The organism is Microbacterium pullorum (assembly GCF_014836535.1).
Taxonomy (GTDB): Bacteria; Actinomycetota; Actinomycetes; order Actinomycetales; family Microbacteriaceae; genus Microbacterium; species Microbacterium pullorum.
Genome location: NZ_JACSQP010000001.1, coordinates 224971 through 282641 on the forward strand (window position 1 = coordinate 224971; position 57671 = coordinate 282641).

At 70.8% G+C, this 57671-nt stretch carries 51 protein-coding genes, 1 tRNA gene and 1 other RNA gene (2 of these 53 only partly in view); 23 read left to right on the plus strand and 30 right to left on the minus strand.

What is annotated here, in order from left to right:
* From H9651_RS01135 to H9651_RS01145, 3 genes are all read right to left on the minus strand, one after another.
* On the minus strand, positions 1–659 hold the 5' portion of the coding sequence (locus H9651_RS01135) for a sensor histidine kinase (RefSeq protein WP_191717265.1). The gene continues 352 nt to the left of window position 1, outside the view; only the first 659 of its 1011 coding nucleotides appear in the window; the start codon lies at positions 657–659; its stop codon lies beyond the left edge, outside the window.
* On the minus strand, positions 656–1351 hold the full coding sequence (locus tag H9651_RS01140) for a response regulator transcription factor (RefSeq protein WP_191717266.1): 696 nt from the start codon (positions 1349–1351) through the stop codon (positions 656–658). Before H9651_RS01140 ends, H9651_RS01135 begins: the two co-directional genes overlap by 4 nt.
* 257 nt (positions 1352–1608) lie before the next feature.
* Positions 1609–1941: a hypothetical protein gene (locus tag H9651_RS01145; RefSeq protein WP_191717267.1), complete on the minus strand. Its 333-nt coding sequence runs from the start codon at positions 1939–1941 to the stop codon at positions 1609–1611.
* Between the two features lie 43 nt (positions 1942–1984).
* Between H9651_RS01145 and H9651_RS01150 the strand changes: the two genes are divergently transcribed.
* Entirely contained in the window at positions 1985–2185 is a 201-nt protein-coding gene (locus H9651_RS01150) for a hypothetical protein (RefSeq protein ID WP_191717268.1), read from the plus strand.
* Positions 2186–2215: 30 nt separating this feature from the next.
* Here H9651_RS01150 and H9651_RS01155 read toward each other — a convergent pair whose 3' ends face one another.
* A complete protein-coding gene (locus H9651_RS01155; protein WP_191717269.1) occupies positions 2216–3298 on the minus strand; it encodes a type I restriction endonuclease in 1083 nt (360 codons plus the stop codon).
* Between the two features lie 153 nt (positions 3299–3451).
* On the minus strand, positions 3452–3994 hold the full coding sequence (gene msrA / locus H9651_RS01160) for a peptide-methionine (S)-S-oxide reductase MsrA (protein WP_225216209.1): 543 nt from the start codon (positions 3992–3994) through the stop codon (positions 3452–3454).
* Between the two features lie 315 nt (positions 3995–4309).
* On the opposite strand from msrA, the gene H9651_RS01165 reads away from it, so the two are divergent.
* Together H9651_RS01165 and H9651_RS01170 are read left to right on the plus strand one after the other, a co-directional pair.
* Entirely contained in the window at positions 4310–4696 is a 387-nt protein-coding gene (locus H9651_RS01165; protein ID WP_191717270.1) for a PPOX class F420-dependent oxidoreductase, read from the plus strand.
* 78 nt (positions 4697–4774) lie between these two features.
* Entirely contained in the window at positions 4775–6061 is a 1287-nt protein-coding gene (locus tag H9651_RS01170) for a M18 family aminopeptidase (protein ID WP_191717271.1), read from the plus strand.
* Positions 6062–6086: 25 nt separating this feature from the next.
* Here H9651_RS01170 and H9651_RS01175 read toward each other — a convergent pair whose 3' ends face one another.
* The 3 genes from H9651_RS01175 to H9651_RS01185 form a co-directional block, all read right to left on the minus strand.
* A complete protein-coding gene (locus H9651_RS01175) occupies positions 6087–6581 on the minus strand; it encodes a tetratricopeptide repeat protein (RefSeq protein ID WP_191717272.1) in 495 nt (164 codons plus the stop codon).
* 28 nt (positions 6582–6609) lie between these two features.
* Positions 6610–7218 carry a putative glycolipid-binding domain-containing protein gene (locus H9651_RS01180; RefSeq protein ID WP_191717273.1) on the minus strand — a complete coding sequence of 203 codons (609 nt, stop codon included), beginning with the start codon at positions 7216–7218 and terminating at the stop codon, positions 6610–6612.
* Between the two features lie 262 nt (positions 7219–7480).
* Positions 7481–7846 (minus strand): DUF2834 domain-containing protein, encoded by a 366-nt coding sequence (locus H9651_RS01185; protein ID WP_225216210.1) that lies wholly within the window; start codon positions 7844–7846, stop codon positions 7481–7483.
* Positions 7847–7964: 118 nt separating this feature from the next.
* Between H9651_RS01185 and H9651_RS01190 the strand changes: the two genes are divergently transcribed.
* Together H9651_RS01190 and H9651_RS01195 are read left to right on the plus strand one after the other, a co-directional pair.
* Complete coding sequence (locus tag H9651_RS01190; RefSeq protein WP_191717274.1) at positions 7965–8582, plus strand: PadR family transcriptional regulator; 618 nt, start codon at positions 7965–7967, stop codon at positions 8580–8582.
* 5 nt (positions 8583–8587) lie between these two features.
* The gene (locus H9651_RS01195; RefSeq protein WP_191717275.1) at positions 8588–10327 is read left to right on the plus strand and encodes an ABC1 kinase family protein; all 1740 of its coding nucleotides are present in this window, start codon (positions 8588–8590) and stop codon (positions 10325–10327) included.
* 24 nt (positions 10328–10351) lie between these two features.
* Here the strand turns inward: H9651_RS01195 and H9651_RS01200 are convergent, their stop codons facing one another.
* The 8 genes from H9651_RS01200 to H9651_RS01235 form a co-directional block, all read right to left on the minus strand.
* The gene (locus tag H9651_RS01200; protein ID WP_191717276.1) at positions 10352–10711 is read right to left on the minus strand and encodes a nuclear transport factor 2 family protein; all 360 of its coding nucleotides are present in this window, start codon (positions 10709–10711) and stop codon (positions 10352–10354) included.
* A gap of 123 nt (positions 10712–10834) precedes the next feature.
* The gene (locus tag H9651_RS01205) at positions 10835–12169 is read right to left on the minus strand and encodes an HNH endonuclease signature motif containing protein (RefSeq protein ID WP_191717277.1); all 1335 of its coding nucleotides are present in this window, start codon (positions 12167–12169) and stop codon (positions 10835–10837) included.
* Positions 12170–12263: 94 nt separating this feature from the next.
* Positions 12264–13319, minus strand: a complete 1056-nt coding sequence (locus H9651_RS01210) for a nuclease-related domain-containing protein (protein WP_191717278.1) — start codon at positions 13317–13319, stop codon at positions 12264–12266.
* Between the two features lie 164 nt (positions 13320–13483).
* Positions 13484–14428, minus strand: coding sequence for a hypothetical protein (locus H9651_RS01215; RefSeq protein WP_191717279.1), 945 nt, complete (start codon positions 14426–14428; stop codon positions 13484–13486).
* 99 nt (positions 14429–14527) lie between these two features.
* Complete coding sequence (locus H9651_RS01220) at positions 14528–15514, minus strand: aggregation-promoting factor C-terminal-like domain-containing protein (RefSeq protein WP_191717280.1); 987 nt, start codon at positions 15512–15514, stop codon at positions 14528–14530.
* Positions 15515–15736: 222 nt separating this feature from the next.
* Positions 15737–16774 carry a lactonase family protein gene (locus tag H9651_RS01225; protein WP_191717281.1) on the minus strand — a complete coding sequence of 346 codons (1038 nt, stop codon included), beginning with the start codon at positions 16772–16774 and terminating at the stop codon, positions 15737–15739.
* A gap of 81 nt (positions 16775–16855) precedes the next feature.
* Positions 16856–17728: a MurR/RpiR family transcriptional regulator gene (locus tag H9651_RS01230; protein WP_191717282.1), complete on the minus strand. Its 873-nt coding sequence runs from the start codon at positions 17726–17728 to the stop codon at positions 16856–16858.
* Complete coding sequence (locus H9651_RS01235; RefSeq protein ID WP_191717283.1) at positions 17728–18783, minus strand: serine hydrolase domain-containing protein; 1056 nt, start codon at positions 18781–18783, stop codon at positions 17728–17730. Before H9651_RS01235 ends, H9651_RS01230 begins: the two co-directional genes overlap by 1 nt.
* Before the next feature lie 102 nt (positions 18784–18885).
* Here H9651_RS01235 and H9651_RS01240 point away from each other — a divergent pair, with 102 nt between their 5' ends.
* The 6 genes from H9651_RS01240 (at position 18886) to H9651_RS01265 (ending at position 24766) form a co-directional block, all read left to right on the plus strand.
* The gene (locus tag H9651_RS01240) at positions 18886–19830 is read left to right on the plus strand and encodes an N-acetylmuramic acid 6-phosphate etherase (protein ID WP_191717284.1); all 945 of its coding nucleotides are present in this window, start codon (positions 18886–18888) and stop codon (positions 19828–19830) included.
* A gap of 10 nt (positions 19831–19840) precedes the next feature.
* Complete coding sequence (locus tag H9651_RS01245; protein ID WP_191717285.1) at positions 19841–21130, plus strand: ABC transporter substrate-binding protein; 1290 nt, start codon at positions 19841–19843, stop codon at positions 21128–21130.
* 45 nt (positions 21131–21175) lie between these two features.
* Positions 21176–22129: a carbohydrate ABC transporter permease gene (locus H9651_RS01250; RefSeq protein ID WP_191717286.1), complete on the plus strand. Its 954-nt coding sequence runs from the start codon at positions 21176–21178 to the stop codon at positions 22127–22129.
* The gene (locus H9651_RS01255; protein ID WP_191717287.1) at positions 22129–23028 is read left to right on the plus strand and encodes a carbohydrate ABC transporter permease; all 900 of its coding nucleotides are present in this window, start codon (positions 22129–22131) and stop codon (positions 23026–23028) included. The genes H9651_RS01250 and H9651_RS01255 overlap by 1 nt, the downstream gene beginning before the upstream one ends.
* On the plus strand, positions 23025–23984 hold the full coding sequence (locus tag H9651_RS01260) for a BadF/BadG/BcrA/BcrD ATPase family protein (RefSeq protein WP_318244709.1): 960 nt from the start codon (positions 23025–23027) through the stop codon (positions 23982–23984). The genes H9651_RS01255 and H9651_RS01260 overlap by 4 nt, the downstream gene beginning before the upstream one ends.
* 62 nt (positions 23985–24046) lie before the next feature.
* Positions 24047–24766 (plus strand): NUDIX hydrolase, encoded by a 720-nt coding sequence (locus H9651_RS01265; protein ID WP_191717288.1) that lies wholly within the window; start codon positions 24047–24049, stop codon positions 24764–24766.
* A gap of 3 nt (positions 24767–24769) precedes the next feature.
* Here the strand turns inward: H9651_RS01265 and H9651_RS01270 are convergent, their stop codons facing one another.
* Positions 24770–25393 carry an LON peptidase substrate-binding domain-containing protein gene (locus tag H9651_RS01270; RefSeq protein WP_191717289.1) on the minus strand — a complete coding sequence of 208 codons (624 nt, stop codon included), beginning with the start codon at positions 25391–25393 and terminating at the stop codon, positions 24770–24772.
* Between the two features lie 73 nt (positions 25394–25466).
* On the opposite strand from H9651_RS01270, the gene H9651_RS01275 reads away from it, so the two are divergent.
* Positions 25467–25964 (plus strand): DUF427 domain-containing protein, encoded by a 498-nt coding sequence (locus tag H9651_RS01275; RefSeq protein ID WP_191717290.1) that lies wholly within the window; start codon positions 25467–25469, stop codon positions 25962–25964.
* Between the two features lie 39 nt (positions 25965–26003).
* On the opposite strand, the gene H9651_RS01280 is transcribed toward H9651_RS01275, so the two are convergent.
* The 5 genes from H9651_RS01280 to H9651_RS01300 form a co-directional block, all read right to left on the minus strand.
* Complete coding sequence (locus H9651_RS01280; RefSeq protein WP_191717291.1) at positions 26004–29024, minus strand: alpha-mannosidase; 3021 nt, start codon at positions 29022–29024, stop codon at positions 26004–26006.
* A gap of 28 nt (positions 29025–29052) precedes the next feature.
* Positions 29053–29898 carry a carbohydrate ABC transporter permease gene (locus H9651_RS01285; RefSeq protein WP_191717292.1) on the minus strand — a complete coding sequence of 282 codons (846 nt, stop codon included), beginning with the start codon at positions 29896–29898 and terminating at the stop codon, positions 29053–29055.
* The gene (locus H9651_RS01290; protein WP_191717293.1) at positions 29895–30827 is read right to left on the minus strand and encodes a carbohydrate ABC transporter permease; all 933 of its coding nucleotides are present in this window, start codon (positions 30825–30827) and stop codon (positions 29895–29897) included. Before H9651_RS01290 ends, H9651_RS01285 begins: the two co-directional genes overlap by 4 nt.
* Positions 30828–30830: 3 nt before the next feature.
* Complete coding sequence (locus H9651_RS01295; protein ID WP_191717294.1) at positions 30831–32192, minus strand: extracellular solute-binding protein; 1362 nt, start codon at positions 32190–32192, stop codon at positions 30831–30833.
* Between the two features lie 141 nt (positions 32193–32333).
* Complete coding sequence (locus H9651_RS01300; protein ID WP_191717295.1) at positions 32334–33566, minus strand: ROK family transcriptional regulator; 1233 nt, start codon at positions 33564–33566, stop codon at positions 32334–32336.
* A gap of 486 nt (positions 33567–34052) precedes the next feature.
* On the opposite strand from H9651_RS01300, the gene H9651_RS01305 reads away from it, so the two are divergent.
* On the plus strand, positions 34053–35135 hold the full coding sequence (locus tag H9651_RS01305) for a DNA glycosylase AlkZ-like family protein (protein WP_191717296.1): 1083 nt from the start codon (positions 34053–34055) through the stop codon (positions 35133–35135).
* A 250-nt stretch (positions 35136–35385) separates the two neighbouring features.
* Entirely contained in the window at positions 35386–35880 is a 495-nt protein-coding gene (locus H9651_RS01310; RefSeq protein WP_191717297.1) for a bifunctional nuclease family protein, read from the plus strand.
* Positions 35881–35911: 31 nt separating this feature from the next.
* Here H9651_RS01310 and H9651_RS01315 read toward each other — a convergent pair whose 3' ends face one another.
* Positions 35912–37267 carry a M20/M25/M40 family metallo-hydrolase gene (locus H9651_RS01315; RefSeq protein ID WP_191717298.1) on the minus strand — a complete coding sequence of 452 codons (1356 nt, stop codon included), beginning with the start codon at positions 37265–37267 and terminating at the stop codon, positions 35912–35914.
* 44 nt (positions 37268–37311) lie between these two features.
* Complete coding sequence (locus H9651_RS01320; RefSeq protein WP_191717299.1) at positions 37312–38793, minus strand: anaerobic C4-dicarboxylate transporter family protein; 1482 nt, start codon at positions 38791–38793, stop codon at positions 37312–37314.
* Between the two features lie 144 nt (positions 38794–38937).
* Here H9651_RS01320 and H9651_RS01325 point away from each other — a divergent pair, with 144 nt between their 5' ends.
* Entirely contained in the window at positions 38938–39243 is a 306-nt protein-coding gene (locus H9651_RS01325) for a putative quinol monooxygenase (RefSeq protein ID WP_191717300.1), read from the plus strand.
* Between the two features lie 117 nt (positions 39244–39360).
* On the opposite strand, the gene H9651_RS01330 is transcribed toward H9651_RS01325, so the two are convergent.
* The 4 genes from H9651_RS01330 to H9651_RS01345 form a co-directional block, all read right to left on the minus strand.
* Positions 39361–39448 (minus strand) — tRNA-Ser (locus tag H9651_RS01330).
* Positions 39449–39536: 88 nt separating this feature from the next.
* A complete protein-coding gene (locus H9651_RS01335) occupies positions 39537–41951 on the minus strand; it encodes a transglutaminase family protein (RefSeq protein WP_318244710.1) in 2415 nt (804 codons plus the stop codon).
* Positions 41938–43281: a DUF58 domain-containing protein gene (locus H9651_RS01340; protein WP_318244711.1), complete on the minus strand. Its 1344-nt coding sequence runs from the start codon at positions 43279–43281 to the stop codon at positions 41938–41940. The genes H9651_RS01335 and H9651_RS01340 overlap by 14 nt, the downstream gene beginning before the upstream one ends.
* A gap of 1 nt (position 43282) precedes the next feature.
* Positions 43283–44275 carry an AAA family ATPase gene (locus H9651_RS01345; protein WP_191717301.1) on the minus strand — a complete coding sequence of 331 codons (993 nt, stop codon included), beginning with the start codon at positions 44273–44275 and terminating at the stop codon, positions 43283–43285.
* 100 nt (positions 44276–44375) lie between these two features.
* Between H9651_RS01345 and ffs the strand changes: the two genes are divergently transcribed.
* From ffs to H9651_RS01370, 5 genes are all read left to right on the plus strand, one after another.
* Positions 44376–44472, plus strand: an RNA gene (ffs, locus tag H9651_RS01350) — signal recognition particle sRNA small type.
* 136 nt (positions 44473–44608) lie between these two features.
* Entirely contained in the window at positions 44609–46741 is a 2133-nt protein-coding gene (gene pta, locus H9651_RS01355; RefSeq protein WP_191717302.1) for a phosphate acetyltransferase, read from the plus strand.
* Positions 46738–47967 carry an acetate/propionate family kinase gene (locus H9651_RS01360; RefSeq protein WP_191717303.1) on the plus strand — a complete coding sequence of 410 codons (1230 nt, stop codon included), beginning with the start codon at positions 46738–46740 and terminating at the stop codon, positions 47965–47967. Before pta ends, H9651_RS01360 begins: the two co-directional genes overlap by 4 nt.
* Positions 47968–48047: 80 nt before the next feature.
* A complete protein-coding gene (locus H9651_RS01365) occupies positions 48048–48779 on the plus strand; it encodes an HAD family hydrolase (RefSeq protein WP_318244712.1) in 732 nt (243 codons plus the stop codon).
* Between the two features lie 42 nt (positions 48780–48821).
* Positions 48822–51371: a glycoside hydrolase family 65 protein gene (locus H9651_RS01370; protein WP_191717305.1), complete on the plus strand. Its 2550-nt coding sequence runs from the start codon at positions 48822–48824 to the stop codon at positions 51369–51371.
* 3 nt (positions 51372–51374) lie between these two features.
* On the opposite strand, the gene H9651_RS01375 is transcribed toward H9651_RS01370, so the two are convergent.
* A complete protein-coding gene (locus H9651_RS01375) occupies positions 51375–52094 on the minus strand; it encodes a hypothetical protein (RefSeq protein ID WP_191717306.1) in 720 nt (239 codons plus the stop codon).
* 114 nt (positions 52095–52208) lie between these two features.
* On the opposite strand from H9651_RS01375, the gene H9651_RS01380 reads away from it, so the two are divergent.
* Both H9651_RS01380 and recR read left to right on the plus strand, forming a co-directional pair.
* On the plus strand, positions 52209–54422 hold the full coding sequence (locus H9651_RS01380; protein WP_191717307.1) for a DNA polymerase III subunit gamma and tau: 2214 nt from the start codon (positions 52209–52211) through the stop codon (positions 54420–54422).
* 3 nt (positions 54423–54425) lie between these two features.
* Positions 54426–55019: a recombination mediator RecR gene (gene recR / locus H9651_RS01385; RefSeq protein ID WP_191717308.1), complete on the plus strand. Its 594-nt coding sequence runs from the start codon at positions 54426–54428 to the stop codon at positions 55017–55019.
* Between the two features lie 37 nt (positions 55020–55056).
* On the opposite strand, the gene H9651_RS01390 is transcribed toward recR, so the two are convergent.
* Positions 55057–56451, minus strand: a complete 1395-nt coding sequence (locus tag H9651_RS01390) for a threonine/serine exporter family protein (RefSeq protein WP_191717309.1) — start codon at positions 56449–56451, stop codon at positions 55057–55059.
* A 154-nt stretch (positions 56452–56605) separates the two neighbouring features.
* Between H9651_RS01390 and H9651_RS01395 the strand changes: the two genes are divergently transcribed.
* Positions 56606–57671, plus strand: partial view of an aspartate kinase gene (locus H9651_RS01395; RefSeq protein WP_191717310.1) — the 5' portion only. Its footprint extends 221 nt past the window's final position; only the first 1066 of its 1287 coding nucleotides appear in the window; the start codon lies at positions 56606–56608; its stop codon lies beyond the right edge, outside the window.

The following is a 57671-nucleotide window of genomic DNA, read 5'->3' on the forward strand; positions in this document are numbered from 1 at the left end:
CGCGTCGCCGCCGCGGCCGCATCGGGCGGCACCTCGACGATCAGGCGGATGCCGCGTTCGGCGGCCCGCGGTTCGGTCACCGCCACGGCGTCGGCCGCCGCGTCGGCGACCGACGTCACAGCGGTGCGGTCGCTGCGCCCTCCTGCGGCGGTCTCGGCGGCGACGAGCAGGTCGGTCAGCGCGGCATCCATCGCGTCGGCGTCGCGTCGGAGGCCGGCCAGGGCCTCGACGACGTCGCCGCCGTGGGTGGCGCGGTGCTGGGCCAGCTGGATGCGGCTGCTCAGGGTCGTCAGTGGGGTGCGCAGTTCGTGCCCGGCATCGGCGACGAAGGCACGCTGCACCCGCAGCGCGTCGGCGAGGGGCGCGGCCGCGCGGCGGGCGGCGTACCAGGCGAGCACGGCGAGGGCGACCGCACCCAGCAGACCCAGTGCGACCGTCAGCGGTACGACCAGGTCGAGGTCGATCACCCGCGACCGCCGCCCGCCGTGCGGGCCGCCGCGGTCGGGCCGCGAGGCGCCGATCATCACCGCCACGGTGGCGGTGGTCACGCCGGCCACGAGCGCCGCGGCGGCCATGCCCACCCACAGCCCCGCCCGCAGTGCGGCGCGGTTCACGCGCCGCCGGTCGGCGGCGACGGCGGTGTCGGCGCGGCCGGTCATCGCGGCATCCCCGCCCGGTACCCGCGCGCGCGGACGGTCTCGATGATCTCCGGAGTGGACTTGCGCCGAACGTAGTGCACGTACGAGTCGACGGTCGCAGCGGACCCTCCCGGGAACACGGCGGCGACGATCTCGTCGCGCGAGAAGACATGCTCGGGGCTCGAGGTGAGCAGCTCGAGCAGGTCGGTCTCCGCCGCCGTCAGCGCGATGCGCTCGTCGCGCGGCGAGTAGAGCGCTTGGGACGCGGGAGTGAAGACCCAGTCGCCCAGCTCTCGCCGGTCTCCGGCCCCCCGCCCGCGCCGCAGGGCGCGCAGCCGCGCACTCAGCTCGGCGAAATCGAAGGGCTTGACGAGGTAGTCATCGGCGCCGGCATCCAACCCGCTGACGCGGTCGCTCACGGTGCCGAGCGCCGTGAGCAGCAGCACGGGGGTCGCGATGCGCGCGGTGCGCACGGCCTCGAGCAGCTCGACCCCCGACAGCCCGGGCAGACGCCGGTCGATCACCATGACGTCGTAGCGGTTGCGCAGGGCCAGGGCGAGGCCGTCTTCTCCGGTGGCGGCATGGTCGATGTCGTACTCGTCGGAGAGCACCTCGACGACCATCGCCGCCGTCTCGCTCTCGTCCTCGACGTACAGCAGCCGCGGGTGCGGGCCGCGGGCTCCAGGGCTCGCGTGGGCGGTACGGTCCGGCATGCGGCCAGGCTAGGAGACCACGCCGGAGGTGGAAAGCCCCGAATGCTCGAGCGGGGAGCGCGGGGTTCGGGCCCCGTTACGCGCCCCGAACCGGGTGGATGCGGGGTTCGGGCCCCGTTACGCGCCCCGAACCGGGGCACCGCGGGGTTCGGGCCCCGTTACGCGCCCCGAACCGGGGCACCGCGGGGTTCGGGCCCCGTTACGCGCCCCGAACCGGGGCACCGCGGGGTTCGGGCCCCGTTACGCGCCCCGAACCGTCAGCGCTCGCCATCGCGGGCCGACCGCACCATCCACCCGACGCGGGTGAGCGCGGCGGCGAGTCGGTCGGCGTGCTCTTGGGCGTGCTCCGCGGAGACGTCCGAGCACACGTCTATTGCCAGCGGCGGCGGATCGGCGAACTTCGGGATCTGCACCTCGGCCCACGCGCCCGGAGCCAGCGGCACGCGGGGGTCCGCGGTGCCGGCGTACTCTATCTCGGCGTCGGCGACGTAGGCGATCACATCCAGCGCGTCGAGTTTCGTCACCGGCATGTTCACCACGAGGGTGGCGGCGAACGGACCGCCGGCGGTGTCGCGGGGCGGGATGGTCACCGTTACATCCTCCTCAGCCGCCGCCGGATGCGCCAGAGCCCTGATGGCTTGCCGGCCGCTCACTCTGGCTGTCAATGCCGCCTGGAGCGCCGGCAACCTCTTCGCCGGTCGCCTGCTGCTGGAGCGCACCGAGGGCACCGCGGGGGAGCGCGTCGTGTCTGCGCTCGCCGCTAGCGCCATGGCGCTGCTGCTCGCGACCCACTTCGGCAACGTCCGCGGCGGCCGCCGCCGCGTGCGCCGATAGTCGGCGCGCGGCGACTGGCTCCTCGGGGCGTCAGCGGTACCTGACTACCGCTTCGCGGATCGCTTCTGCGTGCTGGTAGATCTCGTCGAGCGATGCGAGCGGGTAACGGGTCTCCGTCTTATTCTCATCGAGGAGGCCCAAGTACTTCTGCCGCGAGTTGAAGTGAAGTCGGGCGATGGGCTTCCGGTTGTTGTCGTCCAGAAGGACGGCGAAATAGCTCTTCGCGTCACGCTGGGTTACGCGCTGAGGCTTGATCTCTCCGCAAGCGATCGCCTTGACGATCTGGTAGCCCTCGAGTTCCTCGAGCGTCGTCTCGATCTCCGTGTCCCGGTTGAGGTCGTCTTCTGCAACAGGCTCCGACGTCACGTCTGGTGTCTCCGTCGGCGCCACCGTGACACCCGCCCCGAGTGCGGTCTTCAGTCGGTCGTTGACGCTCTCGGTCAGGAACTGCCGCGAAGCCTTCGTGACGAGCGACGTGAACTGCTCGCGAACGTTCTTCGTGAACGCGCCGTCGTAAACGCGTGTGGTGAAGAACTTGATCCATTCGTCACTCGGCTCTCGGAACTGCCCAGCGATCTCGCGCTTGATCACGCCGACGTACTTGAGCTCCTCAGCGGCGCTGATGATCGAGTCCAGGTCGAAGCTGTCCTTGCTCATCTTCTGGACCTCGGGGATCAAGGTCTCATCGATGTCGAGGAGGTCGAGCACGAGAAACGGCTTCGCATCCATACGGTTAGGTGCATCGAGATCGGTATAGAACTGCCAGATGACGCCGTTAGTCAGTGCCGCAATTCGAGCGTTCGTCGTCGAGAAGTACCGGAAAAGCTGGGATGCGTGCTCGATCTTCGGAACGCCGGTCGACGCTTTGCACTCGATCAGGATCTGTACTTCGCCATCCCGCATGATGGCGTAGTCAACCTTCTCGCCCTTCTTGATCCCGACGTCGGCGGTGAATTCGGGCACGACCTCGAGTGGGTCGAAGACGTCGTAGCCCAGGATCGTCGATATGAACGGCATGATGAAGGCGTTCTTCGTCGCCTCTTCTGTACCGATCGCGGCAGCTTGGTTGCGAACTTTTGTTGCGAGCGCGTTGAGGCGATCCTCAAAATCCATTGTTTCCCCCAGGAAATCAGTTGGCTTTGAAGAAGCCTAGTATCGCGGAGTGTGCCGGCCGCACCGTCCGCCGCGGCCCCCGCGTGCGCCGATAGAAGGCGCCCGCCGCCCGCGCCGATGATCGACGCGGGCGGCGGGCCCAAGGCTTGCAGCTCAGCTCACGGCGTCTTCGCGCTTGGGCAGCACCCAGCCGGGACGCACGAAGTGGCAGGTGTAGCCGTGGGGGATGCGCTGCAGGTAGTCCTGGTGCTCGGGCTCGGCCTCCCAGAAGGGGCCCGCGGGCTCGATGGTCGTGACGACCTTGGCCGGCCAGATGCCCGAGGCATCCACGTCGGCGATGGTGTCGCGCGCGATCTGCTCCTGCTCGGGGCTGAGGGGGAAGATCGCCGAGCGGTAGCTCGTGCCCACATCGTTGCCCTGCCGGTTGAGGGTCGAGGGGTCGTGGATCTGGAAGAAGAACGCCAGGATGTCGCGGTACGTCGTCTGGGTGGGGTCGAAGACGATCTCGACCGCCTCGGCGTGGCCCGGGTGGTGGCGGTAGGTGGCGTGGTCGTTCGTGCCGCCGGTGTAGCCCACGCGCGTGTCCAGCACGCCGGGCTGACGGCGGATCAGGTCTTCGACGCCCCAGAAACAGCCGCCGGCGAGCACGGCGGTCTCGGTGCCGGGGGTGCGGGTGATGGCTCCGGTGTCGGTCATGATGCGTGCTCCTCGTGCTGTGGTCTCAGCGGTCCGGTGGGACCGTTGCAGTATTTCAGCCCTGGCGGCTGCCGGGGCGTTGCCGGTCATAGAGAGCAACGGATGCCGGCGCTGTTTTGGTCCCGCGAACCTGGGAGCGGGCTTCGAGTCTCCATACCCGCCGTTCCGCCACGGGCGATCGCTGGTCGTGATCGACGGCGTGCTCGTCGAAACGGATGCCGCGGCATCCGACTCGCCGCGCGTCCCCACCGGATCGGCCCGCCGACCGTATCCATTCCCGGCCCGACGGGCACCGGGTGCGGGCACAATGGACGGATGCAACCCGCGTTGAGCGACATCGCCGAGTCCGAGTTCGTGCTTCTGACGACCTTCCGCAAGACCGGCATCGCCGTCGGCACCCCGGTGTGGGTGGCGCCCGACGGCGGCGAGTTGCTGGTGACGACCGGCGGCACCTCCGGCAAGGTCAAGCGACTGCGTCACACCGCGCGGGTCACCCTCACCCCGTGCGACGCGCGCGGCAAGGTCGCCGACGGCGCGCCCACCGTCGAGGCGACCGCGGTGGTGCGCGACGACGCCGAGTCGATGGCCCGCCTCGATCGCGCACTCAAGGCCAAGTACGGCATGAAGTACACGCTGCTGCGCGCCGGCCAGAAGCTGCGCCGCGGGGCTGCCACCGGCTCTGTCGCGCTCATCATCGGCTGACCGCCCCGCCGCCCCGCCGCGCCGGACGGGCCGCCGAACTACGATCGAAGAACCGTCCGTCGTTCCGAGGAGTACCCCGTGCCTGCAGCCGCCGATGCGCTCACCCATGCCGAAGACCTCGCCGCGTTCGTCGCCGCGTCCCCCTCGAGCTTTCACGCCGCCGAGCACGTCGCCACACGGCTGACGGATGCCGGTTTCACGCTGCTGCGCGAGGACGAGCCGTGGCCCGCCGCTCCCGGCGGACGTTTCGCGGTGGTGCGCGACGGGGCCGTGATCGCCTGGGTCGTGCCCGAGAGCGCGACCGCGCAGACGCCGGTGCGGGTGTTCGGCGCGCACAGCGACTCGCCCGGCTTCAAGCTCAAGCCGCAGTCCACCACCGGGAGACTCGGTTGGCTGCAGGCCGGCGTGGAGATCTACGGCGGCCCGCTGCTGAACTCGTGGCTCGACCGCGAGCTGCGTCTGGCCGGCCGGCTCGTGCTCGACGACGGCAGCTCGGTGCTCACCGCAACCGGGCCGCTGCTGCGGCTGCCCCAGCTGGCGATCCACCTCGACCGCGAGGCGAACGACCACCTCGCCCTCGACAAGCAGACCCAGACCCAGCCGGTGTGGGGCCTGGGCGAAGCGGACTCCGCCGATCTGCTCGGTGAGCTGGCGCGCGAGGCCGGAGTGGATGCCGCGCGCATCCGCGGCTACGACGTCGTCACCGCCGACGCCGCCCGCGGCTCGGTCTTCGGGCTCGACGACGTGTTCTTCGCTTCCGGGCGCCTCGACGATCTGGCATCCGTGCACGCCGGCGTCGTCGCGCTGGAACGGGCCGCCGACGGGTTCGATGCCGACCACATCGCGATGCTCGCCGTGTTCGACCACGAAGAGGTGGGGTCGGGCACCCGGTCGGGGGCGGCCGGACCGTTCCTCTCGGACGTGCTCGAGCGCGTGTGGCTCGGCCTCGGTGCCGACCGCGCGCAGCAGTTGCGCGCCCTCGCCGCCAGCTGGTGCGTGTCGAGCGACGTGGGCCACGCGGTGCATCCGAACTACCCGCACAAGCACGACCCCGTGGTGCAGCCGAAGCTCGGCAGCGGGCCGATCCTCAAGATCAACGCCAACCAGCGCTATGCGACCGATGCCGTGGGCGCGGCGGCCTGGAACGGCTGGTGCGACGCGGCCGGTGTGGCGTCGCAGGAGTTCGTGTCGAACAACTCGGTGCCCTGCGGGTCGACGATCGGGCCCATCACGGCGACCCGGCTGGGCATGCGCACCGTCGATGTCGGCATTCCGATCCTGTCGATGCATTCGGCCCGCGAGCTCGCCGGCGTCAGCGACCTCTGGGACCTGCAGCGCGTGGCCGAGGTCTTCTTCCGCGGCTGAGGGCCGGGCTCGCGCGCGCCCCGGCTCAGGCCGGAGGCGGTTCGGTGAGAGCGGCCGCGTACGCGCGTACCGACCGGTTGTAGGTCGGGAGGGTGGGCTCGAGCGCCTCGATCGCGACCCGCAGCGCCTCGTCGACGCGTCCCGCACTGTGCAGCGCGAGCGCGAGGAACACCGCCGGTGCGGCGCCGACGGCGGTGTGCGCGGGCGCGGTCTCGAGCAGCGCGATGGCCTCGTCGACGCGGCCGAGGTTGCGCAGCGTCGACGCGTGCTGGATCACCAGCCGAGCAGCACGTGCGGCGTCGATGCCGGCGAGCCCCGCCCCCGTCGCGGCGGCGTAGTGCTCATCCGCCTCGGCTTCGTGCCCCGCAGAATCCATCGTCCCGCCCACCTCGAACGCGGCGAGGGCCGGGTGGGGTGCGGCATCCGCCAACGTACGCATGCGCTCGATGCGTTCGTCGTCGCCCATGTCAGGGTCGCCCCACACGCCCGCAACCTGTCGCTCCCACTCGTCGGCAGTCATCCGGCCAGCGTATTGCGGGGCGGAGGTGTCAAGCGTCGGCGGTCACCCGCCACGCGAGGCCGGGGTAGTCGATCACCATGCCGTAGTGGTCGACCGTGATGTCGGAGGTGAACTCGCGGTCGCCGCTCTCGTACCGCACCAGTCGCTCCCCGCCCGGGCTGTGCGAGCTGTAGATCTGCTCCTGGCGGGTGACCTGCAGCGACGGCACGTCGACCCAGGCGATCGGAAGCTGGGTCTCATCGCGGTCTGCCCGGTGCAGGTTGAGCCGGCGGATCGGCATGAGGTTGGTCACCGGGCACAGGCCGAGGTCGCAGTCGACGGCGCCGGTGAGGTCGACGTCGGCACCGATACCCGGCTTTGCGAGGTCGATGCTGCCGGTCTGCGCGACGGTGGAACGCCAGTCGCCTCCCCTGCCTCGGCGCAGGTCGAGGGAGCGCGACCAGCCCTTGCCGAGCGAGCGAACCCGCAGGTGGTCGGTCAGCCAGCCGTCTCCGACGTCGAGGGTCCATGAGAGGGTGTACCGCCTCGTCACCGAGGAGCCGTGCGCGCGCATGCCGGAGTCGCGGAATCGCACATAGGCGGTGTCGACGCGCGACGGGTCGTTCTCGCCGCGCCACTGATATCGCTCACTGTCCACTTTTCGTGTCTACCTTGCCGCTCACGCCGCGGCAACGGGGTTGCGTGGGATTCCGGCGACGCGCCGATCTCCGGGCCACGCGGCGCTCTGCGCTCTGCGCTCTGCGCGCGCCGCTGCCGTCGACATCCGGGCCGGAGCCGTTCGTTGCCCGATACGCGCCCCGAACCGGGGTGCCCGGCGGTGCGTTGCCCGTTTCGCGCCCCGAACCGGGGTGTGGGGCGGTGTGTTGCCCGATACGCGCCCCGAACCGGGCGGGTGGCGGTCAGAGGGTGCGTGGCGCGGGCGCGGGGGCCGTCGCCTGGAGGCGACGTTCGCGCATCGCGAGGAACAGCGGGAACGTGAACGCGAACGCCGTGACGGCCGACAGCACGATGTACAGCCACGCGTGCCGCATCCCGAGTCGACGCGCCTCGGTGACGATGAGCACGCATCCGGCGACGGCGACGACGAGCAGGTCCACGCCGATCGACCCCACCGCGGGCCCGCCGCCGAAGATGTCGCCGAGGTAGTCGCGGCCGGCGACGACCGACCAGGCGTTCATGATGAAGGTGACCACGAGGCCCACGAGCGCGAGCACGAGGTAGGCGAGGGCGAGGGGTGTCCAGCGTGGCATCCGTGGGGTCGTCATGGCGGCATTGTCCTCCCTGGGAAGCACGTGTGCGAGCCAGCCGGACCCTGTTGTGCAGACCGTGAACGATATATCGTCAAGTATCGGTGAGACTCGCCGACGACGAAGGGGGACCATCATGAGCGGTTCATACGGCACGGGCGGTTTCGGACAGAGCGGACGCGGTGGCTTCGGGGGAGGCCCGGGCGGATTCGGCGGGGGATCCCACGGATTCGGCATCGGCGATCTCGGACAGGGCATGTGGGATGCCGTCGACCAGCTGCGTCGCACGTTCGAGCAGCGCCCCAGTGGCACGAGCCGCATGGGACGCGGCGATGTGCGCATCGCCGTGCTCAGCCTGCTGGCGGAGCGGCCGATGCACGGATACCAGATCATCCAGGAGATCGAGGAGCGCAGCGGCGGCTCGTGGAAGCCCAGCGCCGGCAGTGTCTACCCGACTCTGCAGCTGCTGGCCGACGAAGGCCTCATCACCGCTGAGGAAGCCAACGGTCGCAAGACGTACGCCCTCACCGAAGCAGGACGCGCCGAGGCGGACTCCGTCGCCGGCAAGTCCGCGCCGTGGGAGGGCCAGTCCAAGGAGAACGCGCGCATGACGGCGCTGCCGAAGGCCGGCATGGAGCTGGCTCAGGCCGCAGCGCAGGTGGGCCGGTCGGGCAATCCCGAGCAGGTCGCGGAAGCGGTCGAGGTGCTCAACGAGGCGCGTCGCCGGATGTACGCGCTTCTCGCGCAGAGCTGATCGGCGTGGCGGCGGAGCGTCGGGACGCGCGCACGGACGGTCCCGCTGACGGTGCCATTCGTGCGCGCTACCGGCGCATCCTGAGGTTCGCGGCGCGCGCGCTCGTGCAGTCGTGGTGGTTCGAGCTCTTCCTGCCCCGGTTCGGTCTCGCCCGCTTCGTCGCGCGGGGGCGCGCCGCGCGCATGACCCGCATCGCCCAGCGCTTCCACGTGCTCGCGGTCGATCTCGGCGGGCTCATGATCAAGGTCGGGCAGTTCATGTCGTCGCGCCTGGACGTACTGCCGCCCGAGATCACGAAGGAGCTCGAAGGGCTGCAGGATGAGGTGCCGCCGGTGCCGTTCCCCGCTATCCGTGCGGCGGCCGAAGCCGAACTCGGGATGCCGCTGGACCGTGCATTCGCGGCGTTCGACGAGGTGCCGATCGCTGCGGCATCCCTCGGGCAAGCGCATCGCGCGCGGCTCGCGGCGCTCGACGTTGAACTCACCGGCCTCGAAGACGTCGTGGTGAAGGTGCAGCGTCCCGGCATCCAGCAGATCGTCGACGTCGACCTGCTGGCGCTGCGGCGCGTGGCTCGGTGGCTGAGCCGCGTTCGAATCGTGGCGCGCCGCGTGGACATGCCCGCACTCGTGGAGGAGTTCGCGGTCACGAGCATGGCCGAGATCGACTACCTGCTCGAAGCCGGCAACGCGGAACGATTCGCAGCGAATACCGCGGGCGACCCGCGCATCACCGTTCCTGAAGTGGTGTGGGAGCGCACCACGCGTCGGGTGCTGACCCTTGCCGACGTCACCGCCATCAAGGTCAACGACGTCGACGCGCTGCGCGCCGCCGGCATCGACCCGACCGAGGTGGCGCACACGTTCGCCTCGGCGATGTTCCAGCAACTGTTCGGCGACGGGTTCTTCCACGCCGACCCCCACCCGGGGAACATCTTCATCACCCCACGCGGTGCGGGCGCCTCGGCGGATGCCACGGGGTCGCAACCGTGGCAGTTGACGTTCATCGACTTCGGGATGATGGGCGAGGTGACCCCGACCCTTCGCCGCGGGCTGCGCAAACTCGTGGTCGCCGTGGCGTCGCGCGACGGCAAGGGACTCGTCGACAGCATCCGTGATGTCGGGGCACTGTTGCCGTCGGCGGACACCCGCGAGCTGGAACGGGCGATGACCCAGCTGTTCGGGCGGTTCGGCGGGATGGGCCTGGCGGAACTGCAGCAGGTGGACCCGGCGGAGTTCCGCGACTTCGCGAGAGAGTTCGGTGACGTCGTGCGGGAGATGCCGTTCCAGCTGCCGGAGAACTTCCTGCTGATCATCCGGTCGATGTCGCTGGTGTCGGGGGTGTGCAGCTCGCTGCAGCCCGACTTCAACATGTGGGAGGCGATCGAGCCATACGCCGGGCAGTTGATGCGGGATGAGCGCGGCAATCTGTTGCAGGACGTGGCACGGCAGGCGGTGTGGACCGCGTCGGTCGCGGCTGCGCTGCCGCGGCGGATCGACGAAGTGATAGACCGCATCGACGAGGGGCGCATCGCGGTGGAGACGCCGCGCCTCGATCGACGCCTCGCCCGGCTGGAACGTGCGGCCCGGCGCATCGTGTCGGCCATTCTGTTCGGTGCGCTGCTGGTGGCCGGGGCGATCGTGCGGCCGGCGGACGAAGTGTTCGGCACAGTGCTGATGGTGATGTCGGTCGTGCCGCTCGCGCACGCGCTGTTCGCGGGTGTGGTGGGTTCGCGCGGGCCGTCATAGCCTGATCGGTCCCGTGGCCGACGGTCAGTTCGCGATGGGCTTCTGGCGGGGCATGAACCATTCCACGAACTTCTTCGCCCGGCCGTCGGGGGCGAAGTGCACCTCCCACAGGTTCACATAGGAGGTGTCGCCCGGGTAGTCGACCGACCCGCTGATGATGCCGAGCTGGTCGTTCTCGATCAGCACCGAGAGGTTGTGGCGCGGATCCGCGCCCTCGGATTCGGGCCAGACATCGAGGATCGCATCGATGCCGCGTGCCGGTTCCGCGTCGTCGGGGCGGAACCAGTACTCGGCATCCTCGGTGAAGAGGGCGCGGACGTCGTCGGGGTGTTCGGACTTCCAGGCTGCGGTGTACCCGTCGAGCCAGGTGCGTGTTCTGCTCATGCGTCCGGTTTACCCGGGGCATGGACACCGGGCAATAGCATCCGGTGTCGCCCGGCGACGCGTCGGTCCCGTCGTGTCCGAGACGGCCACGGGGCGACCCCGCGCGGGTCGCTCGGCGGTGGATCAGAAGGGTGCGGCGTCGAGCTCGGGTTCGGTCGCGAAGGCGACTTCGGTGACGGGGCGGTCGATGTATTTGCGCCCGGTGGGCGAGGTCCACTCCAGGATGCCGCCAGGCAGCTGCACCACTCGCCAGGCTGAGTTGTGTTTGCCGGTGTGATGTCGCTCACAGAGGTGGGCGAGATTTCTTCGGTCGGTCGCTCCGCCCTCGGCGTACGCGATGGTGTGGTCGATGTCGCAGAGGCGTGCCGGCACGCGGCAGCCCGGGAACCGGCAGTGCTGATCGCGTGCCCGGAGGTAGCGGCGCATCTCCTCGCTGGGCCGGTAGCGGTCCACTTCGAGGACGCTGCCGGTGATGGGGTGAGTGAGGATGCGGTCCCATCCCGGTGCCTCGGCGGCGAGCATACGGGCGGTGGTGGCGTCGATCGGGCCGTAGCCGGCGAGCATGGCCGCGTCGAACGGGTCGGTCACCGCATCGCTGATGAGGCTGAGCACCGGAACGGTGACCTGGACATTCGCGCGGATGGCCCGCAGGCCACCGTCGGGGACGGAGACCGACGACGGCTCGCCGGTGAGCAGCAGATCGCTGAGCACGTCTGCGCGAAGCTCATCGAGCTTGCGGGTGTCGGGAGCTGCGTCGGTGGCGAACAGCGCGTCGTCGGCGCCCTCATCGCGCGTCGCCTGCACGAGGCGGGCGAACTGCGACATCCGGTCGAACGCGCCGTGCGCGAGCACGGCGGGCAGGATCGCCGCCAGCTCGGCCATGCCGTCATCGAGGTCGTTGACGAACACACGCCGGCCGAGGCGCGCATGCTGATGGCGCTCGTCGAATGTGGTCTCGGCATACCACTCGGCGCGGCGGCGGGCGATGGGCGCCAGGCGTGAGGCGGCCTCGCTCTCGGCGTAGGGGAGTACGGAGTCCTCGTACTCCGTGCGCAATTCGGCGCGGTCGATGAGGGCGCCGTTGGCGACGATGATGCGCGCGTGCGCGATCGAGATGCGCCCGGCTTCGAGGGAGGCGAAGGTGGCGGGGTACTCGTTGACGAGGGTGGCGGCGTCGCCGATCTGCCGCTGCACGGTGCGATCACTCACGCGCCACGCGGCGGCGATCTCAGAGGCGGCGATGCGGTGGGGCATCTCAGCTTCGGAGCGGCGCTGCAGCCCGGCATCTGTCACCCAGTCGTCGATGATCCCGCTCGTCTGCGCGAGCAGCCGCGCCTCGTGCGCCTGGAGTCGCGCCATCTGTTCGCGCACGCCGATGAGGTCGGGAAGCACCTCGCCGAGCCGGCCGACGGCGCGCGCGGCGGCTTCGTCGGCGGGGAGGTATCGGCTGTCGTGCATAGGTCCATTGTCCCGCACCCCTCCGACATTGATTCGATGCTTTGCGCGAACTGTGGATAACTGATGCGAATATTTGCGCTAAGAGCGGCAGGCGTCAGTATCCGAAGGCGCTCAGCAGGAGGGGAAGCAAGGCGGCGATGCCGAACGGAGCCATGGAGATCGCGACAAGCCCGCCCATTGACCACGCGCGCCGCCGCCGACGTGCGCTCATGAATTCCTCGCGGAGCTCGGCGAACGCACCCAGATCCGCGCTCGGAATGGGCGGATGGCCCCAGGTGGCGGGCGTGACGGCCCGGTCGAACAGCTCAGCGACCTGCGCCGGAGCGAGCCCCTGCGGGCGGCCGCGCAGCCACGAAGCGAGGCGCGGCGACAGGAGGACGACGACTCGCTCTGGGCGCTCATGGACGGTGAACTTGCCGACGCCCACCAGCGCGACGATCGGTGTGACATCGACCGGCGTTTCCGCCCCGCGGGACAGTAGCTTCGCGGCGCGGGTCGCCTCGTGCTCGGCGTTGCGCAGATGGTCCGTGCGCCTGCCGTTGACCGTCAGGTTCCGGCTCGCGAGCCAGACCTTTCCACCCTGGTGGTGCTTCGAATTGATCGTGAAGACTCCTGCGGGCCCGATGAGGAGATGGTCTAGATCACTGCCCCGAGTCCCCACGGGGAGGGCATGGATGGCGTGCCATTCCGGGCCGAGCTGGTCGATGATGCGAGCGACCTCGATCTCGCCGAGGGCTCCCGAGAACCATGACCGAGCCTCCGCGCTCAACGGCGAGACGCCGAAGAAGCGTTGAATGGCAGAACGCTTCGGTGCGGTGGCCTGCATGCTCAAGGTCTGGGCGATGACGGCTGACCCGGGTGCGCGCAGGCGCAGGATGTCTGGATCGCCCGCGGTCTGGGGCGAGGAGGCGAGCAGCTCGGGTTCCGCAGGAAGCTCGACGACAATCGCTGAATCCGTGGGTGCGGCCATCTGCGGATCGAGGGATGCCGGTGTACCCGCGGGCACGCACGAGACGCATCGCACGCGGCGGTGCTCGCGGTCGTAGATCGCCTCGCTTCGTGCCGCCAGCGGGGCGGCGCACAGGTGGCACGTGCCGGCGTATCGCAGCCGCATGCGTCGCTCGTCGTCGGCGCTGGGTCGGTCGTCCATGAGTCCCCCGGGTCGTGACGAGCGGCGTCACACGCGGTCGCGATCGGAGGCTCCTCACTCGGCATTCAAGCAGGGATTCCCTCGGGGAGTCGACTTGTGCTCCCGCGTCTCGGTGCGCCGGGGGGCGGCAGAACGGCGCGTCATGCGCCAGCGCCCGCCCCTGCCTACGCCTCCCCGGTCGCCCGCGCGCGCCGGGCGAGCACCGCGCGGACGCCCAGCCCGACGCCGGCGGCGACCACCACGCCGAGGATCGGGCGCAGCGCGAGTTCCGGGATGAACAGCGCGGCGCGGAAGACGCTGCTGCCGTAGTCGAGCATCTCCAGCGGCTGGCCGAGGATCAGGCGGAACCCGAGCGCGTTGGTGAGGCCCGTGATGAGGGCAGGCGCGATCCAGACGATGGCCACGGTGGCCACGGCGGCGATGATGCGGCCCACCGAGCGCAACCCCGCCCACGCGATCGCGACGCCCGCGAGAACGGGCGTGATCCACGGCACGATCCAGAGCAGCAGCGGTTCCCCGGCGACGGGGGAAGCGAACGGGCGGAGGAGAGACGACAGCCAGGGACTCGCTGCGACAGCACCGATCGCCAACCCGGTGAGCGCCCCGCCGCGCGGAGCGCGTGCGATGAGCGCGGCGACCGCGACCCCGATCGCCACGGTCGCGAGCGAGCCGGCGCTGAGGGCGGCGACGTAGAGGTCCGCCTCGATGCGGTCTTGCAAGGTGGCGGCCACGGTGGTCGCGGTCTGCACGACGGCGGCGACCTGCGGCACGACCAGCCCGGCGAGCAGCAGGGGAGTGGCCCGCGGCGTGCGGCCGACCCCGAGAGCGCGACCGGCGATTCCCGCGACGGCCGCACCGACGACGAGCAGCGCGAAGATCCACACCACGTCGTACTGGCTGAACGGCAGCAGCACGATCGGGAGATCGGTCGGCGCGAACGCCGAGAGGTTCTGCACCGGCATCCGCGCGCCGGTGATGAGCCAGGGCAGCAACCCGAACACGGCGGATGCCACGCCCACGCCGAGGTGAACCCAGGGCGATCGTGCGCGGGTCTCCTCGGTGCGACCGACGTGTACGGGTGCGGTGGGAAGGACGGGCTCGGCGTTCATGTTTCCCCCTCTGCCGCGCGCGGCACCGACCGGCGCCGCAAGCCTAGGGGGAAGGGCCCGCCACGCCGCGGATGCGACGCGCCGGACCCGGCGATCGACTCAGTACCAGCCGACGGACTGCGAGTGGCCCCACGCGCTGCACGGCGTGCCGTAGCGGCCGGAGATGTAGCCGAAGCCCCATGCGATCTGAGTGGCGGCGTTGGTCTGCCAGTCGGCGCCGGCCGAGGCCATCTTGCTGCCGGGCAGTGCCTGCGGAATGCCGTAGGCGCCGCTCGAGCTGTTGTACGCCTGGTAGTTCCAGCCGGATTCCTTGTTCCACAGCGACACGAGGCATCCGAACTGGTCGTCGCCCCAGCCATAGCCGGCGAGCATCGAACGTGCGGTCGCCTGCGCATCGGCCGGACTGCTGCCGCCCACGGCTCCGCCGCTGGCGTACACGGGGTTCGAGGGGGCGGCGCTGGACGATCCCGACGTGGCCTGGGCGGCCTCCGCTGCCTCGGCGGCTGCGGCCGCCTCTGCGGCGACGCGGGCCGCTTCGGCGGCGGCAGCCTCGGCGGCGGCCTTGACGGCGACCGCGGCGTCGAGCTTTCCACGCAGGCCCGCGGCCTGCTCGGTGACCGAGGATGCTTCGGTGGTCACCGCGTCGGCGATCTCGGTGACATCGGCGAAGGGGAGTGCCTGCACGCGCTCCAGCTGCTGCACCGACGACTCGAGGTCAGCCGTGTCGACCGTCGTCACGGGCGTGCCGATGTCGAGACCGGACGCCGCGATGTCGGCGGTCACCGCTGCGGCTGCGGCCAGGGCGGCTGCCGCCGCATCGCGCGCTTCGTCGGCGGCCGAGGCGATGCTCCTCGTAGATGCCGTCTCGACCGCACCGGCGTGCAGCGGCGTGGTCGACGAGGCGAGCACGAACGAGGGCGTGGCCCCGGAGGCCTGTGCCGTCGAGGTCGAGGCGCCGGTGATTCCGACGCAGGCCACAAGGCCCACGGTCAGAGTGGCCACGACCAGCATCGGGCGGCGCTTGATGCGGCGTTCGGTGCGGCGGGTGGTGCGACGATCGGGCAGAGACGTGGAGGCAGAAAGCAAAAGAGAACCGGTTCCGTATGTCGATGGCACGCCGGTCAGCGGCGCTGGAATCCGCTTCGGGGCGGACACAAGTGCCCCACTCTGGTTGCTGTTTCTGGACGGTTCCGGTGCGTTACCTGAACGTCACCTGGCAACCGTCGCCGGAAAAAGGCCAGATCGCGGGCTCCCTGCGCCCCTCGAGAAGGGCTCTGCGTCGCCTCGCCGCAACCCGACTCCGCACCTCTAGACGAACCGCACCCAGTTGGCTCCGGCGCCCGTGTCGGCGCGCTGCAGCAGCTCGAGCCGGTCGCCCGACACGGCGTACAGCGACACCGTCGTCGACCGCTCGCCGGCGGCGACAAGGTAGGCGCCGTCAGGGCTCACGGCGAATCCGCGCGGCTGCGGTTCGGTCACCGTGAAGCGCTCCGGTGCCGACACCGACCCGTCTTCGGCGACGGAGACGGCACCCAGCGTGCTCTCGGTGCGCTCCGACGCCCACAGCCGTCGACCGCCGTCGGAGAAGTGCAGGTCCGCACCCCAGATGTAGTGGTGTGCCCGGGGGTCGGCTCCGAATTCGCTGTGACCCAGATTCTTGGTCGTGTCGAAGGCGGTCGTGGTATCCGTCAGCGTGAGCACGCCCGACTCGGTGTCCCGGGTGAAGTGCAGCACCTCGCCTGAGAACTCGGTCAGCACGTACACGGCATCCTGCGCGTCATTGAAGACGAGGTGACGCGGTCCGCTGCCGGCGGGCGCGGCGACGGTCTCGGGGTCGAGCGGCACGAGGGTCAGATCGTCGGCGAGGGAGTACTGCGCCACGAGGTCTGCGCCCAGCGAGACGAAGTACGCGAACCGGCCGTCGTCGCTCGGGAGCACGGAGTGCAGGTTGGGGAAGTCGACGCGCGACACCGGCTCGCCCACGACGCCCTCGACGATCGGCCAGCTCAGGCCGAGCCCACCGCTGTACGAGGCTCCGAGCAGGCCGGTTCCCTCCCGTGCGAGGGCGAGGTAGTTCATGCTGCCCGGCACATCGCGGCGTGACTGCGGCGTGAGCCGGCCGGTCGCGCGGTCGAGCGCGAGGGTGAGGATGCCGGCGGGGTCTGCCTCGCTCTCGCCCTTGACCGCGGCATAGACGAGGTCGCGGGCGGCGTCGACGGCGAACGTCGAGCAGCCCTTCAGCCCATCGGTGACGGCGAGGCGCTCCAGCTCGCCGTCGGCGAGACGGAAGGTGCTGAGGGAGCCGTCACCGGCGTTGGCGACGAGGACGAGGCGCGAGTCGGTCATGCCTCGATCGTACGGGCGGGCCCGCCGCCGATGCCGCCGGTTGACACCGTGCGGGAGGTGCGCACAACCGCCGCTCCGCCGTCACCGGCCGCCGTCGAGGCGATGCCCCTGCACGGCCTCGTAGGTGCGGCGCAGCAGGTCGCCGGCGCGGTCCATCTCGCGTTGCAGCAAGCGCACCACGACGAAGTCGACGATCGCCATCTGCGCGAGGCGGCTCGACATCGCACCGGTGCGGTAGCGCGACTCGCGCGCGCTGGTGACCAGCAGATGGTCGGCGACATCGGCGATGGGTGAGTCGGGGTAGTTCGTGATCGCCACCGTGGTCGCCCCGCGCTCGCGTGCCACCGCGAGCACCTGGTTGGCCTCGAGCGTCTGACCGGTGTGGGTGACGGCGATGGCGACCCCGCCGGGCCCCGTCAGAGCGAAGGACGTCAGGGCGAGGTGGGCATCGGACCAGCAGAAGGTCGGCACCCCGACGCGATGCAGCTTCAGCTGCAGGTCCTGTGCGGTCAGTCCGCTCGATCCGGCGCCGAAGACGTCGAGGCGGGTGGCGCCGCGTATCGCGTCGACCACGGCATCGAGCGCGTCGAGATCGACGCTGCGTGCGGTCTCCTCGATCGCCCGCGCCTCCTGATAGGCCACCTTCGTCACGACATCGAGCGCCGAGTCGCTCGCGTCGATCTCGGCATCGTCCACCCGGAACAGCTCGCGCGCCGCCTGCTCGCGACTGTCGGCCGCGGCGATCGCCATGCGGAAATCCTTGTATCCGTCGAACCCGACCGCGCGGCAGAAGCGTGCCACCGACGAGGGCGACGTGTCGGCGAGGTCGGCCAGGCGCGTGATGGACGATTCCACGACGATCGACGGGCGCTCGAGCACCACCTCCGCGATGCGTCGCTCGGCCTTGGACAGCGACGGCATGCGCTGGCGCAGCGAGACGAAGACGTCGGACATCACTGGTCTCCCCCTGCGGCCGCGGCGTCGGTGACTCGGCGACGCATCGCGGTGATCGCGTCGGGCGGGGTGCGCAGCGGATGCACCCGGTTGGTGAGGAATACTACCGATCGCCGACCACCCGGTTGGGTGGCCACGGCGGTGCCGGTGTAGCCGGTGTGGCTGACGGCGCGGCGTCCAAGCCCCCGCGTCCACGATTCGCCGATGCGCGGCCCGAGCGCCTGGGCGTAGCCGTCGGCCGCGACGGCGACGGGCGACGTCATCGCGCGCACGACGGATGCCGGTAGTGCGCTCAGCTCAGGCGGCACTCGCAGTGCCTCGGCGAGGCGCAGCAGGTCGCGCGCCGTGCCGAACAGTCCCGCGTTGCCCGCGACCCCGCCGAGAGCCCAGGCTGTCTCGTCATGCACCTCGCCGTGCACCATGCCGCGCGGCGGGTCGGTCTGCAACTCGGTCGCCGCGATGCGCGGCCGCAGGCTCCGCGGCGGGGTGAAGTCGGTGTCGGTCATGCCGAGCGGGGTGAGGACATGGCGTCTCGCGAGCACGTCGAGGCTCGCCTCGCCCAGCGCCTCGGCGGCCAGCCCCGCCCAGATGTACCCGACGCACGAGTAGCGGTGCCCGGTGCCCGATGCGTCGACGGGTCGTGCCCCGGCGCGGAAGCGCGCGGCGCAGGGATCGGGGGAGCGGTCGTGCCACTCCGCGGCGAAGCCGGCGGTGTGGCTGAGCAACTGGGCGACGGTGATGCCCTGCAGCGCCGGGATGTCGAATTCGGGCAGGATGCCGACGACCGGCACCGCGGCGTCGGCGCCGCGCTCGTCGAGGAGGGCGAGCAGGGTCGCCGCGGTCACGAGCTTGGTGAGCGAGGCGAGGTCGAAGCGCGTCGTGGTATCGGTCGGCGGCCCCGGCTCAGCGGTCGGAACGCCCGGGGCGTCCCAGGTGCGGGTGGCGCCGACCGCGTGCTCGGCGACGATGTCGCCGTCCACCGCGATGGCCACCACGGCGGCGGGGAAGACGCCCTCGCGCCTCCCGTCTTCGAGCACCCGTTCGACGTCGGTCATGGTTCGCACGTGAAAAAAATAATCGACATCCTTTGAACTCGCGACAGTTTTGACCATACTGGGCTTCGACCCACCCCGATGACGTGAAGGATGCGCCGGCCGATGCCCACGCCACCCCTGGCCCCCACCGAGCTGCGGCTCGCGGCCTCGACCGACCTCGATGCGCTGGCGAGCGTCGACGTGCTACGGCTGCTCAACGAGCAGGACCGCGTGGCGGTGGATGCCGTCGCCGCCATCCTGCCGCAGCTGGCCGAGGTCGTCGACCTCGCCGCCGAGCGCTTCCGCCGCGGCGGCACCGTGCACTACTTCGGCGCCGGGACGTCGGGGCGCCTGGGCGTGCTGGATGCCGCGGAGCTGCTGCCCACCTTCAACCTGGAGCCGGGGCGCGTGATCGGCCACATCGCGGGCGGCCGGGCGGCGCTGGTGAACGCCGTCGAGGATGCCGAGGACTCCGAGGCCGACGGTCGTGCCGAGGCGGCGGGCGTGGGCCCCGATGACCTCGTGATCGGGCTGGCCGCGAGCGGGAACACCCCCTACGTCGGCGGCGCGCTCGCCGCCGCGCGCGAGGCGGGCGCCTACACGGTGCTGGTCTCGAGCAACCCGCACGCGGCGCTCGCACCGCTGGCCGACGCGAACCTCGTCGTCGACACCGGCCCCGAGGTGCTGACCGGCTCCACGCGGTTGAAGGCGGCGACGGCGGAGAAGCTCGTGCTCAACGGCTTCTCCACGGCGCTCATGGTCGCCGTCGGCCGCACCTGGTCGAACCTCATGGTGTCGCTGGTGGCCACCAACGCCAAGCTGCGGCTGCGCACGGTGCGCATCCTCCGCGAGGCCACCGGCCTCGACGACGACGAGGCGCGGGCGCTGCTCGCCGCCAGCGACGGCGAACTCAAGCCCGCGATCGTCGCCTCCCTCGCGGGCGTGGGCCCCGAGCGCGCCCGGGCACTGCTCGACGCCCATGACGGCTCCGTACGCGCGGCGCTCGCCGCGGCATCCACCGACTCCTCCCTCCGCACCCACAACCCCGCGCAGTCCCGCACCCCCTAAGGAGAAACCGATGCGCAGACGCATCCTCACCACCACCGCGCTCGTCGCCGGTTCCGTGCTCGCCCTCAGCGCCTGTGCGCCCAGCGCGTCCAGCGGTGACGCCGAAACCGAGTCGGGCGGAGACGTCGCCCTGACCGTCTGGTCGTGGCGCACCGAAGACGTCGAGGCCTACAACTCCATCTTCGACGTGTTCGAGGAAGAGCACCCGGGCATCACCGTCGAGTTCGAGGCGTTCCAGAACACCGAGTACAACCAGATCCTCACCACCGGCCTCGCCGGCAGCGACGGTCCCGACGTGCCCATGGTGCGCGCCTACGGTCAGCTGCAGCCCAACATCGAGGCCGGGCAGCTCGAGCCGATCGACGGCGAGGTGGACGGGCTCGACGAGATCGCCGAGAGCGTGCTGGCGGGTGCCAAGGGCAAGGCCGACGGTAAGACGTACGCCGTGCCGCTGGCGACCCAGACGCTGCAGATGTTCTACAACAAGGCGATCTTCGAGGAGCAGGGGCTCGAGGTGCCGACCACGTGGGACGAGTTCATCGCGGTGAACGAAGCCCTCGCATCTGCGGGGATCACCCCGATGGCGCTCGGCGCCAAGGACGACTGGATCCTCCCGATCTTCGCCGACATCGTGGGCAGCACCCGCTACGGCGGGGCGGAGTTCGAGCAGAAGGTGCTCGCCGGTGAGACCGACTTCACCGACCCCGACTACGTCGCGTCGCTGGAGATCATCACCGAGCTGCAGCCCTACCTCACTCCCGACGTCGTGGGCGTGGGCTACACCGACAGCCAGATCCAGTTCACCTCGGGTCAGGCCGCGCAGTTCCCCGGCGGCTCGTTCGAGATCGCCACGTTCCGCAACCAGGCTCCCGATCTCGAGTTCGGCTCCTACCAGGTGCCGCTGCCCGAGGGTGCCGTGCTGGATGCCCCCGTGTCGCCGGCCTACGCCGACGGCAACTTCGCCGTCAACGCCAAGTCGGAGAACAAAGAAGCGGCCTTCGAGCTGCTGAACTGGCTCGCGACCCCCGAGTTCGGCCAGCTGGTGGCCGATGAGCTGAACCAGTTCTCGGCGATCCCCGGAGTGACCTACTCCGACGAGGTCATGCAGGAGGCGTGGGACAACTACGAGCAGGGCCAGGCGCCCTACCTGCTGCTGGTGGACTTCCGCTACGGCGAGCCCCTCGGCACCGCCGTGCTCGGCACCGAGATCCAGCGCATGTTCCTCGGTGAGACGGATGCCGCGGGCGCTGCTGCCACGCTGCAGACCGGCATCTCGCAGTGGTTCACGCCCGGCCAGTGACCCGCGTGCTGCAGCTGACCCTCTGAAGAAGGAGCAACGAAGACCATGTCCGTCATCGCCGTGCCGAAGGTGCGCAGCAAACGCGTCACCACCGGCGTGACCCTGTCGAGGCGAACGGGCATGGTCTTCGTCCTCCCGGCCCTCATCCTGTTCGCGGTGTTCATCGCCTACCCGCTGTTCACCGCGCTCAGCTACTCGTTCTTCGCGTGGACCGGCATCGTGCGCGGCGACTTCGTCTGGTTCGACAACTACGTGACGCTGTTCACGAAGCTGCCGTACAGCACTGACATCCCCAACGCCTTCCTCCACAACATCCTGCTGTTCGTGGGGGCGATGGTCTTCCAGAACACCATCGGGCTGGGGCTGGCGACGCTGCTGCACCGCATCGGGCGGTTCAAGCAGTTCTTCCAGACGATGTACACGCTGCCCTACCTCGTGTCGCCGCTGGTGATCGGCTACCTGTGGTCGTTGATGCTGTCGCCGCTGTTCGGCCCGGTCAACGCCGTGCTCCGGGCCGTCGGGCTCGACGAGCTCGCCCAGCCGTGGCTCGGCAATCCGCAGACGGCGATCTGGGTGGTCGTCATCGTCACCGCCTGGCAGTGGATCGGGTTCCCGGTGCTGCTCTACGGCGCGGCGCTCGGCGGCATCCCGGCGGAACTCGACGAAGCGGCGTCCCTCGACGGCGCGAGCGCGTGGCAGCGGTTCCGCTCGGTGACCCTGCCGCTCATGGTGCCGGCGATCGGCACGGTGAGCGTGCTCACCTTCATCGGCGCGATGGAGGCGTTCCCGATCCCGTACGCGCTCGGCGGCTCGCAGGGCAACCCCGCGGGTGCCACCGACGTGCTGAGCCTGCTGTTCTACCGCACCGCGTTCGAATCGGGCGCCTCCAACGCGATCGGCACGAGCTCGGCCATCGCCACGCTGCTGTTCGCCTTCATCTTCGGCGTCGCCGTGCTGTTCACGGTGATGCTGCGCCGCGCAGAACGGAACCTCACCTGATGACCGCGACGCTCACTCCCACCGCGGGTTCGCGCCGATCGGCATCCAGCCCGCCCGACGCGCACCGTGGTCGCCGGCAGCGCCCCACCGCCGGTGGCTTCGCGGCCAACACCTTTCTGTGGCTGTACGCCGCGATCTCTATCGCGCCGCTGCTGCTGATGGTCTCCAACTCGCTGCGGACGACCCAGGACATGGCCCAGCACCCCCTCGGACTGCCGCTGCCGCCGGACTTCACGAGCTACCAGAAGGCATGGGTCACCGCCTCGTTCGAGACCTACTTCTTCAACTCGATCTTCGTCACCGTGGCCTCGGTCGTGCTGTCCACGGCGGTGTCGCTGCTGGCGGCCTACGCGTTCGCGCGCACCCGGTCGAAGATGTTCACATCGCTGGAGGGGCTGTTCCTCTCCGGCCTCATGCTGCCGGTCTACCTCGCGATCCTGCCGCTGTTCTTCCTGCTCGATTCGCTCGGCATGATCTCGAACCTCTGGAGCCTCATCCTGGTGTACGCCGCGCTCGGCATCCCGTTCTCCACCTTCGTGCTCGCTGCCTTCTTCCGTCAGCTGCCGATCGAGCTCGACGAGGCGGCCCGGCTCGACGGCGCCGGCCCGTTCCAGACGTTCTGGCGTGTGCACCTGCCGCTGGTCAAGCCCGCCATCGCGACGGTCATCGTCTTCCGGTTCGTGCCGGTGTGGAACGACTTCTTCTACCCGCTCATCCTCATCCGCGACCGTGACTCCTACACGCTCCCGGTGGGCATCACCCGCTTCTTCGGCGAGTACCAGACCGACTGGGCGACACTGTTCGCCGGACTCACGTTGGCGACGATCCCGCTCGTGGTGCTGTTCCTCATCGCCACGAAGCAGATCGTGTCGGGCCTGACCGCGGGCATGAGCAAGTGACCCGGCTGCTCGGCATCGACATCGGCGGCTCGGGGAGTCGGGTCGCTCTCACCGGCGACGGCGCCGGGCGCGCCGAGTTCGCGGGGGAGCGCATCGGGATCACCGCCGCGGGAAGCACCGTGCCCGACGCCGTCATCGCGCTCGTGCGCCGGGCACTGGCCGAGTGGCCCGCCGCGGCAGGCGACCTCACCGGCGTCGGGGTGGGGGCGACGGGACTGGCGACCCTCGTCGAGCGGCCGGACGACCTCGTCGCCGACGTGGCTGCGGCGGTCGCCGAGGCGACCGGACGCCCCGCGCGAGTCGCGATCGCGATCGACGCGGTCACGGCGCACCTCGGCGCCCTCGGCGGCGACAGCGGCGCGATCATCGCGCTCGGCACCGGCGCCATCGCGTTCGGCACCGACGGGCGCGACATCTGGCGCCGCGTCGACGGGTGGGGACACCTCCTCGGCGACCGGGGTGCGGGGGCGTGGATCGGCATGCAGGGGCTCAACGAGGCCATGCGGGCATATGACGACGTGGATGCTGCCGGCACGGTGCTGCTCGATGCCGCGCGGCAGCGCTTCGGCGACCCACTCACCTGGCCCGGCCAGCTGTACACCCGCGCGGACCGTGCGGGCGTGCTGGCCTCGTTCGCCACCGACGTCGTGGCCGCCGCCGCCGACGGCGACTCCGCCGCGACCGCGATCGTCGCCGAGGCGGGCAGAGAGGCCGCTCGCAGTGCGGCGGCCGCGCTGCACCCGGCGCTGCCGCCGGTCATCGCGACCACCGGCGGTGTGTTCCGCGCCGGCGGTGCGCTCACCGCGGCGTTCGAACAGACGCTCACCGCCCTGCGCCCCGACGCCGTCCTGCAGGCGTCGGCCGGCGATCCGCTCGACGGCGCGCTGATCCTGGCCGAACGCGCGGCGACCGGGGCGATCGCCACCCACGCGCCCTACGTGTGGGTGGCGCGCTGATCCTGTCGGCGCGCTGTGGCGGGCACAGCCGGGCTGTCGGCGATGCGGCGTAGCCTGAGAGCATGCCCGCCACCCTCGCCCCGCAGTCCGCGCGGAAGCAGCTGGCGGCGCTGGCCGCATCGGCGGTGGCCGGCGGCGGCGGGTTCGCCTCGCTCATCGAGCTGCCCGCGCCGGCCGACTCGCGCCCGGCGGCCGTGCTCATCCTCTTCGGCGTCCTCGACGAACGTCTCAGCGCCCACGACGCGCAGGATGCCGCGGTCTCGCGCGACCTCGACGTGCTGCTGCTCGCCCGCGCCGCGACCCTGCGCTCGCACCCGGGCCAGGTCGCGTTCCCGGGTGGCCGGGTCGACGACGGCGACGGCGGCGCGGTCGGCGCGGCGCTGCGGGAAGCGCAGGAGGAGACCGGGTTGGAACCGTCGGGGGTCGAGGTGCTGGGCGAGCTCGAGACCATTCCGCTGGCTCACTCCCGGCATCTGGTGACCCCCGTGCTCGGGTGGTGGCGGCATCCCTCGGCCGTCCACGTCGTCGACGAGGCCGAGTCGGCCGACGTGTTCCGTGCGCCTGTGGCCGACCTGCTCGACCCCGCCAACCGCGGCGTCACGGTGCTGCGCCGCGGCGGTCAGGAGTTCCGCACCCCCGCGTTCCACGTGCGCCACGCCACCGGCGTGCACCTGGTGTGGGGATTCACGGCGATGGTGCTCGACGCGCTGTTCGACCGACTCGGGTGGACCGAGCCGTGGGATGCCACGGTCGAGCTGCCCCTTGACCCGCCCGTGGGCTGAGCGTCAGTTGCGGTCGTCGGTCGGACGTCGCGTGATCAGCGGTTCGATGTCGAGCGTGAGGTCGATGACCTGGCGCAGCAACCCGCCGAGGGTGGTCGAGCGCAGCAGGGTGAAGTGGTCGAGCTCACCCAGCGGCGCGATCGCGGCGAGCTGCCACGACGACTCGACAGGGTCCGGTGACAGTTCGATCGCGGCATCCCACTGCACCCGCTCGTCCTCTCCGGCGAGGGCGAGCACCCGCCGCACGATGCGTTCGGCCTCGTCGCGCAGGGGAGTGAGGGCGTCGGACCACTCCAGCGGTGCGACGGGGGAGACCTCGGCCCTCGGGTAGGGGTCGTCCGGCAGCCAGCGGTCGACACTGAAGCGGTCGGCGCCCACGGCGATCACCTGCAGATCCGTCGCCGTGGCCGCGACGCGCACAAGCCGTGCCATGGTGCCGACGCTGCTGCGCTGGTCACCGCCACCCGCTTCGGGACCGCGTTCGATGAGCACCACGCCGAACTGCGGCTCCTCCTCGTCGAGCAGCCGGCCGATCATCGTGAGGTAGCGCGGCTCGAACACCCGCAGCGGCAGCGGGGTGTAGGGCAGCAGCACGGAGCCCAGCGGGAACATCGGCACGCCGGTCATGGCGACAGTCAACCACCCGCGCGCGCCACGCAACCCCTCGCGGCGCATCTCACCGCATTTGTACAGTGAGCACATGGCCCTCCCTCACCCCGATCCCGTCGCAGCCGGCCAGGAGTCGGTCTGGGACTACCCGCGCCCGCCGCGCATCGAACAGGTCGACACCCCGGTCACGATCGACTTCGGCCGCCTGCGCATCGTCGACACGACCGACGTCGTGCGGGTGCTGGAGACGAGCCACCCGCCGGTGTATTACCTGCCCATCGCGGCGTTCGCCCCGGGCACCCTGGTCGCCGCCGACGGCAGTTCATTCTGCGAGTTCAAGGGTGCCGCACGCTATTTCGACGTGCGCGTCGGCGACGCGGTCGCCGAGCGCGCGGCGTGGAACTACCCGCATCCCTCGCCGGGATACGAACTGCTCACCGACCGGGTCGCGGTGTACGCCGCGCCGATGGACCGCTGCACCGTCGCGGGCGAGACCGTCACCCCGCAGCCCGGCCTCTTCTACGGCGGCTGGGTCACCTCGTGGGTGCGCGGTCCCTTCAAGGGCGGCCCGGGGTCTATGGGCTGGTGACGCGGATGCCGCGGCGGCCGCTCGATCAGTGGCGGAAGCTCAGCGGCGGATGCGCACCGTCGTCAGCTGGAAGCGCTCCAGCTGCACCGTGAACCCCGCCGACCCGGCGGCGGCCGTCGGCGTCGCCGACCGCACCACCTCTCCCTGCGCGGGACGCTCGAGCAGGTCGGTCTGCGCCACCTCCGTCCAGGCGAATCCGGGACGGATCGTCGCGCGGCGTCGACTGCCGCGCGCTTCGTACAGTCGCACGATCACGTCGCCCGAGCCGTCGTCGGCGAGCTTGACCGCCTCGACCACGACGCCGGGGTCGTCCACCTCGAGCGCCGGTGCGACGGGAGACGCCCCCCGCACCGTCGTCGCCGGCAGGTTCAGCCGGAACCCCTGCGCGACCGCCTCCGAGACGTCCGCTCCCGGCAGCACCGACACCCGGAACTCGTGCGCGCCCTGGTCCGAGCCCGGGTCGGGGAACAGCGGGGCGCGCACCAGCGTCACGCGCGCGACGGTGTGACGGCCACCCGAGGGCCCCGCGCCGTGGTGCACGTCGTGGCCATAGCTCGCGTCGTTGGCGATGCTCACGCCGTATGCGCCCTCGGCCAGGCGCAGCCACCGGTGGGCGACGGTCTCGAACTTCGCGGCATCCCAGGAGGTGTTCGCGTGGACGGAGCGGGTCAGATGACCGAACTGGATCTCCGACTCGGTCTGCTCCGCCCGCAGCTGCAGCGGGAAGGCGAGTTTGAGCATCTTCTGCCGTTCGTGCCAGTCGGCGCGCACGGTGATGTCGAGGGCGCCGGTGGCGGCATCCACCCGGAACTCCTGCTCGATGCGCGACGCGCCGAACGACCGGCGCACGATGAGGCCCACGCCGTCGTCGGTCGGCCGCACCTCATCGGCATCGGCCAGCTCCGTGCACACCGTAGTGTCCTCGGAGTCGATGTTCCAGGCATCCCACTCGCGGGGGGTGTCGCGGAACAGCTGCAGGACGCCCGCCGGACGGTCGGGATCGACCAGCTCCCGATCGGCGATGCGGTCGTGGCCGCCGATGACCCGGCCACGGGCGTCGAGCGTCCAGGTGATCCGCGGGTGGTTGAACACCCACGTGTCGTCGTCGGCGCGCACGCGCAGGGGAGCGGTTCTGACGGTGGCTGCCACCCCGAGCGCGGCGGAGCCGGCCAGGGGCACCGGAGCGGCGTTGGCGGTGAGCTCCCTCTCGCCCGGCCCGGTCAGTGTCTGCAGAGAGGTGTCGATGATGTCGCCGAGCTCCGCGGCGACGCGCGCATACTCGGCCTCGGCCTGCTGGTGCACCCACGCGATCGACGTGCCCGGCAGGATGTCGTGGAACTGCTGCAACAGCACGGTCTGCCACAGGCTGCGCAGTCGCTCCGCCGGGTACGGGGCGCCGGTGCGCGCCGTGGCGAGCGTCGCCCACAGTTCCGCGGCGCGAAGCAGGTGCTCGCTGCGGCGGTTGCCGCGTTTGGTGCGGGCCTGCGCACTGTAGGCGCCGCGGTGGTACTCGAGGTACAGCTCGCCCGACCAGACCGGGGGAGCGGCGTACTCGGCTTCGGCGTCGCTGAAGAACTGCGCGGGCGAACCCAGGCGCACCTTCGGCGATCCCTCGAGGTCGGCAGTGCGGCGGGCCGCCGCGATCATCTCGCGTGTCGGCCCGCCGCCGCCGTCCCCCCAGCCGAACGGAGCCAGTGACGAACCGGCATCCGCTTTCTCACCGAACTGCCGTTCGGCGCGAGCGAGCTCAGCGCCGGACAGTTCGGAGTTGTACGTGTCGACGGGCGGGAAGTGGGTGAACACCCGCGTCCCGTCGATCCCCTCCCACAAGAACGTGTGATGCGGCATGCGGTTGGTCTCGTTCCACGAGATCTTCTGGGTGAGGAACCACCGCGACCCCGCCTCGGCGATGATCTGCGGCAGCGCCGCCGAGTAGCCGAACGAGTCGGGCAGCCACACCTCGAGCGGCTCGACGCCGAACTCTTCGAGGAAGAATCGTTTGCCCTCCACGAACTGGCGGGCGAGCGCCTCGGAACCGGGCATGTTCGTGTCGGATTCGACCCACATCCCGCCCACCGGCACGAATCTGCCCGCCTGCACCGCCGTCACGATGCGCGCGAACAGGTCGGGATAGTGCTGCTTGATCCACGCGTACTGCTGCGCCGACGACGCGGCGAAGACGAAGTCGTCGTCCCGCTCGATGAGATCGAGCACATTCGAGAACGTGCGCGCCACCTTGCGCACCGTCTCGCGCACCGGCCAGAGCCAGGCGGAGTCGATGTGGGCGTGACCGACGGCGGTGATGCGGTGCGAGGATGCCGCGGCCGGCGACGCCAGCACGCCCGCCAGTTCGGCACGCGCGGCCGTCGCGGTGCCGGCCGGATCGTCGGGGTCGAGCGCATCGACGGCCCGCCCGAGGGCGGCCAGCACACGCGCGTGGCGGGTGCGGTCGGGGTCGAGCTGGTCGACGAGGCCGCGCAGGGTCCAGATGTCCTGGGTCAGCTCCCACACCTCACGGTCGAGCAGCCCGAGTTCGAGCGTCTGCAGCCGATAGAGGGGGTCGGTGCCGGCCGTCGCGGGGTCGCCCAACGGTGTCGGGGCGAAAGTGAAGGTGCCCGCCACGCTCGGGTTGCTCGCCGCCTCGATGTACAGGTCGACGGTGGCCGACTCGATCGGCACCATGGCGTTGCGCGGCTCGATGGCCTTCACGATGGAACCGTCGGGACGGAACACCAGCGCCTCGGCCTGGAAGCCCGGCGCGGAGGCGTCGAAACCGAGATCGACGCACAGTTCGACCTCGGTGCCGGGGGCATCGTGCCAGCCGGCGGGGACCTCGCCGGTGACATGGAACCACACCGTGCCCCACGGGCGGCCCCACCGGGTGCCGACCTCGAACGGCGCGTAGGCCGCCGCCACCGCCTCGGCGAACGGCACCGGTTCGCCGGGTACCTCCCACGCCTCGATCGTGAGCGCCGCGCGGTCGCGGTACATCGCGGCGACCAGCCGGTCGCGGCTCAGGCGGTCGATGCGTTGGAGGGAGAGTCGGTCGTTTCGGTGCATGAGTGTCCAGTCGTGGGGAGCGGGGGCGTCAGCCCTTGACCGCACCGGAGAGGGCGAAGGTGCCGCCGAGGCCGCGCGTGACGAGCACGTATAGACCGAGGACGGGGAGGGAGTAGATGAGCGAATAGGCGGCCAGCCGGCCGTAGGCGACGGTGCCGTACTGGCCGAAGAACGAGTAGATCGACACCGCCGCCGGCTGCCACTCGGGGGAGTAGAGCAGCACGAACGGGACGAAGAAGTTGCCCCAGGCCTGCAGGAACACGAAGACGAAGACGACGCTGAGGGCCGGGCGCATGAGCGGCACGACGATGCGCCGCAGCGCCGTCATGGCGCTCGCTCCGTCGACCCACGCGGCCTCCTCCAAGCTCACCGGAACGGAGTCCATGAAGTTCTTGGTCATCCACAGCGCCATCGGCAGCGCGCTCGCCGCGAGGAACAGCGCCACCGCCCACGGCTGGTTGATGAGGCGCAGCTGCACGAACAGGCTGTACACCGGCACCATGATCGCCGTGATCGGCAGGCAGCTGGCGAACAGCACGGAGTAGAGGAACGGCGCGTTGAACCGCGAGCGGAAGCGGGAGAGCGGGTAGGCGGCGAGCACGGCGACGACGACGGTCACCAGGGCCGCGGCGGTCGACAGCAGCAGGCTGTTCAGCAGCGGCCGGAGGGTGAGCTCGGGGGTGAGCACGTCGGTGAAGTTGTCGAGGGTGGGTTCGGCGGGGATCTTCACCTGGTAGCCGGCGGACGAGTCGAACGCAGCCAGCACGACCCACGCCAGCGGAAGGGCGAAGATCACCCCGATGACGATGAGCACGACATTCGCCCAGAACTTCGTGGTGGAGCGGGAGGGGCCCGCGATGCTCGGCAGGCTCATGCGCGCCCCCCGCTGCGGCGCAGCGACATCACGTAGCCGATCGAGAACACCGCGCCCAACAGGAGCATGACGACCGCGATCGCGTTGCCGTAGCCGATGTCGCCGAACTGGAACGCCTCGGTGTAGGCGAGCACCGGCAGGGTGCTCGACAGGTTGCCGGGTCCACCCTTGGTCATCACCCAGATGAGCGTGAACACCGACAGCGTCTGCAGCGTCGTGAGCATGAGGTTCGTGAAGATCGTCCCCCGGATCATCGGCAGGGTGATCAGTCGCAGCCGCTGCCAGCCCCCGGCGCCGTCGAGCATCGACGACTCGATCACCTCCAGCGGCACGTCATCGAGGGCGGCGCGGTAGATCATCATCGAGAACGCGGTGCCGCGCCACGTGTTGGCCAGGATGATCGCGACCACCGGGAACGCATAGAGCCAGTTCGGGCCCTCGATGCCGACGGCGGCGAGGATGCCATTGAGCGTGCCGTCCGCCGAGAGGAAGGCGTAGCTCACGAACGCGGCGACGATCTCGGGGAGCACCCACGCCGTCACCACCAGCACGCCGACGGTGCCGGCCACCGCGCGGCTCCCCGAGCGGAAGAGTACGGCCAGAAGCAGCCCCAGCACGTTCTGACCGATGATCGCCGACCCCACGACGAACACCACCGTGACACCGATCGACAGCGGCAGTACGGGGTCGGCGAACAGGCGCACGTAGTTGTCGAAGCCGACGAACTGCGGGTCGGCCGCCTGGGTGCCGCTGAGCGCGCGGTCGCCCAGCGACCCGGCCAGCGCCCACGCGATCGGGCCGGCGAGGAAGAGCAGCAGCAGTACGGCAGCGGGCACCAGCGGCAACGCCCGAGCGGGCGTTGCACGGTCGCCGATGCGGCTGCGGCGCGGACGGCGGATCGTCGCCGGCGCGGTCGCGGTCGCAGTCATCCGTTACTTCGCGATGACGTTGTCTTCGCCGACGATCTGCCGCACGGCGTCGTCGTAGGCCGCCGCGGCTTCTTCGGGGCTCTGCTGACCGGTGATGACCGCCTCGGTGGCCTGCTGCGCGGCGACCGAGATCTGCGGGTAGTCGCCGGTGGCAGGGCGGAAGTGGGTCACCGCGACCGCCTCGGACACGTCGCCGACGAACGGGTTCGCCTCGAGGTAGCTCGGCTCCTGCGCCACGTCGGTGCGCACGGCGATCTGTGCGTTGTTGATGGCGTACCAGAGCGAGTTCTCGGCGTTGAGCGCCGTGGCGATGAAGTCGAAGGCCAGATCGGGCTGGTCGGTGGTGGCGGAGGCGGCGAGCGTCCAGCCGCCCGACATGCTCACGCCGCCCGGCTCCTGGCCGTCCTGCGTCGGGAACAGTGCCACGCCCATGACCTCGCCGTACTCGGGCCATTCGTACGAACCGCCCTCGATCCAGAACGACGGCGTGTACGAGCCCTCCACCGTGGCGCCGAGCTGGTCCTGCGGGAACATCTCCCCGAACACCGCCTGCCACACGTTCGGGTCCAGCGCCTGGTCGGGCGCGACGGCGTAGCCCTCTTCGTAGAGCGTCTGCAGGAACTGGAGTGAATCGATGAAGCCCTGCGACTCGACGACCCACTTGCCTTCGGCGTCGTCGTACAGCCCGGTGCCGTCACCGGTTCCGTACAGCAGCTCGTAGAAGCCCTGCATCACGGTGCCCTCACCGGTGCCGGTGCCGGCATACATGTTGAAGGGGACGACGTCAGGCTGGCTGCTCTTGATCTGCGCCGCGACGTCGAGGATGTCCTGCCAGCTCTCGGGCTGCCACGGCACCGGTACGCCCGCGGCTTCGAGCACGTTGGTGTTGTACCAGATGACGCGGGTGTCGGTGCCGAGGGGGAGGGCGTAGATGCTGCCGTCGCCGCCCTCACCGGCGGCCTTGGCCCCCTCGTCGAACAGCGCCCAGTCGTCCCACTCGGCCAGGTGGTCGTCGAGGTTCAGCAGGTAGCCGGCCTCCACGTCGCTGCGCACGTTGAAGGTGTCTTCGTAGAAGACGTCGGGGGCGGTGTCCTCGGAGCCCAGCGACAGCTGCAGCCGGGTCTTGTAGTCGTCGTCGGTGGCGGTGATCGGCTGCAGATCGACGGTGATGCCGTCGTTCGCGGCCTCGAACTGCTCCTTCGCCTGGGTCAGGAGGGTGTCGAGCGCGGTGAACGAGTCGGTCTTGGAATACACGACCGTGATGGTGTTCGCGTCGTCGGCGGATTCGCCCGAGGTGCAACCGCCCAGAAGGAGGGTGAGACCCGTGCCGGCGGCCAGCGCCGTCAGTGCTGCTGACTTTCTCATGGTGCTCCCTTGCTCGCATGTGGCCGCACAGCGACGTCACCGGCGCACGGCGCAATAAGTCAAGCGAATGGACTATTAGGTGTCAAGGGCTCGGACCGCGCGTTGCATCACGCTTGCATCACGCTTGCGACGGCGGGGTGCTCAGCCCAGCAGCAGTGAGCGCGGCTGCGGCGCCAGCGCGGCATCCAGCACGAGACACGCGGCGCCGATCGCGCCCACATCGTCGCCGAGGCCCGTGCCGGCCACGGCGACGTGGTGCAGACCGCGCGCCACGAGCAGTGAGGCCAGCAGCTGCGGGATGTCGGCCTCGAGCCAGGGGGCGAGCCGGTGCCACATCGGGCCGCCGATGATGACGCGGTCGACGTCGAGCAGGTTGCACACCACCGCGAGGGCGCGCGCGATGCGCTCGGCCGTGCGCTCGAGCAGCGCGAGGGTGCCCGCGTCGCCGTCGGCCGCTCGTACGACCAGCCGGGTGAGCGCCTCGTCGATGGACCTGGCGTCGTCGTCGACATGCGTGGCCGGCAGCAGCCCGAGCGCCTCCGCCTCTGCCACCAGGGCCGCCGGGGTGCAGCTCACCGCGACGCAGCCGCGGGAGCCGCACGCACACGGCGGACCGTCCGGATCCACCGGGATGTGGCCGATCTCGCCGGCGTTGCCGGAGCCGCCGCGCACGACGTCCTCACCGAGCACGAGCCCCACCCCGAGGCCGATGCCGAGGTAGAGGAACGCGAAGCTCGCCCCTCCCGGGGCGCGCTCGTGCCAGCGTTCGGCGACGGCGGCCGCCGTGACATCCTTGTCGAGCACGACAGGGAACCCCGTGCCTTGGGCGATGGCGTCGCGCAACGGCACCCGATGCCAGCCGGCGAGGTTCGGCGGATCGACGACGACGCCCCGTTCGGCGTCGATGGGGCCCGGGGCGGCGATGCCGACACCGACGACGCGGGCGCGGTCGACGCCCGAGGTGTCGAGCAGACCGTCGATCTCGGTCACGATGAGCCGCACGGTGCGCGCCGGGTCGTTCGCGCTCGGGGTCGGCCGCGTACGGCTGTCGACGACGGCGCCGTCGATACCCAGCAGCACGAAGGTCAGCACGCTCGGGTCCAGGTGCACGCCGACCGCATAGCGGCTCGTTCCCACCAGGCGCAGCGTCGTGCGGGGTTTGCCGGGGCCCGCTGCGGCGGCGGCGCGACCGGCTTCCTCGATGATCCCGGCATCGAGCAGTCGGGCGCAGATGTTCGAGACGGTCTGTGCCGACAAGCCGGTGGTCTCGGCGAGCTCGACGCGGCTGAGGCCGTCGGCGCGACGGATCTGGTCGAGGACGACGGCCTGGTTGTACCCGCCGACGCTCGGCTGATTCGCGCCGCGTCTGACCATCGCGCACCCGCTTCGATTCTGTTGGCTCGTCCGGGATGTCCTGCGTGGAATTCGGGCCCGCGCACCCGGTACGGCACCGAGCGTAGTCCGGCGGCGGCCGGAATGCCCGCGTCCGCGCCTCCAGGCGGGCTGCTCGGGTGTCGCCCGCAGGAGCTGCTCGCGTGTCGCCCGCGGGAGCTGTTCGGGTGTCGCCCGCGCGAGCTGCTCGGGTGTCGCCCGCGCGAGCTGCTCGCGTGTCGCCCGCGCGAGCTGCTCGGGTGTCGCTTCCGCGCGGTCGTGGGCCGTGGCATCCGCCATCCGTGACACCGGAGCCGCGCGGGTCGCCGCGGCGGCCGATGTCGGGTGTCGGCCGCGCGCGAGCTACTCGGGTGTCGCTTCCGCGGGGTCGTGGGCCGTGGCATCCGCCATCCGTGACACCGGAGCAGCGCGGGGGTGCGCAGACGGCATGCGGTGCGGGTGGGGGAGGCCTCGGCTAGCCTCGACCGCGTGACGCACCGGCTCACCGTGGACCAGGCTCGCCGCATCGCGGTGCGCGCGCAGCTGCTCGACGCGCAGCGGCCCGGCGATGTCGTCGAGGTCGCTGAGCAGATCGGTGAGATCAAGATCGACCCGACCGCGACCATCGCCCCCTGCGAGCAGACCGTGCTGTGGACGCGCATCGGCTGGTCGTACGAGTCGGGTCAGCTGCGCAAGGCCGTCGAAGACGATCGCCTGCTGTTCGAGTTCGCTGGCACGTTCCGCCCGGTGAGCATGCTGCCGCTCCTCCTCCCCGAGATGCGCCGATGGCCGCAGCGCGAGAGCAGTCGCCGGTGGCTCGATGCCAACGCGCGCTTCCGCGACGACGTCATCGCGCGTCTGCGTGCCGAGGGCCCGCTGCCGGCGGCGCAGATCCCCGACACCGCCGCAGTCAGCCGCCCGCCCGACGGCTGGTCGGGGTCCAACCAGGTGCCGCATATGCTCGAGTTCCTGATGCGGCAAGGGGTCGTGGCGATCGCCGGTCGCGACGGCCGTCACCGACTGTGGGACCTCGCGGATCGGGTCTACCCCCAAGACCTGCCCGAGATCGACGAGGACGAGGCCGCTCACCTGCGTCACGAGCGACGGCTGCAGGCCGCCGGCATCGCGAAGCAGCGCTCGCCGTGGACGCCGGTGGGTGAGGCCGGGGAGCCCGCGACTATCGAGGGCAGCACGCGCCGCTACCGGGTCGACCCGGAGGCGGTCGCGGCGCTCGACGACGACGCCGGGGGCCGGGTCGCCTTTCTGAACCCCTACGACGGCATGCTGTTCGACCGGCCGCGCCTGCGTGAGATCTTCGGTTTCGACTATGTGCTCGAGCAGTTCAAACCGAAACCCCAGCGCCGTTACGGGTTCTTCGCGCATCCGATCCTCGTGGGCGATCGCTTCGTGGGCATGCTCGACGCCCACGTCGACCGGCAGCGCGAGGTGCTGCGTGTCGACGCCGTGCACGAGTTCACCCCGTTCGAGCCCGAGGAGCACGAGATGGTGCGCGCCGAGATCCACGAGCTCGGCGATTGGCTGGGTGTGGCCGTCGCCAGCGACGACGACTAGACCGGATGCCGCGCCCCAGGCGCCGACGTCGACGAACACGCTCGCGCCGCGCTCCTCCCTCCACCACTGCGCACCCGCAAGCCCCGGCGCGGTCCTCCACCTCGCCCGCCCTGCGGCGTCCTGCACCTGCTGCGGCATCGCCCGGCTGGACGGTTGCGGGGCATCCCGCGGTGCCCGGTGCCGTGGCGGCCGAGGATGCCTACGATGGGCATCGAGGGGTCCTCTCGGATGCCTCGATGAAGGGGGCAACATGGTCCAGGTGCGTGTCGCCGGTGTCGCTCTCGATCCCGACGGGCAGCGGGTCGTGCTGCTCAAGCCCATCGACGCCCTGCCGGGCGAGGGGGCGATCCTGCCGATCTGGATCGGCGCCCAGGAGGCGACCTCGATCCTCATCGCCGTCGAGGGCGCGGTCACCCCGCGCCCGCTCGCCCACGACCTCATGCGGTCGATGCTCACCACGCTGGGGGCCGAAGTCGACCGCGTCGAAGTGGCCCGTATCGACGACGGCACCTTCTACGCCGAGGTGACGCTCTCGTCGCCGCAGGGCACGCAGCGCGTCGACGCACGCCCGTCGGATGCCATCGCGCTGGCATCCCGCACAGCCGCCCCCATCTTCGTGGCCGATGCCGTGCTCGCCGAGGCAGGTATCCCCGATGTGCTGGCCGAGGCCGACGCCGAGGAGAACATCGAGGAGTTCAAGCACTTCATCGACGACGTCGAACCCGACGACTTCCGGGAGAGCTGAGCGGGCGCCGCCTCAGTCGCCGGGCGCCGCCTCAGTCGCCGGCCGCCGCCACGAGGTGGCGGATGAACAGGGTCTGCGCGACGATCATCCGCTCGATCTCGCCCGGGTCGACCGACTCATCGGACGCGTGGATGCGTGACTGCGCCGTGTCCTCCGCACCCCACAACAGGATCGCGGCGTCGGGCGACACCTTCTTCAATGAGGCCACGAGGGGGATCGAGGCGCCGCTGCCGATGTTCTCGACCGGGGCGCCGTAGGCCTCTTCAAGCGCCTTCTCGGCGGCGACGATCGCCGGATGGGTGGCATCGACCGCGAACGCGTGGCCGACCTTCACCTTCTCCACCTCGACGACGCAGTTCCACGGGCGCTGCGCCCGCAGGTGCGCCATGAGCGCCTCGAGCTGCGCGTCGCCGTCGGAGCCGGGGACGATGCGCATCGACAGCTTCGCCGTCACCTCGGGCAGGAGCACATTGGATGCCTCGGCGGTGCTGGGCAGATCCATGCCGAGCACGGTGACCGAGGGCTTGGCCCAGATGCGGTCGGAGAGGGAGCCGGTGCCGAGGAACTCGACCCCCGGGAGAATGGCCGATCCCTCGCGGTACACCTCCTCGTCCATGGCGGCGCCCTCCCAGCTGTAGCTGTCCACGCCGGGGATGGTGGTGTCCCCGTTGTCGTCGTGGAGGGTGTCGAGGATGCGGATCATCGCCGTGAGGGCATCGGGTGCCGCCCCACCGAACATGCCGGAGTGCACGGGGTTGGCCAGTGTGCGCACCGTGACGGTGCAGGCCACGTCGCCGCGCAGCGCCGTGGTCAGGCCCGGCCGTCCCACGCGCTGCGGGCCGATGTCGGCGATGACGTAGGCGTCGGCCTCGAACAGATCCGGATGGTTCTCGACGAAGTCCTCGAGGTGCGAGATGGTCTCCTCCTCGCCCTCCACGAGGATCTTCAGATGGCAGGGGAGCGGGGTGCCCAGCATCTTCAGCGTCGCGTAGTGGATCACCAGGCCGGACTTGTCGTCGGCGGCCCCGCGTCCGTAGATGCGGCCGTCGTCCTTGGTGATCGGCTCGAAGGGCGTTGACGACCAGTTCTGACTTTCCGGCGCGGGCTGCACGTCGTAGTGGGCGTACAGCAGCACGGTGGGCGCGCCGTCGGGGCCGGGCACGTCGGCGTACACGCACGGGTAGCCGTCGGGCACGTCGAGCAGCCGCACGCCGGGGATGCCGGCAGCGTCGAAGAGCGATACGACCGCCGCGCCCATCTCGTGCACGGGAGCCGGGTCGAAGCCGGGGAAGGCGATCGACGGAATGCGCACCAGCTGCTCCAGGCGATCGATCACCTCCGGCATGATCGCTGCCGCGGCATCCTTCAAGCCGTCGAGATCGTTCATGATGCTCCTTCGATGAGAGGGGGAGTGTCGGTTGCCGCCGGGGGTCACACCGGAACGACGAGCTGGATGAGCAGGCCCGCCGCGACCACCGCCGCCCACGAGACCACCATCGGGATGGTGAACGAGTGGTAGACGGGCACCTGGGTGAGCTTGGTCGAGCCGCTGAGGTCGGTCTCGACCGAGGCGATCTGCGACCCGTTGGCCGGGAACAGCCAGACGCCGATGAGCGAGGGCCACATCGCGGTGATGATTCCGGGGGCGAGGCCCGCCGCGAGCGCGATGGGGATCATCGTGTTGGTCGTGGCGGACTGGCTGGTGGTGAGTCCGGCGACGAGGAAGAGCGCGACGGCGAGGAGCAGCGGGTTGGCTTCGATCATCGCGCCGAGCGGTTCGATGATGGTCTCCTGGTTGGCGGCGATGAAGGTGTCGGCCATCCACGCGATGCCGAACAGAGCGACCGCGGCGACGAAGCCGGCCTTGAGCAGCGGCTGCTCGACCACGAGCGACGGCTTGATGCGGCCGACGAGGATCACCACGAGCGCCACGGTGAACATGATCATCTCGATCACGATCGACATGCCGATCGGCGTCATCACGCCCTCTTCGTCGGGGAAGGCGGGTCGGAGGCCCGGGAACAGCCCGAGCAGCACGATCACGAGGGTGCCGGCGACGAAGATCATCGCAGAGGTCCTGCCGCCCTTGGGTACCGGGTGCTCGATGATCGTCGGGCGGGTCGCGGCGCGGGTCGGGGTGTCGGCGGCGGTGGCGCGGGCGGTCGCGGGTGCCGTTGCCGCGTCGGCCGCCGGCGCGCCGGTCGAGGTCGTACCGGCTGATGCGGTGCCGCCGAACTTCGCCTCGTACCGCTCGCGCAGCGCGGCGGGGACCTCCACTGTGCCCGCCTTCACCCGCTTGAGGTACTCCGGGTCGTCGAGCAGGTCCTTGCCGATGCGCTGCTGCACGAAGGATGTCACGATGCACGCCACGATCGCCGCGGGGATCGTGATCGCGAGGATCTGCGGCAGACCGTATCCGGTCCCCTCCATGAGCACGAGGTACGCCGCCATCGCCGCCGACACCGGGCTCGCGGTGATTCCCAGCCCCGATATGACGGTCGAGGATGCCAGTGCGCGCTCGGGCCGCTGGCCGTTGCGGTAGGCGGTCTCGTAGATGACCGGGATGAGGGCGAAGAAGATGTTGGATGTCCCCGAGAGCACCGTGAAGACGAACGCGACCAGCGGCGCGACATAGGTGAGTCGCTTGGGGTTGCGTTGAATGATCTTCGACGCGATCGCGACGAGGAAGTCGATGCCCCCGGCAGCCTGCATGGCCGACGATGCGGTGATGACCGCGATGATGATGAAGAACGCGTCGACGGGGACCGAGCCGGGTGGCAGCCGGAACGCGAAGACGAGGATGACGGTGCCGACCACGCCCCAAAGGCCGAGTCCGAGGCCGCCGGTGCGCACGCCCATGACGATCGCTCCGATGACGACGCACGCCTGCAATATGACGACAAAGGTATCCATCGGAACCCCTAGCGATGTTCGTCTCCGCGACAGCGCCGGTGCTGTCGCGCTCAGGCTAGACCCGCAGCAAGGCGCCGTCCATACAGGTGGTGAGTGAACGCGGATGCCGCTGCGGGCGGCGGCGCCGCGCCCTACACTCGGCGCATGGTCTTCGCTCACGTCGGCACGCTCCGAACCGTCGCGGGCAAGCGCGACGACCTGGTCGCGCTGCTCATCCGTCGCAGCGACGCGCTGGACCACGTCGGCTGCCTCCTCTACGAGGTCGGCGTCAACGACCACGAGCCCGACACGGTGTACGTGGTGGAGCTGTGGACGAATGCCGACGCGCATCGCGCGTCGCTCGTGCTGCCGGAGGTGCAGGCATCCATCGCCCGTGCCCGTCCGCTGTTGACCGGCGAGCTCGGCGGCTTCGATTTCGACGTGGTCGGTTCGCCGCTCCGCGACGTCTGACCCCGCCCCGCCCGCGCCGCGGGCTGCTCGAGTGTCACGTCTGGCGGGTGCCACGTGCGCGGACTGCGCGGATGCGACACCGGAGCGGCCCCGTGGCGCGCGGGGCGGGGGACGAAATGGCGGAGGATAGGGGATTCGAACCCCTGAGAGCTTTCACTCAACACGCTTTCCAAGCGTGCGCCATAGGCCACTAGGCGAATCCTCCATGGCCCCGGAGGGCCGCGGGACAGTCTACCTGGTGCGCGACGCCGCTCGCGCACGCGGCCACCCGATCACGGTCGCGAGCCCCGCCATCACACCGGAACGCGCGCCGCGGCATAGGCGCTGCCGGGCCGCACGATGAGCGAGCGCGGCACCAGCGTCGCCAGCAGCCTGCGACCGCGCGACTGACTGGCCGACAGCGCGCCGGTCACCGCCGAGACGGCGTTCGACATCGCGGCATCGGCCGTCGCGTCCGCACCTGGCGCACGACGCGAACCACCCGCCGCCGCCACGCCGCCCTCGGGCGCGTACGACACACGCTCGATCGCCGTCACCAGAAGCGACACCGCTCCGGCCGGCGCGTCGTACTCCGCGACCAGCCGTGCCCCGAACGCCCGCGGTGACTCGGCGGCGGGGACCGGGATGCCGAGGTCGACGGCCGCTTCCCGCACACCCAGCCACGCCGCCGCTGCATCGCCGCGTGCGGCGGCGGCCAGCCGCCGGCGGCGCACCACCTCGCGCAGCAGGGCGGGCGCCGTCAGCACCAGCAGCACCGCGACGGCCGTCAGCGCACCCGTCAGCGAGATGCCCGCGGGTGACGCCGGACCCGACAGCGCCTGGTCGTCGCGATCGGGGTTCATGGCGGGGTCGGTGGGGGCGATCGACGCGCTCGGCGCGACGGGTTCTGCCACGCCGCCGGTGAGATCCTCGCCCGCGTCGTCGGTCAGCGCGACGCGCTCGGGGAGGAACGACGTCGGGGTGCCGAGGCTCTTGGTCGGCTCGAACGGCACCCATCCGATCCCGTCGAAGTGCACCTCGGGCCACGCGTGCAGCTGGTCGCTGGTCACCTGGTACTGCACCTGACCTTCGACGATGCTGCCGTTGCCCGTGCCGGGCAGGTAGCCCACCACGATGCGCGCGGGCATGTCCATCAGCCGCGCCATCACGGCGAAGGCCGACGCGAAGTGCACGCAGTAGCCCTCCTTCTGCGCGACGAACTGTTCGATCGCCTCGATGCCGGACCCGTCGAATCCGTCGGCGACGGGTGCGTCGAGGGAGTAGGTGAACTCGTCGCCGCGGAACCAGCTCTGCAGCGCGATCAGCCGGTCGTAGTCGTTCTCGGCACCGGCCGTGACGGCGGTCGCCGCCTGCAGGATCTGGTCCATCGGCACGTCGGGAAGCGCGTATGTGGCATCCCGCAGCACGGTGCCGCCCGCGTGCGACGCCCGGATCTGCTCGCGGGTCGGGCGGGGCACGTGCGTCTGCACTTCGTACGACTGACCCTGCGAGTTGGCCGTCCGGCTCACCACGGTGCGGTTGAAGGGCATCACCTCCCAATCGCCTTCGAGGCCCTCCACAGCCACCGCGGGGAAGGCGACCGGCAGCCACGCCGACGCGAGGTTGGTGACCTCCACGGTCGTGCGGTACGCCGTGACCCGCAGCGACTCGTCGATGCGCAGCTCCCCGAACCCGTACGAACCCTCCAGCGGCAGCGTGCGGATGTGGTCGGGCAGCCAGCGGCTGCCGTCGAAGCTCGACAGGGTCACGACGCGCAGGTACGGCGCCTGCGGGGCGTTGGAGCGCACGTACAGCACCGGGACGTTGGTGAGTCGTCGCAGGTCTTCACCCAGATTCAGTGACGGATTGATGGTCGCGGCCGCGCCGAGCCCGCCACCGGCGCCGGGCCGCATGGTCGGTGTCGGCAGGAGCGGGGTCACCGTGATCGCCACGACGATCGCCATCGCGCCGATGCCGACCGCCGTGGCACCCACCCCCGCGCGCCGCTCGGCCGGGCGGCCCGCCTGCCCCGTCGTGGGCCGCGCCGATGGCACGCCCGGAGTCTCCCGCGTGCGGGTCTCCGCCCGCAGCAGGAACAAGATCGCCGCCGCCAGGAACGCGAACGACACCACGTCCATGCCCGACGGTGCGGCGAGGGCGGGCACCAGCCACACCGCGACCACGCCGGTGACCGCCAGCAGCGGCATCCGTGCCGTGACGACGACGTGGTCGAGCACGATCGCGAAGAGCCCGATCGCCCCCACCAGCAGCAGCGTCAAGCCCTCGCCCGACGACAGCGGGGCGGTACCCACCACGATCTCGTTCATCCCGGCGGCGAGCAGCCCCGGCGCTTCCCGGATCGTCTCGGGCGTCGGGAAGATCCACAGCAGCGCCGTGTCGGGCAGGTAGCAGGCCGTGAGGAACACCGCCCACAGCAGCAATTGGATGCCACTGACGGCGACCGCGGGCAGGCGTCCCCGGTGGGCGAGGTAGCCGGCGGCGAGCACGAGCCCGGCCAGCAGCACGCCCGCCGCGAGCCAGGAGCCCGGTTCGATGACGCGCAGCAGCGGCCCCATCGCCGCGATGATGACCGTCGCCACCGCGATGGTCAGCCGCCCGTCGGCGCGCCCGCGCCGCGGCGGGCGGGGGGTGGGGCTGCCGCGGTCGACGGTGATGGGCGACGCGAGCACGCGGACGCCGTCGGCGTGGGCGACGTCAGGCGACCACACGGCCGACCCCCCGTTCCACGGCCGACTGCCAGGCGAGGACGAGGTCGACGTCGGGCGGGATGGCGCCCACGCGCCATCCCGATTCCGCCGCGCGCGACAATGCGTCGGCGACCGGTGCGACGGCGAACAGCAGCGGCAGCGAGGTGTGGTGGGCGACCGGGGCCAGCAGGGCGGCATCCGCCGCGTCGAACTGCCCCACGATCACCACGAGCGGTCCGCTGGTGGCGCCGGCGAACAGCGGCACCAATTGGGCGAGATGGTCGTCGCGGCGTGTGAGGAGGGTCGCGAAGTCGCCGGCGAGCACCTCGACGGCGGCGACGTCGCCCCCTTCCAGCGTGTCGCCGAGCGCGTGCCCGTCGGAGTCGATGACGGCGACCGTGTACCCCTCGCGCACGAAGCGGGCCACTGCCGAGATGCAGGCGCTCACCGCGCTCTCGAACCCCGGATCCAGACCCGGTCCGCGCATGGCGTCCATCGTGTAGCGACGGGTCGACAGGTCCAGCACGACGGTGGCCGACGGCGTCGACTCCTGCTCCTCCTGGCGCACCATCAGCTCGTCCCGGTGGGCGCTGGCGCGCCAGTGGATGCGGCGCATCGAGTCGCCGGGGACGTAGGCGCGCGGGATCAGGTTGTCGGTGCCCTGACCGAGCTCGTTGGTCGTACTGTGCCGTGTGCCGCCCGCTTCCCCCGGCAGATCGCTGAGCGTGGGCAGATCGACGATCTCGGGCGCGACGACGACCGTGGTGCGCTCACTCATCAGGTGGGTGCGGCGCACCAGCCCGAAGGGGTCGGTGGACGACACCGAGAAGGGGCCGATCGCGGGCATGCCGCGGCGCACGCCCCGCACGCGGTAGTCGATGTCGACCGTGTGCGCCTCGCCGCGCAGCCCCGACTCGAGAGCGGGGAAGACGCCGCGGGCCGCCCCCGTCGCCGCGGTGCGCCGCGAGCCGGCGGTGATCGCCGGTGGTGGCGGCGTGTCTGCGTCAGCGGCGCCCTCGCGTGCCGGGTCGATCCATGCCAGGCCCGGCGCGAGAGCGTCGCGCCAGGTGCCCGACCCCGATGCGAGTGCGGCCCGCAGCGACACCCGCACCGTCACCCGCCCCTCCCGCCCGACCGTCAGGACGTCCGGTGCGACCGTGCGCGTGATGCCCTCCGCCCGGCGCACGGCATACAGGGCGAACAGCGCCGCACCCACCACCGCGAACAGGAGCATCGCGACGTAGAGCAGCTGCACCACGCCGCGATCGGCCGCCACGAACAGGCAGCCGAGCCCGAGCAGCACGGCTCCCGTGCCTCGGATCGTCAGCGGCCACAGGCGTCCCACGGTCACCTCACGCGCGAGCGGTGAGCGGCACCCGGACGGATGCCGCGATCTGCGTCAGCACCGACGCGATGGCATCGGCGGACGACCGCGCACGGGCGGTGCCGGCGCTGCGGGTGGGGATGAGCCGGTGGGCGAACACCGGCACGAGCAGGGCGGCCACGTCGTCGGGGATGACGAACTCGCGGCCGTCGAGCGCAGCACGCACCTTCGCCGCCCGCACGAGCTGCAGAGTCGCGCGCGGGCTCGCGCCCAGGCGCAGGTCGGGGTGCGTGCGGGTGGCCTGCGCGAGCGCGACGGCATACTCCTCCACGGCGGGGGAGAGATGCACGCTGCGCGCCCACGCGATGAGCGCCCGCACCCGATCGGCGTCCACAGCGGGCGTGATGGCGGCGAGCGGGTTCACCGTGTCGCGCTGACGCAGCATGAGCCCTTCGCTCGCGGCATCCGGGTACCCCATCGAGATGCGCATCATGAAGCGGTCGCGCTGCGCCTCGGGAAGTGCGTACGTGCCCTCCATCTCGAGCGGGTTCTGGGTCGCGACGACCAGGAACGGCTCGGGGAGCGGATGCGACTCGCCGTCGACGGTGACCTGGTGCTCCTCCATCGCCTCCAGCAGCGCCGACTGCGTCTTGGGGGAGGAACGGTTGATCTCATCGGCGATCACGATGTGGGCGAAGATCGCGCCGCGCTTGAATTCGAACTCGCGGGCGACGGGATTGAACACCGACACGCCCGTGACGTCGCCGGGGAGCAGATCCGGCGTGAACTGGATGCGGCGGACGGTGGCATCGACCGATGCCGCAAGCGCCCGGGCGAGCATGGTCTTGCCGACCCCCGGGACGTCTTCGATGAGCAGGTGGCCCTCGGCGAGCAGGCACAGCAGCGCAGAGCGCACCGCGTCGGGCTTTCCGTCGATCACCCGGGTGATCGAATCGAGGACGGCGGTCGTGGACCGGGCGAAGGATTCCGCACCGATCGGCTCGACGGACAGATCGCTCATGCGTTCCCCTCGACGGGTGGTGAGGTGCGCCGCTTCCTCGCGTCGCTGCCACGATCGTAACCCGCGCGCACGAGCAGTGGGCCGGTCGGGATACACTGGTGTCAGCTCTCCGCGAGGCGGCATCCAGGCCAACTCCCCCAGGACGGAAACGTAGCAAGGGTAACCAGGCTCTGCCGGGTTCGCGGAGAGTCTTAATTTTCCCCCGCGGCGAGGGCGCCGAGCGGGGGTGCGGAGCCGGTGAGCGACCGACATGCCTTCCCTCGGAGGAGGCCACGCGGGTTTTTCACGGAGGGGAGCCTGTCCGCCGCGAAGGCCCGCGCTTAGGCTGTGGACGTGGCTCAGAGCATCTACATCACCTCGGTCGAAGGTCATTCCGGCAAGTCCACGATCGCGCTCGGCGTGCTCGATGCGCTGAGCCGGGCCACCCCGCGGGTGGGGGTGTTCCGCGCGGTTGCGCGGTCGACGGAGGAGCGCGACTACGTGCTCGAGATGCTGCTCGACCACGACGGCGTCGAACTCGACTACGACGAATGCGTCGGCGTCACCTACGACGATGTGCGCGCCGACCCCGAAGGGTCGCTGGCGACGATCGTCGAGCGGTTCAAGACGGTCGAGCGTCAGTGCGACGCCGTCGTCGTCGTGGGCAGCGACTACACCGACGTGGGCAGCCCCGCCGAACTCGCCTTCAACGCGCGGGTCGCCGCCAACCTCGGTACCCCGGTGCTGCTGGTCGTCGGCGGCCGCGACAGTCAGGGCCACAGCGAGCAGCTGGGCACCACCGTGGCCCGCACCCCCGCCGAGATGGGTCAGATCGCCGCCCTCGCGCTTGTGGAGCTGGCCAAGGGCCGTGCCGACCTGTTCGCCGTCGTCGCCAACCGCGCCGACGGCGACCGGCTCGACGAGACCATCGCCGCCATCGAGTCGGCCGTGACCGCCGCCCGACCCGGGCGCGAGATCCCCGTGCTCGCCCTTCCGGAGGACCACTACCTCGTGGCGCCGTCGGTGAGCGACATCCTGCGCGCCGTGGAGGGAACCCTCGTCAAGGGCGACCCCGAAATGATGACGCGCGAGGTCGTCAGCATCGTGGTGGCCGGCATGTCGATGGTGAACGTGCTGCCGCGGCTCACCGAATCGGCCGTCGTGGTGATCCCGGCCGACCGCACCGAGGTGCTGCTCGCGACGCTCCTCGCGCACACCTCGGGTACCTTCCCCGCCGTGGCCGCCGTCGTGCTCAACGGCCCGTTCCCGCTGCCCGAGACCATCGACAGGCTCATCGACGGACTCGGGGCGACGGTGCCGATCATCGCGACCGACCTCGACACCTACGACACCGCCGTGCGGGTCATGGGCTCGCGGGGGCGACTCACGGCCGGTTCGCCGCGCCGCTACGAAACGGCGCTGGCCCTGTTCGACAAGCATGTCGACACCGACGAGCTCACCCGGGCGCTCGGGGTCGCCAAGACCACGGTCGTCACGCCCCTGATGTTCCAGTACGGCCTCACCGAGCGTGCGCGCAGCGGCCGCCGCCGCATCGTGCTCCCCGAGGGGGACGACGACCGCGTGCTGCGCGCCGCGGCCACCGTGCTCTCGCGCGGCATCGCCGACCTCACGATCCTCGGCGAGGAGGCCGACGTGCACGCCCGCGCGCGCGAGCTCGGCATCGACCTGTCGGCGGCGCAGATCACGAGCCCGTTCGACCCCGGCTACGTCGACACATTCGCCCAGGAGTACACGCGCCTGCGCTCGCACAAGGGCATGACCTACGAGCGCGCCGCCGACACCGTCACCGACGTGTCGTACTTCGGCACGATGATGGTGCACCTCGGCATGGCCGACGGCATGGTCTCGGGAGCCTCCCACACGACGGCCCACACCATTCGACCGGCGTTCGAGATCATCAAGACCAAGCCGGGCGTCTCGGTGGTCTCGAGCGTCTTCCTCATGGCGCTGGCCGACCGCGTGCTCGTCTACGGCGACTGCGCCGTCATCCCCGACCCCACCAGCGAGCAGCTGGCCGACATCGCGGTGTCGTCCGCGGCGACGGCGACCCAGTTCGGCATCGAGCCGCGCGTGGCCATGCTGTCGTACTCGACGGGGGAGTCCGGCAGCGGTGCCGATGTCGACAAGGTGCGCGCGGCCACCGCGCTCGTGCGCGAACGCGAGCCGCACCTGCTGGTGGAGGGGCCGATCCAATACGACGCGGCCACCGACGCCGCCGTGGCATCCAAGAAGCTCCCCGGCTCCAACGTCGCCGGGCGCGCGACCGTGTTCGTCTTCCCTGATCTGAACACCGGCAACAACACCTACAAGGCCGTGCAGCGGTCGGCGGGCGCCATCGCCATCGGTCCGGTGCTGCAGGGTCTGAACAAGCCCATCAACGATCTGTCGCGCGGCGCTCTCGTCGACGACATCGTCAACACGATCGCGATCACCGCGATCCAGGCGCAAGGAGAGGCAACCGTATGAGCGTGGTGCTCGTCGTCAACAGTGGCTCGTCGTCATTCAAGTACCAGCTGCTGGAGCCGGAGGACGGCCGCGTGCTCGCCTCGGGGCTGGTGGAGCGCATCGGCGAGTCGGTCGGCGCCGCCAAGCACAAGGTGTACTTCGGCACACCTGCAGGCGAGGCGGTGACGGCGACGGATGCCACCTACACGCTGGAGCTGCCGATCCCCGACCACACCACCGGGTTCCGGGTCATGCTCGACGCGTTCGCCCAGTGGGGGCCGTCGCTCGAGGAGTTCCCGCCCATGGCCGTGGGCCACCGCGTCGTGCACGGTGGGGCCCGGTTCTTCCAGCCGACCCTCATCACCAACCTGGTCGAGATCAACATCGACGAGCTGTCGGTCCTCGCCCCGCTCCACAACCCGGGCGCACTGCAGGGGGTGCGCGCCGCGAAGGCGGCCTTCCCCGACCTCGCGCACGTGGCCGTCTTCGACACCGCGTTCCACCAGACCCTCCCGCCGGCGGCCTACACCTACGCGATCGACAAGGATCTGGCCGAAACCCACCGCATCCGCCGCTACGGCTTCCACGGCACGTCGCACAAGTACGTCAGCCGCACCGCCGCCGAGTTCCTCGGCCGCCCGCTCGAGGACCTGAAGCAGATCGTCTTCCACCTCGGCAACGGCGCATCGGCCGCCGCCATCGAAGGCGGCCGGTCGGTGGAGACCTCGATGGGCCTCACCCCGCTGCAGGGACTGGTGATGGGCACGCGCTCGGGCGACATCGACCCCGCCGTGCTGTTCCACCTCGCCCGCCGCGCGAGGATGTCGATCGACGACCTCGACGACCTCCTCAACAAGGGCAGCGGCGTGCTGGGGCTGGCCGGCGTCACCGACATGCGCGACCTCGAAGAACGCGTCGCCGGGGGCGACGAGGACGCCACGCTCGCCCTCGAGGTGTACCTGCACCGCCTCCGCGCGTACGCCGGGTCGTACATCGCGCACCTGGGCGGAGTCGACGTGATCGTCTTCACCGCCGGCGTGGGCGAGAACTCGCCGCTCGTGCGCGAGGGCGCACTGTCGACGCTGGGGTTCCTGGGCGTGAAGCTGGACCCGCAGCGCAACGAGGAACGCAGGCGCGACGTGCGCGTGATCTCCGCGGACGACTCGGCCGTCACGGTGCTCGTCGTCCCCACCAACGAAGAACTCGAGATCGCCCGGCAGGCCCTCGAGGTCGTCGCCGCGCTCTGACCAGGTACGCAGGCGAGCGGATGCCTTCGACACCCGGCATCCGCTCACCTTCGCACCGGCGGCGCGACTACGCTGGCGAAGTGTCCACACGCGCTCTTCCCGACCTCACCACCTTCGACGCCGTGCTGTTCGACCTCGATGGCGTGCTGACCCCGACAGCAGAGGTTCACATGCACGCCTGGCAGGCGATGTTCACCGAGCTCTTCGCCGCGTGGGGCATCGCACCGCCGTACACCGAGGCCGACTATTTCCACTACCTCGACGGCAAGAAGCGCTACGACGGCGTGGCGAGCCTGCTGCGCAGCCGCGACGTGGAGGTGCCGTGGGGCGACCCCTCCGACGCGCCCACCGCCGACACCGTCTGCGGCATCGGCAACCGGAAGAACCTCGTGTTCGAACGGGTGCTGCGCGAGGAGGGCATCGCGCCCTACCCCGGATCACTGGCGCTGCTGGACAAGCTGCAGGCTGCGGGGACCCCCATCGCCGTCGTGTCGAGCTCGAAGAACGCCCGTGAGGTGCTGACGGTGGCGGGCATCATCGACCGGTTCCCCGTCATCATGGACGGCCTCGTCGCCGAGCAGCAGCACATCCCCAGCAAGCCCGCGCCCGACATGTTCGTCGTCGCGGCACGCATGGTGGGCGTGGACCCCGCGCGCAGCGCCGCCATCGAAGACGCCCACAGCGGCGTGCAGTCGGCATCTGCGGGCGGCTTCAGCCTCGTCGTGGGCGTCGATCGGGGTGTCGGCGCGCAGGTGCTGCGCGACGCCGGAGCCGATGTCGTCGTCGACGATCTGGCCGAATTCCTCGACTGACCTCCTCACCCCCGCACTCAGCCCACACCCGGAAGGCTCTTGATGATCGACCGCGATCGCTTCCCCGTCGACCCCTGGCGACTCGTAGAGAAGAGTTTCTCGCTCGAGGACGTCGGCGTGACCGAGACCCTGTTCGCCGTCGGCAACGGGTACCTCGGCATGCGTGGCAATCAGCCCGAAGGGCTGCACGGGCACGAGCACGGCACCTTCATCAACGGCTTCCACGAGACGTTCCCGATCCGTCACGCCGAGCAGGCGTACGGATTCGCCGAAGTCGGGCAGACCATCGTCAACGTGCCCGACGCGAAGGTGATGCGCGTCTACGTCGACGACGACCCGCTGTCGCTGGACATCGCCGACGTGCGGGAGTACGAGCGTGTCCTCGACATGCGCGAGGGCGTGTTCCGCCGTCACGTGCTGTGGGTGACCCCGAGCGGCAAAGAGGTGCAGATCGACTACGAGCGCATGGTGTCGTTCGACGACAAGCACCTCTCGGTCATGACCATCACCGTCACCGTGCTCAACGCCGACGCCCCCGTCACCATCAACTGCCAGCTGGTCAACCGCCAGGACGGCGAGGACGTGTACGGCGGCACCGCCGTCGCCCCTCGGCGCGCCGGCTTCGACCCGCGCAAGGCCGATCGCATGCAGGAGCGCGTGCTGCAGCCGCAGGACTACTGGCAGGACGGCGCGCGCACGGCGCTGTCGTACCGGGTGTCCGCCTCGGGCATGACCCTCGCCGTCGCCGCCGACCACATCATCGAGACCGAGAACGAGTACGACGTGCGCGGGCTGATCGAGCCCGACATCGCCAAGAACCTGTACCGAGTGCAGGCCAAGGCGGGCGTGCCCACCACGGTCACCAAGATCGTGACCTACCACACGTCCCGTGGCGTGCCGGCGCGCGAGCTCGTCGACCGCTGCCGCCGCACCCTCGACCGTGCGCAGAGCGTGGGGGTGCCCGCGCTGTTCGAACGGCAGCGCACCTGGTGCGATGCCTTCTGGGACCGCTCCGATGTGAAGATCGGCGGGCACGACGACCTGCAGCAGGCCACCCGCTGGTGCCTGTTCCAGCTGGCGCAGGCAGCGTCCCGCGCCGACGGTCTGGGGGTGCCGGCGAAGGGCGTGACCGGATCGGGCTACAGCGGCCACTATTTCTGGGACACCGAGATCTACGTGCTGCCGTTTCTGGCGTACACGACCCCGCGCTGGGCGCGCAACGCCCTGCGCATGCGGTACCTGATGCTCCCGGCGGCCCGCAAGCGCGCGGCGCAGCTCAACGAGGCCGGCGCGCTGTTCCCGTGGCGCACCATCAACGGCGAGGAGGCGTCGGCGTACTACGCCGCCGGCACCGCGCAGTACCACATCAACGCCGACGTCTGCTTCGCCCTGGCCAAGTATGTGCGCACCACCGGCGACGTCGACTTCCTCTACACCGAGGGCATCGACATCGCCGTCGAGACGGCGCGCCTGTGGGCGACGCTGGGCTTCTGGCGCACGAGCGACGGCATCCATGACGATGACGACGATGCCGACGGCGACACGTTCCACATCCACGGTGTCACCGGCCCCGACGAGTACACGACGGTCGTCAACGACAACCTGTTCACCAACGTCATGGCGCGCTTCAACCTGCGCTTCGCCGCGCGCACCATCCGCGACATGCAGCAGGATGCCCCCGAGGCGTACCGGGTCGCGGTGGATCGGCTGGGCATCGAACCGGGCGAGGCCGACTCGTGGGACCGCGCGGCCGATGCCATGCACATCCCGTTCAGCGAAGCCCTCGGCATCCACCCGCAGGACCACGTCTTCCTCGAGAAGGAGGTGTGGGATCTGGAGAACACGCCGCCGGACCGGCGGCCGCTGCTGCTGCACTTCCACCCGCTCGTGATCTACCGCTACCAGGTGCTCAAGCAGGCCGACGTGGTTCTTGCGCTGTTCCTGCAGGGCAACCACTTCACCGACGAGGAGAAGCTCGCCGACTTCAACTATTACGACCCGCTGACGACGGGGGACTCCACCCTCTCGGCGGTCGTGCAGTCGATCCTCGCAGCCGAGGTCGGGTACCAGGAGCTCGCGCTGGAGTACTTCCACCAGTCGATCTACGTCGATCTCGGCGACCTGCACCACAATGCCTCCGACGGCGTGCACGTGGCGTCGGCCGGCGGGGTATGGACGGCGCTGGTCTGCGGCTTCGGTGGCATGCGGGACCACTTCGGCGACCTGTCGTTCGACCCGCGGCTGCCGGCGGACTGGCCGTCGCTGTCGTACTCGCTGCTGTGGCACGGTACACGGCTGGATGTGGAGATCACCGCTGACAAGATCACCTTCAGCGCCGGTCCCGGTGAGCCGATCGTGCTGTCGGTGCGGGGTGCCGGCTACGTCATCGCCGGCGGCGAGACCCTCGTCGTGCCGCTGCACGGCCAGGGGCCGCGCATTCCCGGCCGCCCGTCGCTGCAGGAGATCGAGGATGCCCGCCGCGACGACGGCACCTTCCTCTCCGCATCGATCCCCACGCTGACGAGTTCGATCCCGATCATCAGTGACGAAGCGCTGGCGGGCGACGACGCGGACGCCGGCGCCGACAGCTGAGACCTACGGCACGGCGGTGAACGTGACGATGTCGACCCCGACGGCCACCTGGCCGGGGTCGATGCCGATGCGTTCCGCCGTCGCCGGGTCGCCCCACGTGAGCACGACGGTCTGATCGGCGAGCTCGGTGCCCGATGCGCGCAGCAGGTGCGCGGCGGCATCCGCGCCGTCTCGCCGCGCCGTCGTGTCGTAGCCGGCGGATTCGAGCGCCGAGATGACGGCTTCGGCGTGCGCGGCGGCGGTCGCGGCGTCCGCGAACACCCACACCCGCACGTCTGAGGCGGCCTCGACCTCTTCGATGTCGGTGAACGACAGGTCGCTGCCGGTGAATGCGCACGACGGCGCCGCGAGCGCGGAGAAGTCCACGGCCGGGTCGCTCGCCACGGGCTCGGCCACGCGGTCATCGGCGATGAGCCCGGAGAGTTCCAGCACCCAGTCGGCGAGGGCATCGGGGCAGGAAAGCGGCGCGGTGCCGCCGCCGTCGCCCCGGTCGTCGTCGGATTCGGGCCGCTCGGGGATCGTCGCGTCGGGCCGCCCCGGAAGCACCGGCGGCTCGGCCGACGGCGAGCCCGACGCGGTGGGGCTGGGCGTCCCACCCGAGGGATAGACGCGCGGCGTGCACCCGCTCATCAGTGCCGAGACGCCGACGGATGCCGCCAGCAGCGTCGCCACGATGACGTGGTGCGGCCGACGCCGGCGCGTGGGCGGGGGACGGTGTGCCATGAATGCAGTCTCGCGCACCGGTCGCACCGGCGACAGCACCGGCGCCGGTGCGCGCGCGGTCGTCGCCGTGAGCCCGCCGGACGCGATGTCGCGGGCACGCCGTAGGCTAGTCGGGTGACCACCGCCCTCTACCGCCGCTACCGTCCCGAGGCGTTCGGCGAGATGATCGGACAGACCCAGGTCACCGACCCGCTCATGACCGCGCTGCGCAGCGACCGGGTCGGGCACGCCTACCTGTTCTCCGGCCCGCGCGGGTGCGGCAAGACCACGTCGGCGCGCATCCTGGCGCGCTGTCTCAACTGCGCCGAAGGCCCCACCGACACCCCGTGCGGCACCTGCCCCAGTTGTGTGGAGCTGGGTCGCAACGGCGGCGGCTCGCTCGACGTGGTGGAGATCGACGCGGCATCCCACAACGGCGTCGACGACGCGCGCGACCTGCGGGAGCGGGCGATCTTCGCGCCGGCCCGCGACCGTTTCAAGATCTTCATCCTCGACGAGGCGCACATGGTGACCCAGCAGGGCTTCAACGCGCTGCTCAAGCTCGTCGAAGAGCCGCCCGACCATGTGAAGTTCATCTTCGCCACCACCGAGCCCGAGAAGGTGCTCGGCACCATCCGCTCGCGCACGCACCATTACCCGTTCCGGCTGGTGCCCCCCGCCGCGATGCTCGACTACGTGCAGGAACTGTGCACGCAGGAGGGCGTGGAGGTCGAGACCGGCGTGCTGCCGCTCGTCGTCCGTGCCGGCGGCGGATCGCCGCGCGACACGCTGTCGCTGCTGGACCAGCTCATCGCCGGGTCCGATGTCGCCGAGGGCGGCACGGTGCGTGTGCGGTACGAGCGCGCCGTGGCGCTGCTGGGCTACACGCACGCCGAGCTGCTCGACGAAGTGGTGGAGGCGTTCGGCTCGGGCGATGCCGCGGGTGCGTTCACCGCCGTCGACCGGGTCATCCAGACCGGACAGGACCCCCGTCGGTTCGTCGACGATCTGCTCGAGCGCATCCGCGACCTCATCGTCGTCGCCGCCACCGGAGACGGCGCCGCCGCCGTGCTGCGCGGCGTGCCCGAGGACGAGCTCGAACGCATGGGGCGGCAGGCCGGCGTGTTCGGCACCGACCGTCTCTCGCGCACCGCCGACCTCGTCGTCACGGCCCTCGACGACATGACCGGGGCGACCTCGCCGCGGCTGCAGCTCGAGCTGCTGGTCGCCCGCGTGCTCGCCCAGACCGCCCCCGGTGCGGTCGTGCCCGGGGTCGTACCGGCCGCCGCGCCTGCTGCGGCACCGGCTGCTGCACCGGCTCGTGCCGCCACGCCGGCTCCCGCGGCGCCCGCCACACCCCCGGCATCTGCGCCGGCACCGGTCGCGGCCCCCGTGGCATCCGCGCCCGCTGCCGCCCCTGCACCGGCGCCCGCCGTCGCCCGCCCGCCGGTCGACGAGCCCGTCGCGCCGCCCGCAGACGAGGAGATCGCGCCGGAGCCCGAGTACGACACGTCGGCACCTGTCGAGCCCGTCGTGCCGGCCGGTCCCATCACGTTCGCGCACGTGCGCGACGCGTGGCCCGAGATCCTCAAGCGCCTCGAGAACGTCAGCCGCACATCGTGGCTGCTCGCCACCGTCGCCCGCGTGGCAGCATTCGATGACGACGTGCTCACCCTCGCGTTCCAGAGCCAGGCCGACGTCGCAGCCTTCAAGAAGCTGCAGGCCGGTCAGGGCCCCAGCGAAGACCTGCGCGGGGTGATCCAGCAGGTGCTCGGCATCCGCGTGAAGTACATCGCCCGCCACGACACCGATCCGACGCCGCCGCCCGCCGGTGCCGTGCCGCCCGGTCCGGCCCCCGCCGGCCCCGCCGGTCCGTCCGCGCCGCCGAGCGGTCCCCGCGGTGGGGGTGGCACAGCGCCGAGCCGCCCGCCGGCGGCACCCGCGGCGCCGACGCAGGCGTCGGCCGCGACGGCCCCGGTGACGCAGTGGGCGGTCGCACCGATTCCCGCCGATGACCCCACCGCCCCGGCATCCGCACAGTTCGCCGTCGACGACGAGCCCGAAGACGCCGCAGCGGCGCCGACCCGCGTCGCCACCCTCGCCCCGTCGAGCGACGGCGGTGTGCTGCCGGCCGACGCCGTCGTCGCACCGGAGCCTGCCGACGATGACGGTGACATCGAGGTTCCCGACGCGCCCGTCGATGTGCCCGTGCCGCCGGTCGTGGTCACCAGCCGCCCCATCGCGACGCGCGGGGGAATGGAACGCTACGGCGAGCCGGTGGTGCGGCAGCTGCTCGGCGCCAGCTTCGTGCGCGAAGAGCCCTACACGTCGCCCACGAGGTTCAACTGAGCCATGTACGACGGCATCGTCCAGGACCTCATCGACGAATTCGGCCGCCTGCCCGGCATCGGCCCGAAATCGGCGCAGCGCATCACGTTCCACATCCTGCAGACCCCCAACTTCGACGTCGCCCGCCTCGCATCGCTGCTCAGCGACATCCGCGAGCGGGTGCGCTTCTGCGAGATCTGCGGCAACGTGTCGGAGCAGGACCGCTGCGGCATCTGCCGTGACCCGCGGCGGGATGCCACGTTCATCTGCGTCGTGGAGGACGCGAAGGATGTGGCCGCCATCGAGCGCACGCGGGAGTTCCGTGGGCTCTACCACGTGCTCGGCGGGGCGATCAGCCCCATCGCCGGCGTGGGTCCCGACGACCTGCGCATCACCCAGCTGATGCAGCGACTCGCCGACGGCACCGTGCAGGAGGTGATCCTCGCCACGAACCCCAACCTCGAGGGCGAGGCGACCGCGACCTACCTCAGCCGGTTGCTGCGCACCCTGGAGATCAGTGTCACGCGTCTCGCGTCGGGCCTGCCCGTGGGCGGCGACCTGGAGTATGCCGACGAGGTGACCCTGGGGCGCGCGTTCGAGGGTCGCCGCTCCGTCTGACCCACCTCTTCGGCGGAGCCTTGCGCCGCGGCGTGTCTCAGCGGCGTACGCGCGCCCGGGCGCGCGTGACGCCGGTCAGCGATGCGCGCAGCGGCTGCCCGAGGTAGATGCCCAGCGATGCACCGACGGCGAGGCTGATGCCGACCGTCGCGGCCGCGGCGAGGGTGCCGAACCCGGTCAGCAGCATGGCGGGGTCGGTGCCGGACTCGACGATCGACAGCAGCCCGCGGAACACCGCCGCGCCCGGCACGAGCGGCAGGATCGCCGCCGTGGTGATCGCCACCGACGGCACATGCAGTCGATAGGCGATCACGATGCCGAGCAGGCTGCCACCGAATGCGCCGGCGCCGGCGGCCGCGGCAGCATCGAAGCCGATGGCCGAGGTCGCGAGGAAGCCGAGCCACGCAATGGTGCTCAGCACCACGCTGATGACGATGATGCGCGCCCCGGCGCCGTTGAAGACCGCGACGGCCACGGCGATGAGTGCCGCGCCGAACAACTGGAGCGGCACCGGACCGAACGGCACGGCCTCGCTCGGCGGCTCCATGCCGAGACCGACCACCCGTGCGGTCTCGAGCCCGGCGAGGATGCCGAGCACGACGCCGAGGGTCTGCGTCATGAGTTCGAGGATGCGCCCGGTCGCAGTCAGCGCGAAGCCGTCGATGGCATCCTGCGCCGCCCCGACGACGGTGAGCCCTGCGAGCATGAGCACGATCCCGGAGGCGACGATCACGGACGGGCGGATCGATGCCGCGGGCTCCCAGCCGGTGGCGGCGAGGAGTGGGCTGAGGGCGGCGGCAGTCGTCAGCACGAAGGCACCGGCGATCTGGCTGAAGAAGTAGGGCACGCGCGCCTTGGCCAGGCCGAACTGGGTGAGGGCGGCGAGGGCGGCGGCGATGAACGCCAGCGTGATGACGAGCCAGTTGCCCCCGAACATGACCGCGACCCCCACCGCCAGCAGCGCCTGTGCGGCGATGACGATGGCCGGGCGGTAGCGGAAGGGTGCGCGCCGGATGGCGCGGAACCGCCCGGTGGCGGCATCCAGCGAAAGCCCTCCGAGGATGTCGGCGACGAGGCTCTGCAGCTTCTGCAGCCGGTCGTGGTCGGGGACGGGTCCGCGAACGACCCGCAGCAGGGTGATCGGGCGGGCGTCGTCGCCGCGATGGTGTGCGGCGGTGATGGCGTTGTACGTGATGTCCACGTGCACGGGCTTCAAACCGTAGGCGCCCGACACCCGTACGATCGTCAGCGCCACTTCGCTGGCACCGGCGCCGGAGACGAGCATGGTCTCGCCGATGCGGACGGCGAGGTCGAGCATGCGCGCCGCGAGGGCGTCGTCGATGATCGGCAGCACCTCGGTGAGGGCGGGGGAGGCCTCACTCCCGCGAATCAGGGTGCCGAAGGATCGGGCCAGGCGCTGCCTTCGCTGCATTCTCCGCCCGTCTCCACATCCGTCGTACCGCTCGTTCGATCGTACGCGGCCGCGCGGGCGCTGCGTGTACGCGTCACATGGCTGAGGGGGAATGCCGCGATCCCTAGAATGGAGCGTCGGGCGACATCCGCCCACGATCCCTTGGAGTTCCCCTATGGCGTTGATCGTGCAGAAGTACGGCGGCTCGTCGGTCGCCGACGCGGAGAGCATCAAACGCGTCGCCAAGCGCATCGTCGACACGCGCCGCGCCGGACACGAAGTGGTCGTCGCCGTCAGCGCGATGGGCGACACCACCGACGAACTGCTCGACCTCGCGCACGAGGTGGCCCCGATCCCCGCGCCGCGCGAGCTCGACATGCTGCTGTCCAGCGGCGAGCGCATCTCGATGGCGCTGCTGGCGATGGCGATCCACTCGATGGGCTTCGAGGCGCGGTCCTTCACCGGCAGCCAGGCCGGCATGATCACCGACGCCACCCACGGCGCCGCCCGCATCGTCGATGTCACCCCGGTGCGCCTGCGCGAAGCGCTCGACGAGGGCGCCATCGTCATCGTCGCCGGCTTCCAGGGGTTCAACCGCGACACCCGCGACATCACCACCCTCGGCCGCGGCGGCTCCGACACCACCGCCGTCGCCCTCGCTGCGGCGCTCGACGCCGACGTGTGCGAGATCTACAGCGACGTCGACGGCATCTTCACCGCCGACCCCCGCGTCGTACCCAAGGCCCAGAAGCTCAGCGTCGTCGGCAGCGAAGAGATGCTCGAGATGGCCGCCAACGGAGCGAAGGTGCTCTACATCCGTGCGGTGGAGTACGCCCGCCGTCACGGTGTCATGATCCACGCCCGCTCGACGTTCACGTCGGGCATCGGCACCTATGTGCTCGCACCCGGCATGAGCGTGCCGGATGGCGAGGAGGGAGCAGAGATGGAAGAGCCGATCGTCGCGGGAGTCGCGACCGACCTGGGCCAGGCGAAGGTCACCGTCACGGGCGTTCCCGACGTGCCCGGCAAAGCGGCGGAGATCTTCACCGTCGTGGCGCAGTCCGGCGCCAACGTCGACATGATCGTGCAGAACGTCTCGGCGGCCACCACCGGTCGCACCGACATCTCGTTCACGCTGCCCAAGAGCGACGCGGCGACGGCGCTGCGGGCGTTGTCGGCCCGCCAGGCCGACGTCGGGTTCGAGAACCTCGTGCACGACGATCAGATCGGCAAGCTCTCGG

Bases quoted from the DNA above. Each gene is read 5' to 3' on its own strand.
- H9651_RS01200 (WP_191717276.1), bottom strand. From the start codon at position 10,711: ATGAGCAGAACACGCACCTGGCTCGACGGGTACACCGCAGCCTGGAAG.
- H9651_RS01235 (WP_191717283.1), bottom strand. From the start codon at position 18,783: ATGACCGACGTCGAACGGGTGCTCGAAGACGGGAGGCGCGAGGGCGTC.
- H9651_RS01255 (WP_191717287.1), top strand. From the start codon at position 22,129: ATGACCGCGACGCTCACTCCCACCGCGGGTTCGCGCCGATCGGCATCC.
- H9651_RS01140 (WP_191717266.1), bottom strand. From the start codon at position 1,351: ATGCCGGACCGTACCGCCCACGCGAGCCCTGGAGCCCGCGGCCCGCAC.
- H9651_RS01375 (WP_191717306.1), bottom strand. From the start codon at position 52,094: ATGGCACACCGTCCCCCGCCCACGCGCCGGCGTCGGCCGCACCACGTC.
- H9651_RS01215 (WP_191717279.1), bottom strand. From the start codon at position 14,428: ATGAACGCCGAGCCCGTCCTTCCCACCGCACCCGTACACGTCGGTCGC.
- H9651_RS01210 (WP_191717278.1), bottom strand. From the start codon at position 13,319: ATGGACGACCGACCCAGCGCCGACGACGAGCGACGCATGCGGCTGCGA.
- H9651_RS01270 (WP_191717289.1), bottom strand. From the start codon at position 25,393: ATGACCGGCGTGCCGATGTTCCCGCTGGGCTCCGTGCTGCTGCCCTAC.
- H9651_RS01175 (WP_191717272.1), bottom strand. From the start codon at position 6,581: ATGACTGCCGACGAGTGGGAGCGACAGGTTGCGGGCGTGTGGGGCGAC.
- H9651_RS01150 (WP_191717268.1), top strand. From the start codon at position 1,985: ATGGCTTGCCGGCCGCTCACTCTGGCTGTCAATGCCGCCTGGAGCGCC.
- H9651_RS01230 (WP_191717282.1), bottom strand. From the start codon at position 17,728: ATGTCCGACGTCTTCGTCTCGCTGCGCCAGCGCATGCCGTCGCTGTCC.
- H9651_RS01320 (WP_191717299.1), bottom strand. From the start codon at position 38,793: ATGGATACCTTTGTCGTCATATTGCAGGCGTGCGTCGTCATCGGAGCG.
- H9651_RS01315 (WP_191717298.1), bottom strand. From the start codon at position 37,267: ATGAACGATCTCGACGGCTTGAAGGATGCCGCGGCAGCGATCATGCCG.
- H9651_RS01345 (WP_191717301.1), bottom strand. From the start codon at position 44,275: ATGAGCGATCTGTCCGTCGAGCCGATCGGTGCGGAATCCTTCGCCCGG.
- H9651_RS01275 (WP_191717290.1), top strand. From the start codon at position 25,467: ATGGCCCTCCCTCACCCCGATCCCGTCGCAGCCGGCCAGGAGTCGGTC.
- H9651_RS01225 (WP_191717281.1), bottom strand. From the start codon at position 16,774: ATGACCGACTCGCGCCTCGTCCTCGTCGCCAACGCCGGTGACGGCTCC.
- H9651_RS01290 (WP_191717293.1), bottom strand. From the start codon at position 30,827: ATGACTGCGACCGCGACCGCGCCGGCGACGATCCGCCGTCCGCGCCGC.
- H9651_RS01190 (WP_191717274.1), top strand. From the start codon at position 7,965: ATGAGCGGTTCATACGGCACGGGCGGTTTCGGACAGAGCGGACGCGGT.
- H9651_RS01390 (WP_191717309.1), bottom strand. From the start codon at position 56,451: ATGCAGCGAAGGCAGCGCCTGGCCCGATCCTTCGGCACCCTGATTCGC.
- H9651_RS01155 (WP_191717269.1), bottom strand. From the start codon at position 3,298: ATGGATTTTGAGGATCGCCTCAACGCGCTCGCAACAAAAGTTCGCAAC.
- H9651_RS01295 (WP_191717294.1), bottom strand. From the start codon at position 32,192: ATGAGAAAGTCAGCAGCACTGACGGCGCTGGCCGCCGGCACGGGTCTC.
- msrA (WP_225216209.1), bottom strand. From the start codon at position 3,994: ATGACCGACACCGGAGCCATCACCCGCACCCCCGGCACCGAGACCGCC.
- H9651_RS01300 (WP_191717295.1), bottom strand. From the start codon at position 33,566: ATGGTCAGACGCGGCGCGAATCAGCCGAGCGTCGGCGGGTACAACCAG.
- H9651_RS01310 (WP_191717297.1), top strand. From the start codon at position 35,386: ATGGTCCAGGTGCGTGTCGCCGGTGTCGCTCTCGATCCCGACGGGCAG.
- H9651_RS01285 (WP_191717292.1), bottom strand. From the start codon at position 29,898: ATGAGCCTGCCGAGCATCGCGGGCCCCTCCCGCTCCACCACGAAGTTC.
- H9651_RS01240 (WP_191717284.1), top strand. From the start codon at position 18,886: ATGCCCACGCCACCCCTGGCCCCCACCGAGCTGCGGCTCGCGGCCTCG.
- H9651_RS01280 (WP_191717291.1), bottom strand. From the start codon at position 29,024: ATGCACCGAAACGACCGACTCTCCCTCCAACGCATCGACCGCCTGAGC.
- H9651_RS01205 (WP_191717277.1), bottom strand. From the start codon at position 12,169: ATGCACGACAGCCGATACCTCCCCGCCGACGAAGCCGCCGCGCGCGCC.
- H9651_RS01185 (WP_225216210.1), bottom strand. From the start codon at position 7,846: ATGACGACCCCACGGATGCCACGCTGGACACCCCTCGCCCTCGCCTAC.
- H9651_RS01245 (WP_191717285.1), top strand. From the start codon at position 19,841: ATGCGCAGACGCATCCTCACCACCACCGCGCTCGTCGCCGGTTCCGTG.
- H9651_RS01370 (WP_191717305.1), top strand. From the start codon at position 48,822: ATGATCGACCGCGATCGCTTCCCCGTCGACCCCTGGCGACTCGTAGAG.
- H9651_RS01325 (WP_191717300.1), top strand. From the start codon at position 38,938: ATGGTCTTCGCTCACGTCGGCACGCTCCGAACCGTCGCGGGCAAGCGC.
- H9651_RS01360 (WP_191717303.1), top strand. From the start codon at position 46,738: ATGAGCGTGGTGCTCGTCGTCAACAGTGGCTCGTCGTCATTCAAGTAC.
- H9651_RS01165 (WP_191717270.1), top strand. From the start codon at position 4,310: ATGCAACCCGCGTTGAGCGACATCGCCGAGTCCGAGTTCGTGCTTCTG.
- H9651_RS01250 (WP_191717286.1), top strand. From the start codon at position 21,176: ATGTCCGTCATCGCCGTGCCGAAGGTGCGCAGCAAACGCGTCACCACC.
- recR (WP_191717308.1), top strand. From the start codon at position 54,426: ATGTACGACGGCATCGTCCAGGACCTCATCGACGAATTCGGCCGCCTG.
- H9651_RS01265 (WP_191717288.1), top strand. From the start codon at position 24,047: ATGCCCGCCACCCTCGCCCCGCAGTCCGCGCGGAAGCAGCTGGCGGCG.